At 72.0% G+C, this 57281-nt stretch carries 49 protein-coding genes (1 of these 49 only partly in view); 34 read left to right on the top strand and 15 right to left on the bottom strand.

The genetic code is table 11. From position 1 onward, the window contains the following. Nucleotides 1-216 precede the first annotated feature (216 nt). The gene (aac(6'), locus tag GNZ18_RS39250) at nt 217-693 is read right to left on the bottom strand and encodes an aminoglycoside 6'-N-acetyltransferase (RefSeq protein ID WP_156222420.1); all 477 of its coding nucleotides are present in this window, start codon (nt 691-693) and stop codon (nt 217-219) included. Nucleotides 694-882: 189 nt separating this feature from the next. Between aac(6') and GNZ18_RS39255 the strand changes: the two genes are divergently transcribed. From GNZ18_RS39255 to GNZ18_RS39285, 7 genes are all read left to right on the top strand, one after another. Then, nucleotides 883-1839: a hypothetical protein gene (locus tag GNZ18_RS39255; RefSeq protein WP_156222422.1), complete on the top strand. Its 957-nt coding sequence runs from the start codon at nt 883-885 to the stop codon at nt 1837-1839. Nucleotides 1840-2565: 726 nt separating this feature from the next. Further along, entirely contained in the window at nt 2566-2874 is a 309-nt protein-coding gene (locus GNZ18_RS39260; protein WP_156222424.1) for a hypothetical protein, read from the top strand. 1219 nt (nt 2875-4093) lie between these two features. Then, nucleotides 4094-4297 (top strand): hypothetical protein, encoded by a 204-nt coding sequence (locus GNZ18_RS39265; RefSeq protein WP_156222426.1) that lies wholly within the window; start codon nt 4094-4096, stop codon nt 4295-4297. 18 nt (nt 4298-4315) lie between these two features. After that, on the top strand, nt 4316-5305 hold the full coding sequence (locus GNZ18_RS39270; RefSeq protein ID WP_156222427.1) for a YihY/virulence factor BrkB family protein: 990 nt from the start codon (nt 4316-4318) through the stop codon (nt 5303-5305). Between the two features lie 596 nt (nt 5306-5901). Further along, a complete protein-coding gene (locus GNZ18_RS39275) occupies nt 5902-6678 on the top strand; it encodes a serine hydrolase domain-containing protein (RefSeq protein WP_156222429.1) in 777 nt (258 codons plus the stop codon). Further along, entirely contained in the window at nt 6641-6970 is a 330-nt protein-coding gene (locus GNZ18_RS39280) for a serine hydrolase domain-containing protein (RefSeq protein ID WP_156222431.1), read from the top strand. The genes GNZ18_RS39275 and GNZ18_RS39280 overlap by 38 nt, the downstream gene beginning before the upstream one ends. Before the next feature lie 565 nt (nt 6971-7535). Further along, nucleotides 7536-8792 carry an outer membrane protein assembly factor BamB family protein gene (locus GNZ18_RS39285; protein WP_156222433.1) on the top strand — a complete coding sequence of 419 codons (1257 nt, stop codon included), beginning with the start codon at nt 7536-7538 and terminating at the stop codon, nt 8790-8792. A 431-nt stretch (nt 8793-9223) separates the two neighbouring features. Here the strand turns inward: GNZ18_RS39285 and GNZ18_RS39290 are convergent, their stop codons facing one another. After that, nucleotides 9224-10591: a hypothetical protein gene (locus GNZ18_RS39290; RefSeq protein WP_156222435.1), complete on the bottom strand. Its 1368-nt coding sequence runs from the start codon at nt 10589-10591 to the stop codon at nt 9224-9226. 842 nt (nt 10592-11433) lie between these two features. Between GNZ18_RS39290 and GNZ18_RS39295 the strand changes: the two genes are divergently transcribed. Beyond that, the gene (locus tag GNZ18_RS39295; protein ID WP_156222437.1) at nt 11434-13608 is read left to right on the top strand and encodes a molybdopterin-dependent oxidoreductase; all 2175 of its coding nucleotides are present in this window, start codon (nt 11434-11436) and stop codon (nt 13606-13608) included. A 479-nt stretch (nt 13609-14087) separates the two neighbouring features. Here GNZ18_RS39295 and GNZ18_RS39300 read toward each other — a convergent pair whose 3' ends face one another. Continuing rightward, nucleotides 14088-14714: a TetR/AcrR family transcriptional regulator gene (locus tag GNZ18_RS39300; RefSeq protein WP_308166569.1), complete on the bottom strand. Its 627-nt coding sequence runs from the start codon at nt 14712-14714 to the stop codon at nt 14088-14090. A gap of 103 nt (nt 14715-14817) precedes the next feature. Between GNZ18_RS39300 and GNZ18_RS39305 the strand changes: the two genes are divergently transcribed. The 6 genes from GNZ18_RS39305 to GNZ18_RS39330 all read left to right on the top strand — a co-directional run bounded on the left by GNZ18_RS39305 (nt 14818) and on the right by GNZ18_RS39330 (nt 22081). Beyond that, a complete protein-coding gene (locus tag GNZ18_RS39305; protein ID WP_156222441.1) occupies nt 14818-15972 on the top strand; it encodes an FAD-dependent oxidoreductase in 1155 nt (384 codons plus the stop codon). 324 nt (nt 15973-16296) lie between these two features. Beyond that, a complete protein-coding gene (locus tag GNZ18_RS39310; protein WP_156222443.1) occupies nt 16297-17733 on the top strand; it encodes a DUF1990 family protein in 1437 nt (478 codons plus the stop codon). Next, nucleotides 17730-18416 carry a DUF1990 family protein gene (locus GNZ18_RS39315; RefSeq protein WP_156222445.1) on the top strand — a complete coding sequence of 229 codons (687 nt, stop codon included), beginning with the start codon at nt 17730-17732 and terminating at the stop codon, nt 18414-18416. The genes GNZ18_RS39310 and GNZ18_RS39315 overlap by 4 nt, the downstream gene beginning before the upstream one ends. Before the next feature lie 90 nt (nt 18417-18506). Beyond that, nucleotides 18507-19043 carry a hypothetical protein gene (locus GNZ18_RS39320; RefSeq protein ID WP_156222446.1) on the top strand — a complete coding sequence of 179 codons (537 nt, stop codon included), beginning with the start codon at nt 18507-18509 and terminating at the stop codon, nt 19041-19043. Nucleotides 19044-20276: 1233 nt separating this feature from the next. Next, nucleotides 20277-20735, top strand: coding sequence for an excalibur calcium-binding domain-containing protein (locus GNZ18_RS39325; RefSeq protein ID WP_156222447.1), 459 nt, complete (start codon nt 20277-20279; stop codon nt 20733-20735). Between the two features lie 620 nt (nt 20736-21355). Then, nucleotides 21356-22081 (top strand): hypothetical protein, encoded by a 726-nt coding sequence (locus tag GNZ18_RS39330; protein ID WP_156222449.1) that lies wholly within the window; start codon nt 21356-21358, stop codon nt 22079-22081. A gap of 389 nt (nt 22082-22470) precedes the next feature. On the opposite strand, the gene GNZ18_RS39335 is transcribed toward GNZ18_RS39330, so the two are convergent. Further along, entirely contained in the window at nt 22471-23256 is a 786-nt protein-coding gene (locus tag GNZ18_RS39335; RefSeq protein ID WP_156222451.1) for a hypothetical protein, read from the bottom strand. A 389-nt stretch (nt 23257-23645) separates the two neighbouring features. Here GNZ18_RS39335 and GNZ18_RS39340 point away from each other — a divergent pair, with 389 nt between their 5' ends. Further along, nucleotides 23646-24548, top strand: a complete 903-nt coding sequence (locus GNZ18_RS39340; protein ID WP_156222453.1) for a serine/threonine-protein kinase — start codon at nt 23646-23648, stop codon at nt 24546-24548. A gap of 58 nt (nt 24549-24606) precedes the next feature. Here the strand turns inward: GNZ18_RS39340 and GNZ18_RS39345 are convergent, their stop codons facing one another. Continuing rightward, the gene (locus tag GNZ18_RS39345; protein WP_156222455.1) at nt 24607-25266 is read right to left on the bottom strand and encodes a thiaminase II/PqqC family protein; all 660 of its coding nucleotides are present in this window, start codon (nt 25264-25266) and stop codon (nt 24607-24609) included. Nucleotides 25267-25396: 130 nt separating this feature from the next. Here GNZ18_RS39345 and GNZ18_RS39350 point away from each other — a divergent pair, with 130 nt between their 5' ends. Continuing rightward, complete coding sequence (locus GNZ18_RS39350; RefSeq protein ID WP_156222457.1) at nt 25397-26680, top strand: citrate synthase; 1284 nt, start codon at nt 25397-25399, stop codon at nt 26678-26680. Nucleotides 26681-26846: 166 nt separating this feature from the next. Further along, the gene (locus GNZ18_RS41615; protein ID WP_216651584.1) at nt 26847-27506 is read left to right on the top strand and encodes a nucleoside triphosphate pyrophosphohydrolase; all 660 of its coding nucleotides are present in this window, start codon (nt 26847-26849) and stop codon (nt 27504-27506) included. Nucleotides 27507-27558: 52 nt separating this feature from the next. On the opposite strand, the gene GNZ18_RS39365 is transcribed toward GNZ18_RS41615, so the two are convergent. Further along, nucleotides 27559-28152, bottom strand: coding sequence for a DUF4291 domain-containing protein (locus GNZ18_RS39365; protein ID WP_156222459.1), 594 nt, complete (start codon nt 28150-28152; stop codon nt 27559-27561). Between the two features lie 75 nt (nt 28153-28227). Then, nucleotides 28228-28959: a TetR/AcrR family transcriptional regulator gene (locus tag GNZ18_RS39370; RefSeq protein ID WP_156222461.1), complete on the bottom strand. Its 732-nt coding sequence runs from the start codon at nt 28957-28959 to the stop codon at nt 28228-28230. 91 nt (nt 28960-29050) lie between these two features. On the opposite strand from GNZ18_RS39370, the gene GNZ18_RS39375 reads away from it, so the two are divergent. Then, nucleotides 29051-29953, top strand: coding sequence for a TIGR03620 family F420-dependent LLM class oxidoreductase (locus GNZ18_RS39375; protein WP_156222463.1), 903 nt, complete (start codon nt 29051-29053; stop codon nt 29951-29953). 79 nt (nt 29954-30032) lie between these two features. Here GNZ18_RS39375 and GNZ18_RS39380 read toward each other — a convergent pair whose 3' ends face one another. Further along, nucleotides 30033-30695 (bottom strand): response regulator, encoded by a 663-nt coding sequence (locus tag GNZ18_RS39380; RefSeq protein WP_156222465.1) that lies wholly within the window; start codon nt 30693-30695, stop codon nt 30033-30035. Between the two features lie 2 nt (nt 30696-30697). Further along, a complete protein-coding gene (locus GNZ18_RS43475) occupies nt 30698-31867 on the bottom strand; it encodes a sensor histidine kinase (protein WP_216651585.1) in 1170 nt (389 codons plus the stop codon). A 167-nt stretch (nt 31868-32034) separates the two neighbouring features. On the opposite strand from GNZ18_RS43475, the gene GNZ18_RS39390 reads away from it, so the two are divergent. The 3 genes from GNZ18_RS39390 to GNZ18_RS39400 all read left to right on the top strand — a co-directional run bounded on the left by GNZ18_RS39390 (nt 32035) and on the right by GNZ18_RS39400 (nt 35379). Further along, nucleotides 32035-32976, top strand: a complete 942-nt coding sequence (locus tag GNZ18_RS39390) for an ABC transporter ATP-binding protein (protein WP_312875011.1) — start codon at nt 32035-32037, stop codon at nt 32974-32976. Then, nucleotides 32973-33752, top strand: coding sequence for an ABC transporter permease (locus GNZ18_RS39395; protein WP_156222468.1), 780 nt, complete (start codon nt 32973-32975; stop codon nt 33750-33752). The genes GNZ18_RS39390 and GNZ18_RS39395 overlap by 4 nt, the downstream gene beginning before the upstream one ends. A gap of 760 nt (nt 33753-34512) precedes the next feature. Further along, nucleotides 34513-35379 carry a Sco1979 family transcriptional regulator gene (locus GNZ18_RS39400; protein WP_156222526.1) on the top strand — a complete coding sequence of 289 codons (867 nt, stop codon included), beginning with the start codon at nt 34513-34515 and terminating at the stop codon, nt 35377-35379. Between the two features lie 54 nt (nt 35380-35433). Here the strand turns inward: GNZ18_RS39400 and paaI are convergent, their stop codons facing one another. Then, a complete protein-coding gene (gene paaI / locus GNZ18_RS39405) occupies nt 35434-35868 on the bottom strand; it encodes a hydroxyphenylacetyl-CoA thioesterase PaaI (protein ID WP_156222470.1) in 435 nt (144 codons plus the stop codon). Between the two features lie 269 nt (nt 35869-36137). On the opposite strand from paaI, the gene GNZ18_RS39410 reads away from it, so the two are divergent. The 8 genes from GNZ18_RS39410 (at nt 36138) to GNZ18_RS39445 (ending at nt 44181) form a co-directional block, all read left to right on the top strand. After that, complete coding sequence (locus GNZ18_RS39410; RefSeq protein WP_312875012.1) at nt 36138-37250, top strand: phosphotransferase enzyme family protein; 1113 nt, start codon at nt 36138-36140, stop codon at nt 37248-37250. Nucleotides 37251-37302: 52 nt separating this feature from the next. Next, entirely contained in the window at nt 37303-37893 is a 591-nt protein-coding gene (locus tag GNZ18_RS39415) for a TetR/AcrR family transcriptional regulator (RefSeq protein WP_156222472.1), read from the top strand. Between the two features lie 76 nt (nt 37894-37969). Next, nucleotides 37970-38836 (top strand): NAD(P)-dependent oxidoreductase, encoded by an 867-nt coding sequence (locus GNZ18_RS39420; protein ID WP_156222474.1) that lies wholly within the window; start codon nt 37970-37972, stop codon nt 38834-38836. A gap of 35 nt (nt 38837-38871) precedes the next feature. Next, complete coding sequence (locus GNZ18_RS39425) at nt 38872-39261, top strand: VOC family protein (RefSeq protein WP_156222476.1); 390 nt, start codon at nt 38872-38874, stop codon at nt 39259-39261. Nucleotides 39262-39340: 79 nt separating this feature from the next. Then, entirely contained in the window at nt 39341-40195 is an 855-nt protein-coding gene (locus GNZ18_RS39430; protein ID WP_156222478.1) for a hypothetical protein, read from the top strand. Further along, nucleotides 40192-41298: a hypothetical protein gene (locus GNZ18_RS39435; RefSeq protein WP_156222480.1), complete on the top strand. Its 1107-nt coding sequence runs from the start codon at nt 40192-40194 to the stop codon at nt 41296-41298. The genes GNZ18_RS39430 and GNZ18_RS39435 overlap by 4 nt, the downstream gene beginning before the upstream one ends. A 70-nt stretch (nt 41299-41368) precedes the next feature. Next, nucleotides 41369-42841: a hypothetical protein gene (locus GNZ18_RS39440; RefSeq protein WP_156222482.1), complete on the top strand. Its 1473-nt coding sequence runs from the start codon at nt 41369-41371 to the stop codon at nt 42839-42841. After that, on the top strand, nt 42838-44181 hold the full coding sequence (locus GNZ18_RS39445; protein ID WP_156222484.1) for an AAA family ATPase: 1344 nt from the start codon (nt 42838-42840) through the stop codon (nt 44179-44181). The genes GNZ18_RS39440 and GNZ18_RS39445 overlap by 4 nt, the downstream gene beginning before the upstream one ends. A gap of 5 nt (nt 44182-44186) precedes the next feature. Here the strand turns inward: GNZ18_RS39445 and GNZ18_RS39450 are convergent, their stop codons facing one another. Continuing rightward, nucleotides 44187-44981, bottom strand: coding sequence for an ABC transporter ATP-binding protein (locus GNZ18_RS39450; RefSeq protein ID WP_156222486.1), 795 nt, complete (start codon nt 44979-44981; stop codon nt 44187-44189). Between the two features lie 127 nt (nt 44982-45108). Here GNZ18_RS39450 and GNZ18_RS39455 point away from each other — a divergent pair, with 127 nt between their 5' ends. The 3 genes from GNZ18_RS39455 (at nt 45109) to GNZ18_RS39465 (ending at nt 46909) form a co-directional block, all read left to right on the top strand. After that, nucleotides 45109-45624, top strand: coding sequence for a hypothetical protein (locus GNZ18_RS39455; protein ID WP_156222488.1), 516 nt, complete (start codon nt 45109-45111; stop codon nt 45622-45624). Nucleotides 45625-45766: 142 nt separating this feature from the next. After that, a complete protein-coding gene (locus GNZ18_RS39460) occupies nt 45767-46453 on the top strand; it encodes a hypothetical protein (protein ID WP_214621075.1) in 687 nt (228 codons plus the stop codon). A 240-nt stretch (nt 46454-46693) separates the two neighbouring features. Beyond that, nucleotides 46694-46909, top strand: a complete 216-nt coding sequence (locus GNZ18_RS39465; RefSeq protein ID WP_156222490.1) for a hypothetical protein — start codon at nt 46694-46696, stop codon at nt 46907-46909. 59 nt (nt 46910-46968) lie between these two features. On the opposite strand, the gene GNZ18_RS39470 is transcribed toward GNZ18_RS39465, so the two are convergent. From GNZ18_RS39470 to hrpA, 3 genes are all read right to left on the bottom strand, one after another. Continuing rightward, a complete protein-coding gene (locus tag GNZ18_RS39470) occupies nt 46969-48720 on the bottom strand; it encodes a coiled-coil domain-containing protein (protein WP_246251277.1) in 1752 nt (583 codons plus the stop codon). Nucleotides 48721-48923: 203 nt separating this feature from the next. Beyond that, nucleotides 48924-49880, bottom strand: coding sequence for a prolyl aminopeptidase (gene pip, locus GNZ18_RS39475; RefSeq protein WP_173391025.1), 957 nt, complete (start codon nt 49878-49880; stop codon nt 48924-48926). A gap of 38 nt (nt 49881-49918) precedes the next feature. Continuing rightward, entirely contained in the window at nt 49919-53854 is a 3936-nt protein-coding gene (gene hrpA / locus GNZ18_RS39480) for an ATP-dependent RNA helicase HrpA (protein WP_156222492.1), read from the bottom strand. Nucleotides 53855-54075: 221 nt separating this feature from the next. Here hrpA and GNZ18_RS39485 point away from each other — a divergent pair, with 221 nt between their 5' ends. Beyond that, nucleotides 54076-55521 carry a serine/threonine-protein kinase gene (locus GNZ18_RS39485; RefSeq protein ID WP_156222494.1) on the top strand — a complete coding sequence of 482 codons (1446 nt, stop codon included), beginning with the start codon at nt 54076-54078 and terminating at the stop codon, nt 55519-55521. 9 nt (nt 55522-55530) lie between these two features. Here the strand turns inward: GNZ18_RS39485 and GNZ18_RS39490 are convergent, their stop codons facing one another. Further along, entirely contained in the window at nt 55531-56541 is a 1011-nt protein-coding gene (locus GNZ18_RS39490; RefSeq protein ID WP_156222496.1) for an aldo/keto reductase, read from the bottom strand. A 101-nt stretch (nt 56542-56642) separates the two neighbouring features. Between GNZ18_RS39490 and GNZ18_RS39495 the strand changes: the two genes are divergently transcribed. After that, nucleotides 56643-57281, top strand: the 5' portion of a protein-coding gene (locus GNZ18_RS39495) for a hypothetical protein (protein ID WP_156222498.1). It continues 12 nt past the right edge of the window; only the first 639 of its 651 coding nucleotides appear in the window; its start codon is at nt 56643-56645; its stop codon lies beyond the right edge, outside the window.

A 57281-nucleotide genomic window follows, 5' to 3' on the forward strand; every position in this document is an offset into this window, starting at 1 on the left:
TGATCTACCCAACGTACACATTCCCCCTGAATCCGCTCTCGATGCCGTGCGAAACGACGCGAATTCGGCCGAAGCTGGTCTTTTCCGTGGTCAACGGCGTGTCGAAGCTGGACTGGCGGCCTCCGGCCCCCCTAGGCGAGGGTTCCTCGGGGGCTCACGGCCGTACCTGAGCGTTACGACGGCGGCGTGTCCAGGCCCTACTGGCCCGATCCGGCCTCAGTCGAGGAGTTCACGCGCCAGAAGGTCCATCAGCAGCCCGTCACGCCACTCCCCCGACACCGGGTCGCGCTCGTACTCGCGCATCGCGCCGACCGGCTTGAACCCCACCTTGGTGTAGCAGCGGATCGCGACCGTGTTGGCGACCGCCGGGTCGATGGTGATCCGGTGATGTCCACGGTCCCGGATCAGCCACCGCGCCAACGTGCGCACGGAGTCGGTGCCGAGCCCCCTGCCGTGGTGGCGGGCGCTCAGGAAGATGTCGATGCTGGCGTGCCGGTAGTCCTCGTCGTCCTCCTCGTCGTACTGGATGGCACCCACCACCTGGCCGTCCAGCACGATCGCGAGCATGTCCTCGAAGTCGTCGGTCGGACCCCACCACGCCGCGACCTCCGGCTCCCGGAGGATCTCCTCCAGCACCCCGGAATCCTCGTCCTTCACCGCTCGCAGGACGACCCGCTCGCCTTCGATCTTCATGGGGCCAAGTCTGGCCGCTGCCCCTTGGCTCGCGCACAGAATTTTCCGCCGCCTCCCCCAAGCACCACCTGCTCGTCACCTCCCGACCCCGGCTCCAACCCGCCGAGTTATCCCCAGAATGGCGTTCTAGTGCCGCGCCGCCGGGCGGGGACGCATGCTTGCCGAAGACCTCGTCCCGAAAGGAGCCCGATGACCAGCATCATGTTCCCCGTCCCCTCCAGCACGACGTCCCGGTTCGCCGTGGCGGCAGACCACATTCCGCACGACCTCGCCGGCGCCGCCCGCAGCCGCACCGTGGCCTTCAGCCCCCACCTGGCCGGACGGCTCGGCACGCCGCAACTGACCCTCCAGCGCGAGACCCTCGCCGACCTCCGCTGGGACCCCGCACGGATCACGGCCGTCCATCCCGGTCAGCGACGAGCGCAGTGGGCGTTCCACCAGGCGGCAGAATTCGCCGTCGTCACATCGACCGCACCGGTCACCGACCAGCCCCGCGGCGCCCAGGTCGCCCGAGCCGCCGCCCACGCCCTCGCCGACGCCACCGGCGGAGTGGTCGCCGACCTGGTCACCGGCCACATCCTGAGCCCTCCCACCACCGAACGGACGAGCTTCGTACTGGCGGACCAGTGGCTCGGCGACGCCCTGCCCCCGTTCCGCGCCAACGGCCGCTGCACGGCCGCCGACCCCGAGCATGACCCCGAAGGGGTGAACGGCTGCTCCTGCGTCCGCCTGCGCACCCGCGGCCTGCGCCGCTTCGGCCTCCCCGAACTCCAGATCACCGATGTCGCCTGCCCTCACGACCTGGTCGCCCTCAACGTCCTCCGCACCACGGCCCGCCACCTGCTGACCGACCACTGGCAGTGGCTGGCGACCGGCCCCGCCGACCAGACCCGCACCATCACCGCCACCCGCCAGCTCACCGAAAGCGACTTCAACGACTTCTGGGGCTCCACCCGCGAGCCCTGCACACACCCCGGCGCCTTCGAAGCCCACCTCACCCCGATCACCCCTCGCCTCTGGTCCGTTGCCCCACCGCCCACCTTCGACGGAACCACCAACGACTGGCTGTGGGGCGACACCCTCCCAACGAGCCTGCACGACGTCCTGAGCTCCCCCGCCGATCCTCCCTTCCCCCAGGCCGCCTGACCCCACCGCCCGAGGGCCGTCCCGCCGATCAGGCTGGCAACAGAACAGCAGCCGTTGCGCTCGGAGCGGCCCGCTGCCGAGCATGAGGCCAGCGAGCAACCCACCCGGTCGCCACCCCAACCGCCCGACCGCCTTGACGGTTGTTCCCAGCACTTCCGCCATCGACGAGGATCGAAGCCCACTCCAGGCTGGCGAGCCTCCACCGGCTTTCCCGACCCGCGAAATTGTCAGGCATGGCCGAACCAAGATCGAAGAGCGCGAGCGATGAAGTCCGGGGGGAGCCAGTGCCAAGCTGATCGGCTGTCCGCCTTTCCTCCGGAGGCCAGATCGAGTGGTTCCCACCATCGGCAGGGATGCAGCCGCGATGGTCGACGCCGTCCGTCATCACCAATGCGGTCGGCGATCTCATCCTCAATCACCTCGGTCACCGGGAACATCTCGACGGACACGGACCAGTTCGGTGCCTTCGCGTCCGGTCACCGTCGTTATCACTACGTTCGAGCCCTTCAGGTGCTTCCGGACGGCTTCCCCATGCGTCTCTGCTCCAGCGCAGGGCGACGTCGTCGCGCGGTCGACAGAGCGCCTCCACCCCCAGCCAGCGCGACAAGCACCGCCGCCCCCGCCCGCCGAGGACGCCACCCTGGACGAGGCGGACCTGGCGATGCTGCGCCAGCCCCTCGCCAACGCCGCCACCGGGTCGTCCAGCGGGAGGGCCTGGAGCGGATCGTGGTCGCGGCGGTCTCCAAGATCGGGGTGCTGGCGCCGCCGTTGATCCTGCTGGTCCTGCTGTATGTGGTCGGGGCGATCTCGATCCGCTGCGCCCTGATGACCGTCGTCCCGGCCACCCTCGTTAGCTCCTGGAAGGACGGCCACCGAGGCGCGCCCTCCACCGAACGGACGTCCGGCAACCGACCCGGCACAGCATCGCGGACCCCGATCCCAGACACGCTCGACCAGACCGCGCACCATCCGGCAGCGTCCAGCTCGGAACCACCGGCGTTGCGTGAGTGGGAGGCCATCAACCAGCACCCGTAGTGCCCGGCCGCCCGCCTTCCACGTTGCGACCAGCGTGCCCTGCACACGCGATGACGGGTCCACCAAGCGTGGCCAGCGTTGCGGCTGCCGGAAGAGGTCACGAGGTGGCCAAATCCGGCGAGTACAAAGGCGCTCTGCAGGAGGTCAGGCGTCGGGAACAAAATCAAGTCCCCGAGTGGTACCGGCATTGTTGGTCGCTTCAGACGCTGATCAGCCGGTCGGACAGGTCGGATGCGGGTCTGTGTTACGGCGAGGGTGGACGCGAGGGCCTGCTCGGCGGCGGTCTGGGCTGCGGCAAGAGTCGGCTGCCAGTAGGCGGTGTGCTCGATCTCGTGGTCGGCTCGTTCGGCTGCCGTCCGGAGACGGCGCGGACGGAAGGCAGCGCGGACTCGTCCGTGGCGTTCCTGAAGTGTCCGACGGCGGCGCGTCCGGCGATCTTGACGCGGAACCAGGCTTATGGCCCGGTGGTCCGGCCGATCCTATGTAGGACGGTCTCCTCGGCGCTCCCGACGGGTGGCGTCCTCCACAGACTTCTGTAAGGAGCATCCTGTGTCGCGCTTGGTGCGCTCCGTGGCCCGCCTGCATTAGGGCGGTGCGCCGCACCTCAGCGGACACGGCCCGCTCGGCCTCCTGACGGGCGCGTCGTGCGGCGTCTCGTGTCGGAGATGGCACAGGCGGCCTTTGGTGATTCGTCGGGCTCAAGGCCGTGGATCCGGCTATGGAAGCGAGATGGTGCCTCTGGCGGGGAACTGGCGCCCTTGCGGCTCGGCTCCCCGCTGATCGAGCTGTTGATCAGGTTCAGGGTAGATGGCCGTGCGGGTCTCGCCCGCGACCCTCCTCGCAACTCCAACCGGAACCGCTTCTTGGGATGACCTGATCCCGATGGTCGTCATCCCTGAAGCCAACCGGGCTCCCGCGACTGCGTCCGGGCGGACCCGTGACGATCTACTGAAACCTGGCCCCTCCTGCCTTGATCACTCTGATGGTCCGCACGTTTAGGGCCAGTAAGGGGGGAATTGTGCGGATGGAAGGTCAGCCGTCGCAACCAGGGAGAGCTAGGGAACCGAGCGGGTAGGGACCGTCAGCGCCTATGGCCCTACCGCCTGGCCCCACCGGAAAGGGCGACGCACCGATGCCCCTGCGGAAGATGCAGCAGTACACGTGGCAGAGCAGCCGTGCTCAGGGCCAGCACCAGGGCGGACGAGCCCGGTGCGAGCTCGTGGAGACCATCGAGGCGCCGGTGGCCAAGGCCGTTGGAAAGGTGTTGTCCCCGCAGAAGGTCAAGCAGGTCTGCGGCGCGGCCGGTGAGGGCGTCGAGCGGGTGAAGCGGGCCCGTTACCGCCCCGCAGGCCAAGTCCAGAGCGGCGCAGTTCGGCCCGGCGATCGGGCGGCGCAGGCGGGTCAGCTTTTGACACACCGCTGAAGTTCAAGAAGGGACATCATGGGCAAAGTCGCGGCACCCTCCGACCTATCGGCCCGCTCGTGGGGGCAGGCGGCCAAACGGGCCGCCGGTGAGTACAAGCGCGACAACCTCTCGGACTGGGCCGCCGCCCTCACCTACTACTCGGTGTTGTCGATCTTCCCGGCGATGCTGGTGGTGGTCTCGGTGATCGGGCTGGCCGGCACCTCCGTCAGCAACGACCTGATCGACAACCTCGGCTCCATCGCGCCCGGCGCGGTGAAGAACCTGCTGACCAGCGCACTCACTCAACTGCAGGGCGGTCGCGGCGGCGCCGGGTTCATCGCGCTGATCGGCCTGCTCGCCGCGATCTGGTCGGCGTCGGGATACGTCGGGGCGTTCATGCGCGCCGCCAACGCCATCTACGACATCCCCGAAGGCCGCCCGTTCTGGAAGACGCTGCCGACCCGGTTGGCCACGACGGTGGTGACATTGGTGCTCCTGTCGGCGTCGGCGATCGCGGTGGTCGTGTCGGGACCGGTCGCCCGCAAGTTCGGCGACATGCTCGGCGTCGGCTCGACCGCCGTCACCATCTGGAACATCGCCAAATGGCCGGTCATGCTGTTCGTGGTCAGCTTCCTGTTCGCGCTGCTGTACTGGGCGGCACCCAACGCCAAGCGCTCCTTCCGCTGGGTCACCCCCGGTGGGGTGCTAGCGCTGGTGGTATGGCTGGCGGCGTCCGGGCTGTTCGCGCTCTATGTGGCGAACTTCGCCAACTACAACAAGACCTACGGCAGCCTCGCCGCTGTGATCATCTTTCTGGTCTGGTTGTGGATCACCAATCTGGCGATCCTGCTGGGCGCGGAGATGAACGCCGAACTGGAGCGCGGCCGGGCGATCGCCGCCGGACAGCCTGCCGACCGCGAACCGTATGTGCAGTTCCGCGACACCCGTGGGTTCAGCGAGGAAGAACGCCGCGAGGCCGGCTTGGCCGGCACCTCACGGCGGCGACACGGCGACACTGACTCCTAGGGCGTGTCCGGTAGATCATGTGTTGCTCAAGAGAAGTGCACTGATCAGGGTGATGGCTCCCGATAGTGGTGGCTTGTCGTCTCGGATGGCGATGCCGCGCCATTGCTTGAGCCGGTTGATGCGGCGTTCGACGAGGTTGCGGCGCTTGTAGGGGGTGGGGTCAAGCCCGGAGGGCGGCCGCCGTTACGACCTGGCCGTTTTCGTCCGGCAGGCTCCGTCGGCGCGTAGGCCCTCGCCGGACATGAGCCAGATGGGCGCTATCCGTGATCGAGGACGACGCCGCTCGGCGGTCTTCATTCGTACATAAACACCCACGCGTGCACGGGACGTATTCGTTCGGCTGGCCCGATCTGGTGCACGGCGCCCTCCGTGCGCTCCGCGACCCCGATGCCCCCGACGGAAGGACGAGCGTCCCCATAGGCGCCCTGAGGCCGCCGACGCCCAAGACCACGCTCTGGGAGCGGGGGTCAGGTCGTGGTACGGCGACCAGCGCAATCGGCCGTATGGGCAATTCGCGTCCTCCTAGCGGCCTAGGGGGGATCTGGGGGTCCTTCCCCGATGCCAGGCGGGGGTGATCATTGGGGAGGCTGGCCCGCATGACAGTGATGAGAGCCACGGCGCTGGCCGTCGTGATGGTCGCCGCCGTGCCCGCGACGGCTGTAGCGCAGACGCCCACGGCAGGGGACGCGCTGACCAAGGTGGTGACCGAGGCGAAGGCGCCCTCGGTCATCGCCCGGTGGGGCGTGGACGGCAGGTCCTATGAATTCCGGTACGGGGTCCGCAGGGCTGGTGGGCACGCCCCGCCTGTGCAGGGTGTGTTCCGCATCGGCAGCGTCACCAAGACCTTCACGGCCACGGTGATCCTTCAGATGGTGGGAGAGGGGCGGCTCTCGCTGACCGATGATGTGGAACGGTTGCTGCCGGGCGCCGTCCCCGGCGGGGCGTCGGGAATCACTGTGCGGCACCTGCTGCGGCACACCTCGGGGCTGCCGGAGTATCCCGACGAGTCCGCGTTCGACGATAGCGGGGCGCTGAAGGACCCGTTCCGTACCTGGACCCCGCGCGCGCTCCTCTCCGCGATCAAGGGCCGACCACGCGAGCCGCTCGGCACCTTCTACTACGCGCAGACCAACTACGTGCTGCTCGGCATGATCATCGAGAAGGTCACGGGGACGCGCTACGCGACGGCGGTCAGGCAACGCATCCTTCGCCCCCTGAACCTGACCCACACCTATGTGCCGGGCACGGAGACCTTTTTTGAAGGGAAAGCACAACCGGGGCTACGTACTGGACAACGGCCGGTACGTCGACGTCACCGCCCTGAATCCTTCGATCATGGACGCGGCCGGGCGGATCGTCTCCGACACCCGTGATCTGGCGACCTTCCAGCGCGGCCTGACGCGGATACTGGCCCCCGCGCAGCTGAACGAAATGCGCACCCCCACACCCGGCGGCAGCTACGGCGCCGGAGTGGAGAACATCCCGCTGAAGTGCGGCACCTTCTACGGCCACGCGGGCGGCGTCCCCGGATACTTCACGCTGACCGCCGCCTCCAAGGATGGACGCCGCTGGTTCGCCGCCTCGGCAACCCTCAACGGGCCGCAAGCCGTGCAGGGGCTCGTTACCACGCTAGGCACCGCGCTCAACGCCGCGTTGTGCCCGTGAGATCCTGACCGGATCGCAACGACATCCTCGTCGCCCGCTGAACGGCCGGACACCCCGGGCTGTTCAGCGGGTGTGCGGCTTCGCGAACACTCGCGTCTCCAGGCCCCCGTCCGAACACCAAGGACTGCACAGTCTCGGGCATCTACCCGCATATCGGCGCGAAACCGCTAAAGCCCTCGCCGAACACGCCGCCACCGTTGACCTACTGGCCGCAGGTCAGGGGCCGGGTTCAGTGCATTGCGCGTCCACAGATAGGGCTCTCTTATCCGTGGCATCGTTTGCTCACGCCCTCTGCGCCCTGCGGGCCGACACGCTGGACGCCCTTCTCCGATCAGCCGATTCGCGATCATGGTTGTCACGGGTCAACAGGACGAGGCCGAGAAGGCGATAACCGGACTGGAGGGCAACTCAAAGTGACTAAATTCTAGATTAGCACTTTCGTCCGTGCGGCGACAAGCAGAAGATCCACACCCATCATTTTGGGCCTTTTCGCTGCAATCTCGCCGCTGCCTCCTTTACTGTGCGCGTGCCCGCTCTATCGGGACGTGCGTGAAGAGGAGACTGTATGAAGGTACCGGCGATGTTACTGGTGTTGCCGGTCGCGGCATCGATGCTGGCCAACGCAGGCTGTTCCACGAAGTCGCCGTCGCATGGCAAGAGGACACCGTCGTCGGCTGCGGCTTCGCCCGTCCGGTATTACGATCCGCCACGCCGGTTCTCGGCCAAGGAGGTGCAGGTAGGCACAGGTCCGGTCGCGGTCGTCAAAGACACCGCCTATTCCTACGTCGAAACCGAGGAAGGCAGTGCGCTGGTGGCGACCGGCCTCGCGACCGGGGCGCGTCGCTGGTCGGTCGGGCTGCCCGGCGCCACCAACCTCACCAGCGGGCCGATGACCGAGGAGGATCCGCCGGCTCCGGTGGCGGTGACCGACGGGCAGGGCCAAGTCCTGATCGTCGCCGCCTACGACACCATCACCGAGGGCACCGGCACACAGCAGGACACCGAACAGACCCAGGTCCTCGCGGTCGACCCTGCGGGCCGAACCCGCTGGCACCGGGCGGCCCCCGGACCCTCCACCGCGCTTCCACCCAAGATCGTGGGAGCGGGCCGCGACGGCAACGGCGTAAGCGTGATCTTGAACGTGGGCTACACCATGGCCGTGGACGCCCGATCGGGGGCGGTGCTCTGGAAGCGGGACGGGGTCATTCCACGCGGAGTCGATGGAGACAAGGTCGTGGGCTTCCGATCAGGAGACGACGACTGGACATCGAACCTGGTCGCGTTGCGCGGTCGCGACGGGACGTCCCTCTGGTCGGGTCCGGAGATCCGCACGGCCCTGGCCGGTCGGGTCCCGGAGCTGGTCATGGCGGGGTCCGGCCGGGTGGTGGTGCACACCTCGCAAGACGGCCGGGACACGCTGTTCGACACCGCCGACGGAAAGAAGGTCACCACGCTGACCCCGCTCGGCGGACTCGGCAACAAGGATTTCGTGTGCGAGTTCGATCAACGAGACACCATCGTGTGCACCGAGCCCGCCATGATCAGCGGAGACTCCCCCGAGCAAACGCTGGCGTTCGACGCCCGTTCCGGCCGCCGTCTGTGGTCGCTTCCCGACAAGGCCGCCGGCCGCGTGGCCCTCGATGTGACCTGCGCGTTCCATGGTGCCGTCTACGGTCACGCCGAGAACGGCGATGTGGTGGTCGACGCACGTAGCGGCGCCGACGTCGTGACCGGGGACGCGGCTCTCGCCGTGACCGACGCCGTGCCCGGTTACGGCCTGGTGACCTCGGGAGGCACCCAGGCGCACCCGGCCATCGGGTAAGGCTCCGCGATCGCCCGGACGAGTTCGCGAATGGCAGCGGCCCAGTGGTGGGCGCCTGGGAAGGCGCCCACCACGAAGGCCAGCAGGCGCCACCGAACGGACCGTCGAATCCCCTTGCACGCGCGTTATGTGGATGTGGCCTTGCGCCGCGCAGCAACTGCGGCACACCCACACGACGAGCCCGGAAAGAACGCGAACGCCTATCGGTCTAGCGACCGACCGGCCTGCATAGAAGATTTGGTGCAGGAACCGAGGGGTCCGGGCTGAACTTCAAAGCAAGATGGGTGCGGTTCCTTTACGGGAAGGACGCGGCGGCCGGTCCCTGTTCCGAACCCGTGCGTCAGCCGGTGCCCGATTTTCCGCATCCCAGCCCAGCAAAAGCGCGCAGAGGTACTGCACCCGAATGCGCTCGTGTCGCTGGTAGCGGGTAGTCAGGCTGACTTGCCGCGGTGCACGCACATGGCCTGGGCTTTGGTCTTGCCGTCCTCGCCGGTGTAGCTGCCGTAGACCACGGCGGGGGCGGTGGCGCTGTCGTGGCCGGGCATTTCGGTGCCTGCGGGGAATTTCTGGCGGTGCTTCAGACCGCCTGGGGCGTAGGTGGTGGCCCACATCAGTTTGTCCTTTTTGCTGCTGTCGTCACTGCGGTACACAAGGAGCAGCTCGTGGCCGGTGTTGTTGTCGGTGGAGACGTAGCCGATCGCCGGGGTGTGGTCGGTGGAATGGGTGGCGTCGTTCTTGCCCGTGCAGGCCCACCCCCAGGTGGTCTTGCCGGGTGCCAGGTGGAATCCGGTGATGCAGTGGCCTCCGGCGCTGGCGTCGGCGAGGGTGATGAGGTTGGAGGCGTCCACGGCCATGGACACCCCGCTGCCGCAGGAGACCTGGGACGGGATCCTCTGGGGTTTGCTCCAGGTGAGGTTGTGGCCTTTGGACAGGTCCGCCTCGCTCCAGTACGGGGAGCACAGGTCGCTGTAGTCGTTGACCGAGACGCACACCAGCCGGTTGCCGGCCACGGCCACCGCCGGGATGCCCCGGCACAAGTCGGGGATCTCCTTGGGAGTACTCCAGTTGCCGCCGGTGCCGTGCCCGGAGCGGGCGGTCCAGCACTGCTTGCCGGCCTTGACGAACACCACGATCACCCCGAGCGTGGGGTGCCAGGTGACCGCGGGCGGATAGCTGGTGGTGCAGTCGGCGGGGAGTTGGCTGTCCAGAGTCCATTTGCCGGCGTGGTAGACGGTCAGGTAGAGCTTCTCATCGCCTTTGTCGCCGCGGTGCACGCAGTAGAAGGAGCCGTTGCGGTCGGTGGCCAACGCCGGGGCCAGCAGACTTTTGTGGCCGGGGATGACGCGGTCCTCGCTCCAACCGCTCTGGCCGGGTTCCCACACCGTCCACCGCAGCGCGGTGTCGCCGGGGTCGGGCGGCTTGGGCGGCGGGTCCCCTTCCCCGTCGTACCAGACGGTGGGCACCAGCGCGCCCGGCACCAGCCAAGGGGAGGTGAACCGGATCCCGGTTCCCTTGTCGATCGCCTGGACCCACACCTTCCTTATCAAGATGTACAGCTCGATCAGGTTGGCGGCCTTCTTGTTCTTCCCGGCGGCCTTCTTGGCGTCCTTGACGAACTCCTCGCTGTTGTCGAGGAGCTTTTTGACGGCGTGGCGGTTCAGCAGCAGGTGGAACCCCCACCACCGGGGGTCGAAGGTCACCTTCGATTCCCCGGACACCACCTGGGTGGCCTGCCCGGACTCCAGCGCCCGCTCCAACTCGGCGAGCTCGCGGTCGAAATCAGTGAGTTGCGTGGCCATGATGCGGCTTTCTCTCCTGTCGGTTCCGGTAAGGACCGGAAGCGCAGAACACGCGGCGGTGTCGCCCAGCGGTGTTTCTCGGTGTGACTCGGCGCCGCCACGGCCGTCCTCGCCAGGACGAGCGCCGGGGCGAATCCCGGAGGGGGCGGTGGAGCCGGGAGCGCCTGGCGTGTCCTGTGCTCCGGCACACCTACCCCTACCCGTCCTCACCAGGCGAAAGGTCACCAGAACGGTAAAACACCCACCAGATCAGGCCAATCGCGCGGACCTGAGGCCCCGTCCACGACGTGGGTCCGGGCCGGAACATCGGCCGACCATCAGTCGGGCCGATGAGTGCACGTCCCTGCCGTCGCGGCGGATCGACGAACCAGCCGGTCACCGGCTCCCGCTGCGATAGGTGAAGACCGCCGTCGCATGACCGACCGCGCACACGATCTGATACCCCCTTGCCCGGCGAGAGTTTTACGGCGAACGCGAGCCGACTGTGTCGGGGTCACCAACCGCCAATTACCTCGGGTGCCGTTTAGGACGTGTCGTACGCAGCAAGTCCTTCCCGGCCGCGCGGAGTATCCAGAGCGCCGGCATTTCGACTTCCATTAGACGACCTCGGCAAGGTTGTACCGCCCTCTTCCCTTCGGATTCTTCATTCGCTATTTGCGGCCCCTGACGCGGTCGTCCCGGACGGTCGGTCGCCCCGCGCAGGCTGCCGTCCGCATGTCCGGAGGAAGATCCGGCAGCGCATTCCGGAGGATGCCGGACGCGCGGCGCCTCTGGAGGCTGGACGCATGGCGCGCGCCTGCGAGCGCTCGGCGTGCCCTATCCCTCGACCTTCGGGAGTGCCGATGAGAACCGCCCTCCGAACGTGCCCGATCTGCGACGCCGTCTGCGGTCTGCGCCTGACCCTGGACGACGACGGACACGTGCTGTCGGTCAAGGGGGACGCCGACGATCCCTTCTCCGGCGGCTACGTGTGCCCCAAGGGCGCCAGCCTCGGGCGGTTGGACGAGGACCCCGACCGGCTCAGCGTGCCCATGATCCGCGAGGGGGAGCACTGGCGCGAGGCGAGCTGGGAGGAGGCGTTCCAGGCCGTCGAACGCGGCCTGACCGGCGTCATCGAGGCGCACGGCCGTGAGGCGGTCGCCGCCTACTTCGGCAACCCCACGTTCCACACCATGGGCGGGATCTTCTATCGCGGCCCGCTGGCCGAGGCGCTCGGCACCACCAACCTCTACAGCGCCAGCACGATCGACCAGATACCCAAGCACGTCGCGGTCGGCCTGATGTTCGGCAACTCGCTGGCGATCTCGGTGCCCGACCTGGACCGCACCGACTTCCTGCTCGTGATCGGCGCGAACCCGGCCGAGTCGCACGGGTCGCTGTGCGCGGCGCCCGACTTCCCGGGCCGCCTGCGCGCGCTGCGCAAGCGCGGAGGCAGGCTGGTGGTGGTCGACCCGCGGCGCACCCGCACCGCCGGACTCGCCGACGAGCACCTGTTCGTCCGGCCGGGCACCGACGCGAGCCTGCTGTTCGGCATCGTCCACACGCTCCTGGCCGAGAACCTGACCAAGGTCAGGGTTCCGGTGTCTGGCCTGGAGGAGCTGCGGGAGTTGGCGGCGCCGTTCGGGCCGGAGGCAGTGGCGCCGCTCTGCGGGGTGCCCGCCGAGACGATCGTCCGGCTGGCCCGGGACCTGGCCGCCGCCGAGACCGCCGCCGTCTACACCAGGGTCGGCACCTGCACCGCGGACTTCGGCACCGTGACCCAATGGCTGGTCGACGTCATCAACGTGCTGACCGGCAACATGGACCGGCCCGGCGGCGTGATGTTCACCCGGCCCGCCACCATGGAGGTCCCTTGGGGGCCCAAGCCCTTCACCTCGGGACGCTGGCACAGCCGGGTACGCGGCCTGCCGGAGGTGCTCGGCGAACTGCCGGTCGGCACGCTCGCCGACGAGATCGAGACGCCCGGGGAGGGGCAGGTCAAGGCGCTGGTGACGGTCGCGGGGAACCTGGTCCTGTCGGCGCCGAACGGGCCGCGGCTGGGCCGGGCGATGCGCGACCTGGAGTTCATGGTCTGCGTGGACCCCTACCTCAACGAGACGACCCGGCTGGCCGACGTCATCCTGCCGCCCCCGCGCATGCTCCAGATGCCGCACTACGACCTGCTCCTGCTGATGGTCACGGTGCGCAACTACACGCGGTTCTCCCCGCCGGTCCTGCCGCTGGAGCCCGGACAGCTCTCCGAGGCCGAGATCATGGCCAGGCTGATCCTCATCGCCTCGGGCAAGGGCGCGCACGCCGATCCCCGCGAGCTCGACGAAATGATCCTCGGGGAACTGCTGGGCGCGGGCGTCCAGATCCCCGGGTCGCCGTTCGAAGGCCAGGACGTCGCCACGGCGCGCGCCGCGCTGGAGGGCGACAGCGGGCCGGAGCTGATGCTGGACGCCCTGCTCAGGCTCGGCCCCTACGGCCTCACGCTGTCCGCCCTGCGGGCCAACCCGCACGGCATCGACCTCGGTGCCCTCGAACCACGGCTGCCGGAGATCGTCTGCACCGACGACGGCCGGGTCCGGCTCGCGCCCGCCGAACTCGCGGACGAGGTCGGACGGCTGCGGCGCAAGCTGTCGGAGGCACCGGCCGACACCCTGCTCATCGGGCGGCGGCAGCTGCGCTCCAACAACAGCTGGCTGCACAACGTCCCGTCCCTGGTGGGCGGCAGCAACCAGTGCACGCTGCACGTCAACCCGGCCGATGTCGCCCGGCTCGACCTGCGCGGCACCGTCCTGGTCCGTTCGGCGGTCGGCGAGGTCGTGGTGCCGGTCGAGCCCACCGAGGCGATCATGCCGGGGGTCGTGAGCCTGCCGCACGGCTGGGGCCACGCCGGGTCGGCGCAGCGGGTCGCCTCACAGCACGCCGGAGCCAACGCGAACGCGCTGACCGACAACGCCGTGCTCGACGCGATGTCCGGCAACGCGGTCTTCAACGGCATCCCGGTCACGCTCGTGCCGGTCGAGGAGTGATTCGCCCGCTCGGGGTGGCCGCCGGTCAATCCCGCTGTGCCCACGAATCGCGCGGCGCAGGCTGGAGGGGGCGTTGGCGGGTCGTCCGCGGTCTCTCGATCAGCGTCCCGCACTGGGCTCGCCGGGAAGCCGCACAGCGGTCGCTCCGGGCGATCGCGCTCGTCCGCGCGACAGCCCCCTGCCGTTCGTGACCTGCCTCCAAGCTCTGGGCAGGCGAAGCGCCGCCGATCGGTCAAGGTTTCCAGGGACCCGCTCTGCTCGCCCCGAGGGCAAGCGATCACCACAAGGGCTACCGAGATCGGGAGGCCGCGACGGAGAGGGCCGGCCAAGGGGCCACGACGGGCTGCGGTGCGGGCTGATGTGGGGCGAGGATCTCCAGCGCAGGCGTGATCTACCTCCTTGCGGGCACCAGGCATGACGGCCGGCCTGGACGCCTGACAAGGGTCCAGGGCAAGGAGCAGCGCGGACGCCTGGGAGTTTCAGGCGCCGGGGTCCGTCGGGCCTGCGAGGCCGTGGAGGAGCAGGTCGGTCAGGGTTTCGATGATCTCCTCGTCGGTGGCGTCAGGGCCGTCGGCGCCGGCGGTGAGGACGGAGTAGCCGAACATCGAGAGCATCGCGCCGATGGCGGCGGCCACCAGCGCGGGGTCGCCGGGGAGCGGGTGGCCCTCATCGCGGAGCCATTCGAGGTGGTCGCGGAAGACGTCGGTCTCGGCGACCAGAGTCGTCCAGGCGCGTCCGGACGAGGGGCCCTCGGCCATGAGCGCCTGGAGCCGGGCGGCGATCACCGGGAGGTGCTCCCGGTAGGCGCGCCAGGCGACCGCCAGGTGCCACCGCAGTTGGGCTCTGTCGGACAGGTCGTGGTCGCGGGGGTGTGCTGAGGCCGCGACCTCCGCGTCCGCCTGCTCCTCAAGGTCGGCCATGAGGGCCTGGAGCAGCTCCTCCTTGTCGGCGAAATGGTCGTAGAACGAGCCGGTGGCGCGGCCGGCCGCGGCCGTGATGTCGGTGATCTTGGTGTTCAGGTAGCCGCGCTCCATGAACAGCCGCCGCGCGGCCTCCTTGAGGGCGGCCCGGGTCTCGGCCGCCTTCGCCTTCCGTATGCCGCTCACGGGGCACCTTCCAGGTTCGGGTTGACAGCAGTCGCAGTATCCCAGAAGACTGAACCACCATTCGCCGAACACAAGTTCGGTGAACGTTGATTCAGGAGGAGCTTTGCGAGTCATCGTGATCGGTGGCGGGGTCGCCGGAGCGGCCGGCGCCCTCGCGCTGCGGCGTATCGGGGCCGAGGTGACGGTGTACGAGGCGTATGCCGACCCGGCGGGAGAGGTGGGTTCGTTCCTGAGCCTGGCGTCCAACGGACTGCGGGGCCTGGACGCGCTCGGCTGCCTGGAAGCGGTGCGGCGAGCGGGTTTCGCCGTGCCCCGCCAGCGGCTGTGGGCCGAAACGGGCAGGCTGCTGGGCGACACGCCGCGCGGACGGTTGGCCGACGACCCCCTCATGAGCGTCACGCTGATGCGCGGACGGCTGGTGGAGGCGCTGCGCGAGCGGGCCGTCCAGGCGGGTGCGCACCTCGTGACCGGGCAACGCCTGGTGGACGCGGTCACCGAAGGCACAGCGGTTCGGGCGGAGTTCGACAGCGGCCTCACCGCCGAGGCGGACCTGCTGGTGGGGGCGGACGGGATCTGGTCGGCGACCCGGCGGATCCTCGACCCCACGGCGCCGGAGCCCCGATACGCGGGGCTCTACTCGGCATCCGGGGTCTCCCACGGCGTCGGCGTGGAGCCCGGCGCGTTCAACATGGTCTTCGGCCGCAACGGTGCCTTCATCTACCTCGCCGCGCCGGACGGCGCGGTCTGGTGGGCGGCGCAGCCCGCCTCTCCACGACAGCCGGACCCCGCCTCGATCGACCTGGAGGTGATCAAACGGCTCTACCGCCGTGAGCAGATGCCCGCCGCCGTTCTCGCGGCGGCCACGCGATGGCACCGCCCCACCCTGATGCACGTACTCGACGAGGTCCCGGTCTGGCGCACCGACCGAGCCGTGCTCGCCGGCGACGCCGGCCACCCGGTCGGCGCCGGACAGGGCGCGTCCATGGCGATCGAGGACGCAATCGTCCTGGCCCGAGCGCTCCAGGAGGCCGACGTCCCCGCCGCCCTGGCCGTCTACGAGCGGAAGCGGCGGGCACGCATCGCCAAGATGGTGAAATCAGCCAGCACCAACCGCGACGCCAAGACCGCCGGAGCCATCGCCCGCCGAGCCCGCAACCTCGTCATGCCCGTGGCGACGAGACTCTTCTACGAACGCGGCACCTCCTGGCTGTACACCCACGACGTGACCGAGGGCTGGCAGCAGGGTGTGCCGACCTGAATGTGAACGTCCAGGTACATCAGGCTGTGCGCGCCCCCGACCCGGAGCTGCTCCGCGTCCGAAGACGGTGGCCGTGCTGGGCTGGCTGCGGAATCGACCGACGACCGTCGTGAACGAACGTGACGCCTGCCTGCCCGTTGCCGTCTCTGACGAAGATCTTGGCTTCGGGCCGGGTGAGTGTGGGTCCGCCGCCACCCTCCTTCTCCCGGGGACGTGACCGGTTTGGGCTAGTTGGCGAGGGTATGGCGGAGCGCGCGGACGGAAGGTGACGGGATCACACGGCGAGCATCGGGGGAAGTCGTGCGAGTACGTTGGCGGCGGCGCGTGCGTGCGTTGCGCTGGCCCGCGGGGATGGGCCTCGCGGTGTGGCGTTGGCTGCGGCGCTTTCGTCAGGTGAGGCGGCGGCGACTCCGCTCGGGGATACTGTCGGAGGCCGAGGGGATTCCGCATCGAGACGGAGCACGGACACAGTCTGCACGGCAGGGCGTCGGACTCACCTACCAGCGGCGTTACCTCGTCCGGATCTCCGGCAGTTCCATCACCGCCGCCCAGTTGGTCCAACGGCTGGAGAGCGACCTCAACGCCGCCTCGCCGGTGGAGATCGCCGTGTTCGACAAGACCTCGGGAGCCCCCCAGCGGTTGGAAGTCGGAGACGAGTACGTGGTCCATATGCCGGGGCCTTGGGACTGCCCGGTCAGGGTGGTGGAGCAGACGCCGGTGTCGTTCCGGTTCGCCACGCTGCGCGGCCATATGGAGGCCGGTGAGATCGAGTTCCGGGTCGAAGAGACCGGCGAGGGCGACCTGGTGTTCACCATCGAGTCCTGGGCGCGTAGCGGCGACCGGCTGGCGGACCTCCTCTACGAGAAGGTGGGCATCGCGAAGGAAATGCAGTCACATATGTGGACGCATTTCTGCATGCGGGTCGCCGAGATCGCGGGAGGCGAGGTGGTCGGTGACGTCGAGGTCCAGACAGAACGAACCGACATGTTCAAGTCCAGGACGGGAAGACAGTCGATCACCCGCGCGGTGGACGTCGCGTTCGCGCGGAGTTTCACCTTGGCCGCGCGCTGGCGCAACCGGCCCCTGCACCCCAGGGGCCTGGTCTTCGATGCCCGTTTCTGCCTGCACGGCACCTCCCAGCACCGGGGAGTGCCATTCCTGGACGACCGCACCGAGATCCACGGGAGGGCACGGCTTTCCCGCGCGGCGGGGCTGCCATCCTCGCTGCCGGATGTGTTGGGCCTGGCGCTGCGATGGCCCCAGCCACAGGACGACGCCGAAGCCCCTGCCACCGCCGAGTTGCTGCTGGCTACGACCGGGCTCACCCTGCTCGGTCGCCACCTGCTACGGCCGACGACCAGATGGAGTCCCGCGTTCTACGGCTCGCTACTGGCGTACCGGGTCGGTGACCGTCGCGTTCTGCTGGGTGCGGTCGCCCGTCGGACGCGCACCGTCCCAGCCGATCTCGCGACCCTCGCGCGGGCCGTGGAGGAGCAGCCGCTGCTCCTGGACCTGGTGGTGGCGACCGAATTCGGGCCGTGGGAGCCATTCGGCGAACTATGGCTCTCGGGGCCGGCGCGCAGCGACGACCTCGAACCGATGCGATTCAATCCCGCTCGCCATCCGATACAGGAACTGCATCCAGAGGGGCTGTTCCAGCGGGTGCGCGACTCCAGTTACGCCGCCGTCCAGCGTGTCGCCCACCGTGACTCCGATTCACACCCCAGTGCCGATCACCGGCCGGAAAGGCCATCCTCATGACACGAAAGGAGCGCGCCCGGCAGCGCATGAGCCGGCGTCACGCCGACCTGCACCGGTGCCGCCTCAACTTCGATCCTCGGGAACACGATATGAGGACCCCGGAACCGGGGTGGCACCTCGATGACTACCGGCAGCAGCTGCCCCCGGAGCCGCCAGGGCCCCCGATCCCCGAAGGAAGCTGGGAAATCGCCCGCCGACTCGTACAGAACTACCAATACGCCGATCCCGGCATCATCCGGGAGATCTGCCGTTCGGGCCCGCCTGAGCCGGGCCGGGACATGCTGCTCCAGGCCCGGTTCTACGGACTGCGTTTCTACCTCGGTCTACGCGTCGGCGATGTCATCGACGCGACGATCGAGCGGGACGGACGGCAGGTACGAGTGTGGGGCTGGAACTACCAGACCCTGGAGGGGCACCTCGAACGGGGCCAGATGGACCAGGAGGTGCGCAAGTGGCTCGACACCGGGGAAGTGGAATTCCACATCCACGTGTTCTCGCAAGCCGCGTCCACCCCCCATCCGATCGTCCGTTTCGGGTTCTTGTTCTTCGGTCGGTATATGCAACTGAAGTTCTACAAGCGGGCATGCCGCCGTATGAAGGAGCTGACCATGGCCGCGCTCGCCACCCGGCATCGGGCTCTGCGGGAGAACTCCGACCAGCGGGCGACGCGCGAGGGCGCCTGATCGTCCGGCAATCCGGTGCTGTCGCGGGTCGGCGCACGACGAGTTTGCCGTGGTGCCGTTTGCTCGGCTGCCTCCGGGTATCGCCCACTGATGGAAGAAACCCGCTCTCGGCAGCTTCTGGGCATCTATCTGAACGACCATCTGGCAGCGGCGGCGGGCGGTGTGGGCCTGGCCCGCAGGCTCGCGCGGGGACGTCGCGGCTCGGACGACGCCGACCGGCTCCGCCGGCTGGCCGACGACATCGCCGCGGACCGGGGCGCCCTACTGGCGATCCTCAAGGCGCTCGGGCTGCCGATCCGCGGCTACAAGAGCCTGGCGGTGTGGACCGCCGAGAAGGCTGGACGGCTCAAACTCAACGGCAGCCTGCTCCAGCGCTCCCCGCTGAGCGACGTTGTGGAGCTTGAAGCCCTGACCCTCGCGGTCCACGGCAAGCGGGCCGGATGGCGGACTCTGCTCGCCGTCGCCGAACAGGAACCGGCACTCGACACCGAGCATCTGCGAAAGCTGCAGGCGCGCGCGGACGAGCAGCTCGCCGTCCTGGAACCGCTCCGGACCGCGGCGGCTGACAACGTGTTCCGCCAGGCGCGGTCCGCGGACTCCACCACCCCTCGACCGCAGGCCGACTGAGGACGGAGTAACCTCCGCCGCCTGCGCGGAGTCGGCGGGTGCGGGCGCTCCTGGGAGCGGGCCGACCGTGAAGACAATGGCTCCGGGGGGCAGCGGGCCTTCGGCGGTGCCATCGTCCAGGCGGTGGTCGTCGAGCTCGGTCGAGGTTCCCTAGGTCGCCTCACCGAACCGCTCGCAGGCCAGCACGATGCCCGCTAAGCCTTGATGGCTGCCGCATGAAGTGGATCGACGGGCTCCCTGCCGGCCCCTCACTCCCTACGGCGCTCCGCCCGCGCTGGGGGCTCGTAGCTGGGCGGGGTGGCGGTATGTGGTGGCGCTCCTGCCCGCTGGCGCCCAGTTCCTCAACCTCCTGCATCCGGCAACCACCAGCGCTGGGGGACGTCGCGGTGGCCGCGATCGCTACCCTCACCAGCTGGCTGACCGCCGCGGGCTTCAGCGCCCTCGTGTGGGAGCCGCCCCACTTCGCCCATCCCCCGACACCAGCGAGGCGTAGTGGCCAGTGCCGCCACCGGTGCCACGGCCGCCGCGACCACGCCCGGTTTCCCGCGGCCTGCTCTACCGCTCCGGTGGCTTCCGCGGCGGCTCGGGTGGCCGGGCGCAGGTGCGCATCGCGCACGGATGGCAGTGCGGCTGCGTTGCGCCGGGCCACCGCGACTTGGCGGCAAGGGCGAATGCCGCTGCCGCGCACGGCGTGGACTCCGCATTCATCGACGACCAGAACGCCGAGTTGCAGGCCGCGACGCAGCGCGAGGCGGGCCTCCCCGAAGGCGTCAGCTTTCGGTCGTCTCCTGGTACGGCCACTCGCAACACGCCGAATTGGTACTTCGACAGGTAGGCGACAAGGCCATCCAAGGCAATCCGATGGACTGCTTCGCGAGCGGAGAAGGCTGATCTTCAACCGCCACCGAACAGGCCGCTAGGCGAGAACGCAACGCGAAGATCGCTCCATCCGCGGCGCGAAGGGGCGATTCTAGTCGCAAATAGGATGGCACTACCCAAAATCAGGCCCCTGTCCACCACAGGCCAAACCGCCGTCAATCTTCGGCGGCGCCAACCAGCCGACCCGAGCGCACAGAACCCTGCGGACCTGCGAGAACAACGGGCGGAGCGGCCCACTTTCCCTAGTCGTTCAGCCAGGGCCTCGGCGTTGAGCTCGCCCGAAGCTCACGAACCGTAACCCGTTCCACCAAATTGCGCGTCTCACCCCCAAACCGTTTATGTCAGGAGACACGCATGTACCACCCCGGTCCTCCTCCGCGGGGAGGCCAGAAGTCGAAAGTCGGGCGCAATCTCGCCGGTTGCGGATGCGGTCTCATCCTCTGCCTCGTCCTCCTTGGAGGCTGTCTGGCGGCGCTGGACTCCGGTGACTCCACTACCGCGTCGTCCACATCCTCGACCTCGCCAAGCCCCACAACGCCTTCGACGGAGCCGGACGAGACCGGCACGAGTGCGACGCCTCTTCCCACGCCGAGCGTCACCCGATCGCCCAGAAGGACGAAGCGCCCGGCGGTGTCTCGTAAACCGACGTCGCGTCCCCGCAAGCGAACTGTTCGCAAGCCTCCGGAGCAGGCCCCGGTGTACTACAGGAACTGCGCTGCCGTCCGGGCGGCCGGAAAAGCCCCCATACATCAGGGCGAACCGGGCTATGCACGTCATCTCGACCGGGACGGCGACGGCGTCGGCTGCGAGTGATCCCTCAGGATCGCGTTGGATCGACTGTCACCATTGTTCAACGCTGCGTAGCCGAATTGACTACGATCGGCATTCTGACGGCGACCAACGCGATCCCCGGGGCGAAGATGAACCGTTTCCTGGCAGATCCCAGTCCCGCCGACGTGATCGGCGGCGTCCTCCGCGGCACATGCGGAGTGCTGGGTTGTACGGCGGTGGCCGGCGCCATCCTCCTCGGCGCCGCACCGTCGGCGGACGCGGCTCCGGCCGATCCGGATTCACGGCGCTCGATACCGACCATCTGCCGCCCCCCGACAGACATCACCGACTGGTATGCGGCACGGATGTGCAAGGAGAGATGGCTGCCAATGTACGAAGAACCCCGAAAAAGGAACCACGGGCGGAGGCGTGACGGCAACTCGACCAGGCGGACGAATCGCGCGAATCGGGAGCGGACTCCGAAACGCGACCGGCGTCCTCCCTCGTCGAAGACCCCGGACAAGCCGAGCCCCCGCCCGGCGACGCCGGAGCGTCCCCCCACCGCCTCGCCCTCACCGGCGACCGGCGGCACCCCGGAACTTCCCAGCTTCCATGAACAGGCCAGGAGCGAGGAGTCGCGGTCGAGGTCACTGCAACCGATCTTGCTGCTGGGCCTCCTCGTCCCGATCGCCGCGGCGTTCTGCTACCCGTTCCGGCATCGCATCTCCGCCGTTGCCGCCGGGACGCTGACGGCCGCCGTTCCGATGGACGGCGGCGAATCAGCGGAGGACGTCGTCCACCTCACCTACCGGCCGCCCCTCGACCCGTTCGCCGTGCCCGCCCTGGGGCTCTCGGGACCGGGCGCGGTCGCGACCGCGCGCGTCCTCGCCCTCACCGCGCTCGACCAGCACGGCGACACCTCCCTCACCGTGATCCCCCGCTCCGCCGCGACGGCTCTGTTCGGACTGGCCGAGGACGAGCTCCTGGACGAGTCCGCGGCAGGGCTGTTCATCCCCGGCAACCTCGACGCGGCGCTGGCCTACCTGGAAACGGAACTCTCCATTCGCCGCACCACCGGTGTCACAGACGCGCGGCGCCTGCTCCTGGTGGCCGACTGCGAGGACGAGTGCGAGCGGATCAGCAGACTCCTCGCCCACTACCCGGGGGAGATCTCCACGATCCTCCTCGGCAACTGGGCGGGCGAGCGCATCGTCGTCGACGACGACGGCCTGTTCAGTCCGTCGCCCGGTCTCACGAACCACTTTCCGGACCGGCTGCCGGCCATGTCCCGGACCGAGGCACGCGACCGCCTTCTCGCCGCCCTTGAGAACCACGACCATGAGCGAAGGCGCCCGTCGGGACGTCGCAACGGACCCAAGCGCACCTGATCTCGATGCCCCCCATCGCCCTACGAGGTCCCCCTGGAACCCCCACGATCCGATCGCCATTCGAACCGAGCACCACCAGGCAAGTGACCCACGACGCGACCCGGTCAAGGCGCGTTGCCCGGAACGTCGTCGGCGCGTCCCGCTCGTCCGTGCGGCCAGGCTGGACAGCCCTGCTCGATGCCGTCTCCTCGTGAGCGAGCGCTGCGAACTTCAGTAGCCTGCGCCGGAACCGCACCCGCGCCCCCGGCTCGATTGCAGGAGCCGACCGATGCCGCGAGCCGCCGGTGATCGCCATTCTCGGTGCGGCGGCTGCGAGGGCGACGCTTCACCGGCTTCCCGGGCATCGCAGATCGTTCTCATGGCCGGGTGCTGGCAGCGGGCGGGGTGTCTCAAGTGGCGCCGTACTCGTGTCCGGTGCTCGCTGCTCTGGCGGCGGCAAGGGCGCGGAGTGCCCGGCGGATGGCGGTGAGATCCGGTGGTTGATCGGCGGCACGGTCGACGTATGCGGTGCAGCGGAGAAGCCAACCGCGAACCACATCCTCGACTTTGATCTCCGCCCTCCGCGCTCTGGCGATCGCCATTTGATGCTTCTCTTCGAGGATCTGTTGATTGAGATCTCCCTTCGAGGCGAGGGCGTGGATGTCGTCCAGGGCGTAGCGTCCGAGTTGGTCGACGGGCAGCCGCCGTTCGAAGGCGATCCGATCGAAGGACTTCTTGGGCCAGTCGAGGATCATCGCGGCGCCGCCGGCGTCGACGCTCTCGAACAGGGGCCCCTTTCTGGCCAGGACCACCGCGCGGACCGACTCCCGGGCGAGCCGGTCCAGGTCGCGCATGAGGTACACGGGGTGTCCGCGGAAGTTGCTGATGACGTCGAGTTCGCCCTGGGCGACCAGGACCTCGATGTCCCCCCGCTCCACGTCGAGGCTTACCCGGTGGGCCAGCCGGGCCGCCGCCCTGGTCGATCCGATGGGCGGCTCGCTTCCGAACATGGCGATGACCTTCTCCCCTCCGCCTCTCGCCTCCTCGGCGAGTCGGGCGGACCATCGCTCGCCTGCGACGTCCGGGGCGGGGACAAGGCCGTGTTCCCGTCCGAGCCGCAGTTGCCAGTGGCTGAGGCCCAGGTGGCGGGCGAACTGGTAGACCCCGAACTCGCGGCGAATGGTCTGTTCCGGCATCTTCTGCCTCCTTGTCTCGTGAATCGGCGACAAGGGGAAGCCTGGCCCAGGCCGGGGACCGAGAATAGTAGAATCCAATTCTGTGGATAACTCCCGGGAGCGAGCGGCGCCGGACAATCACGTGTCCCGAATAGGCGCTTTGACTTCTTACACACCGATGCGGATGCCCGCTTGGGTGTGCCCCTGAGCACGGTCTGGCCACGAGATCACCGTGTCCCGATGGGGCAGGGCATGGGCCGGGCGTGGGCGCGATGGGAGGGATCCGGTTCGAGCGGCGGCATGCTCGCGGGATCCGACAGGGAGGTGCCCGGCTTGGGTGGCTTCCCTCCGGGCGGCGGGGCGGTTCGTGGCACCATGAAGCGCGTCCACCATGATCGGAACTCGTGCCCATGCAGCCTGACCCCCCGCAGATGATCGGTCCCTACCGTGTGGTCGCACGGCTCGGCTCCGGCGGGATGGGAGAGGTCTTCCTCGCGACGTCGGCGAGCAGGCGGCTGGTCGCGGTGAAGGTGATCAGGTCGGAGTTGCTGGGCGATCCCAAGTGGCGGGCCCGGTTCCGGCGCGAGGTGACCTCGGCCCGGTCGGTCAGCGGGTTCTATACGGCGCCCGTGGTCGACGCGGATCCGGACGCGGACCGTCCATGGCTCGCGACCCAGTTCATCCGCGGGGTGAGCCTCTCCGCGGCGGTGCGCGAGAAGGGGGCGCTACCGGAGCAGGCGGCGTGCAGGCTGGGCGCCGGGCTCGCGGAGGCCCTGATCGCGATCCATCGGGCGGGGATCGTCCACCGGGACTTGAAGCCGTCGAACGTCCTGCTCGCCTCGGACGGGCCGCGGGTCATCGACTTCGGCATCGCGCGGCCTCTGGACGCGCTCCCCCTCTCGCGCTCCGAGGTGCTGGGGACGCCCGCATACATGTCGCCCGAGCAGGCCCTCGGCGAGCAGGTGACCGCGCAGAGCGACGTGTTCTCCCTTGGCGCGACGCTCGTGTTCGCCGCTGCGGGCGCCCCTCCCTTCGGCGGCGGCCACAAGGTGCGCGGACGCATCGTCCACGGAACGCCCGATCTCAGCCGGTTGCCCGACCCCATGCGCGGCCTCGTCACGCGATGCCTGGTGAAGGAGGCGCGGGAGCGGCCGTCGCCGGAGCAGGTCCTGGTCGCTCTGTCCACGCTGCTGGACGCGCACTACGGCGAGGAGTGGCTGCCCTCGGACGTCGAACAGCTCATCGGCGTCCAGGAACACACGCTGGTCGAGGGCACGGGCGAACTCCCGACGCTCCGCGAAGGGGCCTGGTAGGGGTCCGCCGAGGGCGGATCCCCCAGGACGGACTCCTCCGACGAGCAGGCACCGACGGTCAAAGGCCCTCGGCGAGGGCGTCCCAGAAGGCCGTCTCGTAGGCGTGCAGGAGACGCGCCGCGAGGGCGGTCTCCTCCGGGTCGTCGCCCGCGGCCAGTCCCGCGGCGACGACGGCCAGGGCCCGGTCCTCGAAGCCGGGTGGCGATTCCGCGAAGAAGCTGAAGAAGGCCACCGCCGCATCGTCCATGTCATAGGCGCCGCGCAGGGCGTCGGCGGCACGGGCGCAGTACGCGCCCCACTCCTCCAGGTTGGCGAGCATCGCCAGAGCGACCTCACCGGCCGTGCCGAAGGCGGCACGCTGAGCGAGAAAGGCGGGGTAGGTCTGGGCGAACGGGCGCGGCTCGTACGCTCTGAGATTCTTCTCACTTTCCCCCAGGGCCGAGGCGAGATCGTCCAGGAGACCGAGCGCCCGCGTCTCTCCCTGGGCGAGGCCGAGGAACAGCTCGCCGGACGGTGAATCCGGATAGCGCGCGGCCAACAGGGCGAAACTTCGCCGGTCGCTACGGACGATCCGATACTCCTCTCCAACCAGCCAGACCAGGCGTTCCTGGGGCACCCGACCGGTTTCGAGGAGATCGAGGAAGCGGTTCCGGGACGTCGCGGCCGCGATCTCCCGGCGGGCGCGCGCGAGAAGTTCGGCGGCGATGTGGTCGCTCATACGACCCACCGGAGCACCCGGCGGGGCCGTCCGTCAACGGGACAGGCCCGGATGAGGCCGTGTGATCACGTGGATACGATGAAGAACGGAGCGTCTGCGCAGGTGTGGACGGAGTTGGGAGCGAGCGAGTATGTCGGATTTCGAGCTCAACCACGTGAGCGGCCGCATGCCTCTGGAGGTGACGGAGGCGACCGAGGGTCCCTCCGGCCTGGGTGTGGGCAAGCTGCTCAAGGAGACGGGGCATGTCACGCTCGATCCGGGGTTCACCAACACCGCCTCCACGATGTCCTCGATCACCTATATCGACGGTGAGGCGGGGATCCTGCGGTACCGCGGCTACCCGATCGAGGAGCTGGCGGAGAAGTCGTCCTTCCTGGAGGTCGCGTACCTGCTGATCTACGGCGAGCTGCCGTCGGCCGACCGGCTGGAGGAGTTCACCCACAGCGTCCGCAACCACACGCTGCTGGACGAGAAGTTCCGCGCGTTCTTCTCCGCGTTCCCCCGGCGGGCGCATCCGATGGCGGTGCTGTCGTCCGCGGTCAGCGCGCTGTCGACCTTCTACCAGGACAGCCTCGACCCGTTCGACCCCGAGCAGGTCGACCTGTCCAGCATCCGGCTGATCGCCAAACTGCCCACGATCGCGGCGTACGCGTACAAGACCTCCATCGGGCAGCCGCTGCTCTACCCGGACAACTCCCTGGGCTACGTGGAGAACTTCCTCCGTATGACGTTCGGGCTGCCCACGCAGGCGTACGAGATCGACCCCGAGATCGTGCGCGTCCTGGACATGCTGTTCGTCCTGCACGCCGACCACGAGCAGAACTGTTCGACCTCGACCGTACGGTTGGTGGGCTCCAGCCAGGCGAACCTGTTCTCGTCGGTGTCCGCGGGCGTCGACGCGCTGTTCGGTCCGCTGCACGGCGGCGCCAACCAGGCCGTCCTGGAGATGCTGGAGCGGATCCACGAGAACGGCGACGACGTCGACTCGTTCGTCCGGCGCGTGAAGGACAAGGAGCCGGGCGTCAAGCTGATGGGCTTCGGGCACCGCGTCTACCGCAACTACGACCCGCGCGCGGCCGTGGTGAAACAGGCCACCGGCAAGGTCCTGGACGCGCTGGGCAAGTCCGACCCGCTGCTCGACCTGGCCATGCGCCTGGAGGAGGTCGCGCTGAGCGACGACTACTTCGTGGAGCGCAAGCTGTACCCGAACGTCGACTTCTACACCGGCGTCATCTACAAGGCGATGGGCTTCCCGACCAACGCGTTCACCGTGCTGTTCGCGCTCGGACGGCTCCCCGGCTGGATCGCCCAGTGGCGCGAGATGATGAACGACGCCTCGACGAAGATCGGGCGTCCGCGCCAGGTCTACGTGGGCCCGAGCGAGCGCCACTACGTGGACCTTCCCTCTCGCTGACGCGACACCGACCAGACCTTGCGTGAGGGTGAACGCCCGCGCGCCCGCCGCACAGGCGACGCACGTGAATGACTCAAAGGCCGGGAGCCACGCTCCCGGCCTTGAGTTTTTCGCCCACGAGTGCGGATCGCGCGCGACGGGTCGCCGTGATGGTTACCGTCGGCGCATGGAGGATGAGGGAGAGCCAGGGTCGCTGGCGAGGGTGCTGGCGGACGTCGCGGCGGAACGCGATGCCCAGGATCAGATGTGGGGCGTCCAGGAGTTCCCCGACGGAAGCGGACCGGAGTTCGCCGAGCGGGCGGAGCAGGCCAAGCGCGAATGCGCTGAAGCCTCGAAGCGCGGGCGCCTGACCTGGCGCCATGTGCTCACCGAAGAGTTCTACGAGGCGCTGGCCGAGTCGGCTCCCGAAAGACTCCGGGAGGAACTCGTCCAGACGGCAGCGGTGGCCGTGAAGTGGGTCCAGTCGCTGGACCGGCGCCATAGCGGGCTGGCGCACCACACTGGGTCGGGCGAGAGGTCGGCGGAGAAGCTCGTACGCGACCGGATTCCAGAGATCATCCGGTCCGCGGGGCGGGGCGCCGACACGCGCGTCGCGGGGCCGGAGGAGTACCGGGCGTTGCTGCGCGCCAAGCTGTACGAGGAGGCCGGGGAGTACGTCGCGAGCGGCGAGCCCGAGGAGCTCGCCGACCTGCTGGAGGTCCTCCACGCGTTGGCCGCGGTCGACGGGATCACGCCGGACGACCTGGAGGCGCGGCGCGCGGCCAAGTGGGAGCGGCGGGGCGGCTTCGCCGAGCGCATCGTCCTGAATATGCCGTCTGAACCCTAGGGCTGTTCGTCACGGCGGCGCTGGTCCGCGCCGGGCCCGGATGCCGCGCGGGTCAGTCGGCGCCGATGCGCTGGGCCACCTCGGTGGGCAGCGGATACGGACGCTCTGGTGGGAGCAGCTTCCTGGCCTTGGCCGCCTGGCCGTCCTGGACGAGGCGATGCAGCTTGTGGACGAGGGCCGTGCGGTCCTCGATCTCCATGATCCAGTCGTCGACGTAGCGGTCGACGACGTGGCGGCTGAGGCCGACCTGGATGCTTCGCGCCTCCAGCTTCTGGCCGCGCAGGGACCGTTCCGGGTCCCACTGGACGTGGACGACCGCGTCCGCGAAACGTCGGCGCCACTCGTCCGAACCCTGGAAGACACGGCGGTCGGGCGCGGTGGGAACGGCCAGGCCGAGCGCCTCCTCCCAGCCCGCCCGGCTGATCCGGACGGCGAGCACGGACTGCTGGCCCGGTTTGCGCGCCCAGCCGCTGCGCGCCATCAGCCACAGGAAGGAGGGCTTGATCCACGTCATGCGGCCGCGGGAGAACGGGGGGACGAAGGTGCCGTGCCGCACCGCCGGTCCGGCGATCTCCGGGGAGAACGCCTGGTAGACCGTGATCGAGTCGCGGTCGAAATCCGCGCGGATCTCCCGTGTGGACGTCATCAAGGGACGGCTCCGATGTGAGGGCGAGGCCCCAGCGTCCCGTAAACCGGGCCGGCCGATCAACCGGATTTCACCTCAGGAGAGCGAGCGGCGGCGGTGGGCCTTCTGGCGGCACGCGGCACCGCAGTAGCGGGCGGGGCGGCCGGTCCGGGCGGCCACGAGCGGGGTGCCGCAGACCTCACACGTTTCGTTACGTGACGCCGGGCGAGTTTCGTTACGCGTGAGCGAGGACTCCGCGCACGCCGGACGGAGCGCGTCGCACGCGAGCGCCGTCATGCGTCCGGGCGGGCCGGTCGAGCGCCGCCGGCGTTCCATGACCAGGCACCCGGTGAGGAGGGCTCTGACGTCGGACACGTCCACGTCGTCCCGCACGCCGCCCGCGGCCTGGGCCCTTCCGAGCAGCACTCCCAGAGCGTCGGTGAACGCCTGGTCGAGGCCGCCGTCGTCGAAGGCGCTCATGCCCTCGTCCAGCGCGATCGCCTCGCAGAGCGCGTGGTTCAGCATGGCGCGCTCCACCACCCGCATAACGAAACCGTAGAACGTCTCCACCGGTTCCCCGGCGTCGGCGAGGGACCTCGCCTCCTCCACGACCTGTTCGAGGCGGTCGGCGATGGCGGCCTTGAACAGCGCCTCCTTGGTCGGGAAGTTGCGGTAGACGGTCCCGGCGCCGACCCCCGCGCGGCGTGCTATGTCGTCGAGGGGGGCGAGCCTGCCGTCGGCGGCGAAGGCCTCCAGCGCGGCCCGCATGATCCGCTCCCGGTTGCGCAGCGCGTCCGAGCGCCGGGGGGCCGGCGGGTCGGCGGTCATCCGCGTCCTCCTTTGACAAACGGGGCGATCGTTCCGGTACTGTCCTAACCGGGCTACCGGTTCCGATTGTACGGCCGACCAAGGAGGCAGGATGACGACCACCGCCGTTGACGAGGCGCGCAAGAGGCTCGGGCGGATCGGGGCCACGCTGATGACCCCGCTCGCGCCCGCCGACGAGTGGCGGGCGGCGGCCGCGCGCGTCGAGAAGGCGGGCTACGGATCGATCTGGGTGAACGAGGCCGTGGGAGGGCGTGAGGTGTTCACGCAGCTCGGCGTGATGCTCGCGGCGACCGACCGGATCGTCCTCGGTTCGGGCATCGCGAACCTGTGGGCGCGGCATCCGGCCGCGATGCAGGGGGCCGCGTCGGTGCTGGCCGACGCCTACCCGGGGCGGCTGGCGCTCGGGATCGGCGTCAGCATGGGGGCGATCGTCGAGCAGAGCGGGCAGGAGTGGACCAGCCCGCTGGCGAAGATGCGCGGCTACCTGGACGCCATGGACGCCGCCGTCGAGGCCGCTCCGGCGCCGTCCGTCCCCTTCCCAAGGTTGATCGCCGCCCTCGGGCCGAAGATGCAGGCGGTCGCCCGCGACCGCGCGGACGGCGCGATCCCCGCGCTGCTGCCCGCCGAGCACACGCGGCGCGTGCGGGAGACGCTCGGCCCCGACAAGCTGCTGATCAGTCTCCAGACCGTGGTCCCCGAGGCGGACCCCGCCAAGGCGCGCGCGATCGCGCGCCAGGCCCCGGGGCTTCTCATGCCCGGATCGCCCTATGCCCGGATGCTCAGGGAGATGGGCTACGGCGACGCCGACCTGGCGGACGGCGGGTCCGACGAGGTCATCGACCTGTGCTTCAACTGGGGCGACGACGCCGCGATCGCCCGGCGGCTCCAGGGACACCTCGACGCGGGGGCCGACCACGTCGTCGCCTCGGTGTTCGCCCCGGACCTCCCCTCGACGGCCGACCGGCTCGAACGACTCGCCCCCAGCCTGCTCTAGGCGGGGCGTCGGAATCCCCTGCCCGCGCCTCCAGGTCCCCGCTCGGCGGCTGAGGACGTCGCGCGCGTGCGGGGGGCGGTCAGCGGGGGGTGACCAGACCCGTCTCGTAGGCGGCGATGACCAGTTGGGCGCGGTCGCGGGCCTGGAGTTTGGCCAGCAGGTGGCCGATGTGGGTCTTCACCGTCGCCGGGCTCAGGTGCAGGTGCGCGGCGAGCTCGGTGTTCGAGAGGCCGCGGGCGATGAGCGTCAGGACCTCGCGTTCGCGGTCGGTGACGCCGTCCAGCCCGGCGGGAGGGGGCTGGACGGGGCCCGGGCGGCGGACGAACTCGGCGATCAGGCGGCGGGTCACGGTCGGGGCCAGCAGGGATTCGCCCGAGGCGACGATCCGGATCGCCGACAGGAGGTCGGCGGGAGGGGTGTCCTTCAGCAGGAACCCGCTCGCCCCGGCGCGCAGCGCCGAGTAGACGTAGGTGTCCAGGTCGAACGTGGTGAGGATCAGGACGCGCACGTCCGGCAGCTCGCCGCAGATGCGACGGGTCGCCTCGATGCCGTCCATCTCGGGCATGCGGACGTCCATCAGGACGACGTCGGGGCTCTGGGAGGCGGCGAGCTCGACCGCCTCGGCCCCGGTGCCCGCCTCGCCCACCGTGAGCAGGCCGGGCGCGGTGTCGACCAGCACGCGGAAGCTGCCGCGCAGCAGCGCCTGGTCGTCGGCGACGAGGACGCGGACGGGATCGGTCATGGTCACGCCGGATCGTAGGGGAAGTCGGCCGAGACCGCGAAGCCGCCGTCGAGACGCGGGCCCGCGGCGAAGTCGCCGCCGTACATCATGACCCGCTCGCGCATGCCGACCAGGCCGTGCCCCTCCCCCGGCGCCGCGCCGCCGGGCAGGACGCGGACGCCGGGGCCGTCGTCGGCGACGTCGATGCGCATCCGGTGCCCGTCCGCCTCCACGCGGACGCGACACCGGGCGGGGGCGGCGTGCTTGACGACGTTGGTGATCGCCTCCTGGACGATGCGGTAGGCGGACAGGGCCACGCCCTCGGGGAGGTCACCGGCGCGGACGTCCAACTCGACGCGGACACCGGCCATGGCGGCGCGCTCGGCCAGGGCCGGTAGTCCGTCGAGGCCGGGCGAGGGGGCGAGGTCCGGTGCGGAGACCGGGTCGGTGTCGGGGACGGATCCGGCGCGCAGGACGCCGAGGAGGTGGCGCATCTCGGCGAGGGAGCCGCGGCTGGTGGTCTCGATGACGCGGAGGGCGTCCAGCGCCTCCTCCGGCCGCGCCTCGGCGACGTGGACGGCGACGCCCGCCTTGACGGCGATCAGGCTCATGCTGTGCGCGACGACGTCGTGGAGTTCGCGGGCGATGCGCAGCCGCTCGTCGCCGACGGCGCGGTCGGCGAGTTGGCGGGCGGCGCGGTCGGCGTGGGCGCGGCGCTCGCGGACGGCGCGTCCGAGCGCCCAGGACGCGCCGAGGACGGCGAGGCCGAGCACGAACGCGGCGGCGCGCCGGGATTGCCGGTCCTCGGGACCGGCGACGGCGCCGCCGAGGATGACCAGGGCGCTGAGGCCGCCGATCAGCGAGGTCGGGATCCAGCGCCGGCGGGGCTCGGTGAGCGCGACCGTGTACAGCGCGTACGCGGCTGCGGCGTAGGAGTCCCAGACCAGGTCGAGGCAGAGGGACAGGGTGGAGGTGGCGAAGACGACCGCGAACACCGGCACCGGCCACGGCCGCCGCGCCGCGAGCGGGAGCCCGGTGGCGACGGCGGCCGCGCACGCGGGCAGGGCCGGCGCGTCCCCGCCCGACATCATCGTCGTCAGGAGCGCGTAGAGGACCGCCACGGCGGCGTCCAGGGCGATCAGCCGCCGCCGGCTCAGGCGCCGGACGAGCAGGGGGCGCTCGGATTCGTACACGTCACGACGGTAGCCGGGCCGCCGGCGTGATCGCGTCCGGCCGGTGGATGTCAGCCCTGGGTCCGATGCCGCGCGCCGCGCTCGGAACACGGGCGGAGCGGCGCCGGGCGTGCGGACCGGAGCCGGCTCCGATGTGCGGAGGGGCGCGTTCCGGCGAGGGTGGTCGGGTGATCGAGGTGCGTGAGTTGACGAAGCGGTACGGCCGGACGGTGGCTGTGGACCGCCTGTCGTTCGTGGTCCGGCCGGGGGCCGTCACCGGCTTCCTCGGCCCGAACGGGGCGGGCAAGTCGACGACCATGCGGGTGCTGCTGGGCCTGGACGCGGCGTCGTCGGGCGAGGCGCTGGTGAACGGCCGCCGCTACGCGTCCCTGCGGCGCCCCATGCTGGAGGTCGGCGCGCTGCTGGACGCGGGCGCCGTGCATGCCGGGCGGAAGGCGTTCGACCACCTCGGGTGGCTGGCGCGCGGCAACGGGATCGGGACGCGGCGGGTCGCCGAGGTGCTGGAGCGGGTGGGCCTGGCCGGGGTCGCGCGGAAGCGGGTCGGCGGGTTCTCACTGGGCATGCGGCAGCGGCTCGGGATCGCGGCGGCGCTGCTCGGCGACCCCGGGGTGCTGGTCTTCGACGAGCCGGTGAACGGCCTGGACCCGGACGGCGTCCGCTGGATCCGCGAGCTGATGCGTGCGCTGGCCGCCGAGGGGCGGACGGTGCTGATCTCCAGCCACCTGATGAGCGAGATGGAGCTGACCGCGGACCGGCTGGTCGTCATCGGGCGCGGCCGGTTGATCGCGGACACGTCGGTGCAGGAGCTGGCGGACCGCTTCGGACGCGGCGTGCGTGTGCGTTCGCCCCGTCCGGACGAGCTGACGCGCGTTCTCGTGACGGCCGGGGGCACCGTCGAAAGCGCGAACGGGACGGCGGGCGGAGGACGCGTGGCCGGGTCCCCGGAGAGCGGAGGGCTGGTCGTCAGCGGGTTGGAGGCGAAGGCCATCGGCGAGCACGCCGCCGCGCATGGGATCCCGCTGTACGAGGTGACGCCGCGCAACGCGTCCCTGGAGGAGGCCTACATGGAGTTGACCGCGCGCGGCGCCGAGTTCGGGGCGGCGTCGTGATCGACGCGGTGGCGGCGGAGTGGTGGAAGCTGCGCTCGGTCCGCTCGACCCGGTGGACGCTGTCGGTCGCGGGCGCGTTCGTGCTGGTGCTGATGCTGGTCGCGGCGCAGGAGGCACGGATCTGGGACGGGCTGACCGCCCGGGAGCGCGAGGACCTTCCCCTGCGTCCGCTCCAGGTGATGGGGCCGTGGGTCGCCTCGCTGTGCCTGGCGGTCCTCGGCGCCCTGTCCGCGACGTCGGAGTACCGGAGCGGGACGATCGCGACGAGCCTCATCGCCGTCCCGCACCGGGGGCGGTTGGTCGCCGCCAAGGCGGTGGTGGTCGCGGCGGTCGGGCTGACCGCGGGCGAGGCGGTCGCGTTCGCCTCCTGCCTCGGGCCCCGGCTGGTGATCGGCGGGCGGTCCTTCGTCGACCAGGAGGGCTCGGTCCTCCACGACCTTCCGGCCTTCGCCGTCGAGGGCGCGGCGGTGGCGGTGTTCGCGCTGCTCGGGCTCGCGCTCGGGCTCCTGACGCGGTCGGCGGCGGGCGCGATCACGGCGGTCGTGCTGCTGTGGCACGTCCTGCCGCTGCTCGTCTTCCACCTGCCCGAGCCGTGGAACGCGCGCGCCGGCTCGGTGATGCTCAGCGGCCTGGCCTCCGAGATCTCCGGGGCGGGCGCGGGCGAGTCCATCTACGGCGGCGTGCTGCCCGCGCCGGCCGCGGCGGCGGTCATGCTGGCGTACGCGCTCGTGCCGCTCGCCGCGGCCGCGTTCGCCTTCACCCGCCGCGACGCCTGAGAGGGCCGAAACACCGAAAGCGCTGCCCGGTCAATACGGCGGCGGAAATACCCGGCAGCTGTAACGATCACCCGGCCCGTCACCTGCGTCAACGCCGGAGACGGCGATTCGGGGAACGGCGGCGCCCGGCTCGCGGGCGCCGCCGTTCGGGCGTCACGACGCGGCGGGCGCCCGCCGGTAGCCCATACCAGGACGAGCGGGACGACAACCCCCACCTCTCCGGGCGCGTCGCGGAGAACATTCTCCAAGTCGTGGCCCTCCGTCATTCCCGTGTCATGGGAAGGGCCACGAAAAACGAGTGACATTGGTCATCATCAAACCGGAAGAACGCCGGGCAATTCGCACACCGGGGTTTGCGCGCCGCCGCCCGCGCCATCTCGAAAAGGCCGCCTGCGGACACGTTTCGGGCCACGTTCCGCACCCGTCCCGCCACCGACCGCACTGGTCACAGCCGATCAACGCGGTCCGACCGACCGGTCGGCGAGGTCCGCGGCCGCGAGCGCGGCGCCCGCACAACGCCGGCGGAGGTACGCTCGGGATGCGGCGAGCGGACGGCTCCCGCGACGCGGCGGCCCTTCTGCGCGGTAGGGCCGGGCGGCCGCGGACACGTAATTCGTCCTTCCCAAAAACAGGGGTTCATCCTCTAACATAGGGCGATGCCGTTCCGCCCCTGAGCAGACACGTCGACTGGCTGGTGACCCCTTTGCCCCAGGATTCAGCTGCACACTCGCCTTCGGCCGAGAGCGACCCGGCCGGACGGCTGATCGACTATCCCCGGCGCGGGGGGCCGACGGTGCTGCGCATCCTGCTGGGCGCGCAGCTGCGGAGGCTCCGGGAGGCGCGCGGCATCTCCACCGAGCAGGCCGGGTATGAGATCCGCGGCTCGCACTCCAAGATCAGCCGGATGGAGCTGGGCCGGGTCGGGTTCAAGGAGCGCGACGTCGCCGACCTGCTCACCCTCTACGGCGTGACCGACCCCGGCGACCGCGCCACCCTGCTGGAGCTGGCCAAGGAGGCCAACACCCCGGGCTGGTGGCACCGCTACGGCGACGTCCTGCCGAGCTGGTTCGAGGTCTACCTCGGGCTGGAGGAGGCGGCCTCGCTGCTGCGCACCTACGAGCTGCAGTTCGTCCCCGGGCTGCTGCAGACCGAGGACTACGCGCGCGCGGTCGTGCGCCTCGGCTTCTCCGACGCGTCCGAGGAGGAGGTCGAGCGGCGCGTGCAGGTCCGCACGACCCGCCAGGAGCGGTTCACCTCGCCCGGCGCCCCGACGCTGTGGGCCGTGCTGGACGAGGCGGTCGTGCGGCGCCCGCTCGGCGGGCGCGCGGTCATGCGGCGCCAGCTCCGCCACCTCATCGAGATGTCGGAGCTGCCGAACGTCACGCTCCAGCTCGTCCCGTTCGGCGCGGGCGGGCACGCGGCCGCCGGCGGCCCGTTCACCATCCTGCGGTTCGCCGAGCCGGGCCTGTCGGACGTCGTGTACCTGGAGCAGCTCACCAGCGCGCTCTACCTCGACAAGCCCACCGACGTCGACACCTACATGCGCGCGATGAACAACCTGTGCATCACCGCCGCGCGGCCCGACGACACCACGCGCCACCTGCACACGATCCTGGGCCAGCTCTGACCGCACGCCCCGACGGCTGCGCGCGGGGAGCATCGGGGGCGCGTCCGGCGGGGGTCAGGTGTCGTTCAGGACGCGTTCGTCGCGGCTGCGCCCGCCGCCGCGGAACTCCGCGATGACCTCGCCGTGCGGGACGCGGCGCACCGTCACGTCGTACACGCCGCTGCGGCCGTAGCGGACGCGCTCCTCGGCGGTCGCCTCCAGCAGGTCGCCCGCGCGCCCCGGGGCGACGAACACCACGTCCGCGGACGCGGCGACCGTCACCGCGTCGCGGGTGTTGCAGGCGTAGGCGAACGCGGAGTCGGCGAGCAGGAAGATGTAACCGCCGTGGGCGATCCCGAAGCCGTTCACCATCGTGTCGGCGACCCTCATGCGCAGCCGGGCCGTCCCGGGCGCGACCTCGACGATCCGCATCCCCAGGTCCTGCGCCACCCGGTCCCGCGCGTACATCGTCTCGGCGCATCGCCGCGCCACCTCCGCCGCGTCGCTCATCCGCACAGGGTATTGATCGTACGAAGTCGGCGGACGTCCGGCAGGGCGGAACACGGCGCCCACCAGCACGCAAGCCCGGCAAAGACCACTGGCGCGCACCGGGAGCGCCCACGGGACGGGCGTTTCCCTTTCGCGGTGGGCGCCCGGACGTGTAGCGTCAGCGTGGGAACATCCGTTCGACCGATGTCCCCACACCCGTCCGACCGCTCGTCCGAGAGCCCGTCCGATGTCCTGACCGATGTCCCGACCGACGACGCCGAGGTGCCGAGGTGCCGACATCACGCAGCGCTGACACCCAGGCTGACACCCAGGCTGACACCCAGGCCGACACGCAGGCCGGCACGCAGGCCGACGCCCGGGACGACCCCGGGCCGCCGCCCCGGCTGCTGCGGCGCTGGGAGATCGGCGACCCGGACGCCGTGTCCCCCGGGCCGGGGCGCCGCTGCACGCGGGTCGACACCGCCCAGGGCTCGTACTTCCTGAAGGAGTACGAGCACCCCGACCGCAGGCGCGTGCTGTTCCAGCACGCGGTCACCGGGGCGCTGGACGCGGCGGGCCTGCCGGTCCTCGCGCCCGTCCCCGCGCGCGGCGGCCGGACGCTCGTCACCGCGTCCGGGCGGAGCTTCGTGCTGTACCCGTGGGTCGCCGGACGCGTGCGCGGCGGGCTGGAGCTCACGTTCGGGCAGTGCGAGGCGCTCGGCGGGCTCCTCGGCCGGCTGCACGCCGAACTCGACCGGTCGACCCCGCCGGTCCAGCAGAGCATGCTGGTGCCGACCCCGCGCGCCGCCGACGCCGCCGCGGCGGTCGAGGCGATGCTGGAGGCGATCCCCGGGGACGGCACCGACTTCGACGCGCTGACCGGGCGGCGGCTGCGGGAGCGGCACGCGCTGCTCACCGAGTTCGCCGGGCACCAGCCGCCGGAGATGGAGGTCAGCACGGTCGGCCACCTGCACGGCGCGTTCCAGGCGGAGAACCTGCGCTACGGCGGGTCGGGGAACGTCAGCGCCGTCCTCGGCTGGGACGGGCTGACCACCGGGCCGGTCGCGGGCGAGGTCGTCCGGGCGGCGGCGCGGCTGTTCGCGTGCGAGGACGAGCGGGGCCTCGACCTCGACCGCGTCCAGGCGTTCGTGCGGGGGCACCGCGCGACGTTCCCGCTGGACGAGGGGCAGATCCAGGCGGCGGTCCACCGGGAGTGGTGGGAGCGGCTCTGCGACGTCGCGGCGCTGCGGCACCGCTACCTCGGCGCGGACGGCGCCGGCGAGCGCGGGCAGGCGGCGCTGGTCGCCTGGTGGTCGGCGCAGCTCGACCGCACGCTGGAGGTCTTCGCCGCGCCCTACACCGAGGCGTTCGAGGGCGCGGGCGAGCACCCCGCCTTCGGCTAGCACCGCGGAACCAATTTGACCGACCGTTCCAGAACTGGCTAACGTCGGCGGCATGGCACGTGCCAGGGAGTTCGACACCGAGGCGGCCGTCGCCGCCGCCACCGAGGTCTTCCGCGGCCGCGGGTACGAGGCGACCTCGATCCAGGACCTCGTGGAGGCCACCGGGATCGGCCGGGGCTCGCTGTACGCGGCGTTCGGCAGCAAGGACGGCCTGTACGAGGCGGCGCTGCGGCACTACGCGAGCAGTTCGGGGGCGCTGATGGCGCGGCGGCTCGACCGGGACGAGCCCGTCCGCGAGGTGCTGCGCCACCTGCTGCTCGCGCTGGTCGACGACACGGTCGGGGACCCGGCCAGGCGCGGGTGCCTGATGACGAACACGGCGGTGGAGCGGCTGCCGGGCGACGCGGTCGCCGGGCGGATCGTCGGCGGCTCCTTCGACCGGGTCGCCGGACTCGTCGAGGCGGCGCTCCGCAGGGGCCGCGAGCGGGGCGAACTCCCGAAGGACGCCGACGTGACCGCGCTCGCCGACTTCGTCACCACGACGATCCAGGGCCTGCGCGTCCTCGGCAAGGCGGGCGCCGACCGGCGGCGCCTGGCCGCGGTGGTCGACGCCGCCCTGCGAGCCCTGCCGCTTCCTGGGTAGGGACGCCTCGGACCATGCACGCCATGGCGCGTGCCCTGAAAATGTAACGATCGGTCAAGAAAAGGGAGTGGGGACCATGAGTGACGTCGCGCTGCTCGGCACCGGGATCATGGGTGCCGCGATGGGCCGCAACCTGCTCAAGGCGGGGCACCGGCTCACCGTGTGGAACAGGACCCGTGCGCGGGCCGAGCCGCTCGCCGCGGACGGCGCCGCCATCGCCGCGACGCCCGCCGAGGCCGTCGCGGACGCCGAGGTCGTGATCACGATGCTGAGCGACGGCGAGGCCGTCCTCGCCGCGATGGCCGCCGCGGCGCCCTCGCTGCGCCCGGGGCAGGTCTGGGCGCAGATGAGCACGGTCGGCGTCGGCCCGCTGGACCGGCTCGCCGGGTTCGCCGCCGAGCACGGGATCACGTTCGTGGACGCGCCCGTCCAGGGCACCCGGCAGCCCGCCGAGCAGGGGACGCTGGTCGTCCTCGCCGCCGGGCCGCAGGACGCCCGCGCCGCGCTGGCGCCGGTGTTCGACGCGGTGGGCTCGAAGACGCTGTGGCTGGACGAGGACGGCGCGGGCGGCGCGGCGTCCCGGCTCAAGCTCGCCGCGGTGAGCTACGGCATCTCGATGACCTCGATCGTCGCCGAGTCGCTCGCGCTCGCCCGGGGCCTCGGCCTCGACCCCGCGCTGTTCGGCGAGGTCGTGACCGGCGGTCCGATGGACAGCCCCTACCTCCAGGCCAAGCTGAAGTCGATCCTCTCCGACGACTTCACGACGAGCTTCGCCGTCCGCAACGCCGAGAAGGACACGCGGCTGATCCACGAGGCCGCCGCGTCCGGGAACGTGCGGGTGGACCTGAACGACGCGGCGGGCGAGCGGTTCCGCCGCGCGCTGGCGCAGGGGCACGGCGACGAGGACATGTCCGCGACCTACCACGCGAGTTTCGGCGGCTGACTCCTCCCGTCCTCCTCCTCGGCGAGGATGGGGGCATGGAGGTACTCAGCAGCCGGGTCCTGCTCCGCCCGCCCGATCCGCGCCGGACCCAGGCGTTCTACCGCGACGTCCTGGGTCTCGCGGTGTACCGCGAGTTCGGCCCGGCGGACGCGCCCGGCGTCGTGTTCTTCCTCGGCCCGGGGTTCCTTGAGGTGTCGGGGCACGGCGCGGGCGGCGCGGGCGCGGCCGCGATGCTCTGGCTCCAGGTCAGGGACGTGCGGGCCGAGCACGGGCGGCTCGTAGCGGCGGGGGCGCGGATCGTCCGGGAGCCGCGCGAGGAGCCGTGGGGCCTGGTCGAGATGTGGATCGAGGACCCGGACGGCGTGCGGATCGTCGTCGTCGAGGTCCCGGAGGCGCATCCGCTGCGCCGCGATACGCGCTCCTGAGGGGCGGCGGACTCCGGACGCCTCGCCGTTCGACTGGAAAACACTGGAATTGTCTGGAAGCTGCTGTACTGTCGCCCGCATGCCCCGGTCCCCCGGTGTCCCGACCCCCGACGCGCTGGAGGCGCGCATCGCCGAGCTGCGCGCCGCCGTCCGGCGCGCGGTGGCGGCCGGCGACCGGCGGGCCGCCCGCGACCTGCGCGCCGACCTGCGGCTGGCCGAGCGGCAGTGGGACGAGGCCGTCCTCGGTGACGCGGGCACCGGGAACACCACCTCACCCGGCGGGCAGGACGCCCGCGAGAGTGAGGCCCGGGGGCTGCTGCCCGTCCGCGAGCAGGTCCACCAGGCGCTGACGCTGCTCGGCGCGCCCGCCGCGCCGAAGCTGATCGGGTCGGTGTACGCGGCGTTCTTCCCCGGCGAGATCGCCGGGAGCCGCCTGACCAGCCTGCGCCGCGACGAGGAGCGCTCGTTCCGCACCGCGCCCTACGCGCGGCCCTACTATCTGTGCGCGGCGCTGACCGCCGACCTGCTCGCGCCCGCCCGCGGCCTGCTGACCGTGAGCACCTGGCCGCTGGAGCAGCGGATCGTCGGGCCGCTGAGCCCGCGCACCGACTTCCTCACCAGCGCGGTCCGCCTCGCCGAGCACGCCGGTCGGGGGACGCCCTCCCCCGACGTGCGGCGGCTGCTGTGGCGGTTCGCGTCCAACATTCCCGGTGCGGTCACCGGTACGGTCGGTACAGTCGAGCCGGCCGATCTCGCGGAGGCCGCGCGGGCGGAGCTGCAGGTGCACCGCGAACCCGACCGGCGGCTGCGCGCGTCGGCCGCCGGGCGCGCCCGCACCCGGCTCGACGACGCGGAGCGGCTGTTCGGCAGCCGCCTGCGGGCCCTGCACGAATCCGGCGGACGACGCGCCGCACCTGGAGAACGAGGCCGATGACCGAGACCGCGCCGGACCTGGACCGGCTGCGCGGCGACGCTCCCCCGCGCAACCACGACGCCCGCACGATCGCCGCACTGACCGCCAATCCCGGCTGCGCCCGCCGCGGTCTGATGGACGCGGCGGGCGTCGACAAGGACGCGGTGGCGCGGCACCTCGGGTTCCCCGCGCCGTTCGGCCAGTCGCAGTTCGCGATCACGCGCGGGAACGCGTTCGAGGCGCAGGTGAAGGCCGACGGGTGCGCCGAGCTGCTGACGCTGCTGCGCGAGCGCCTCGGCCTCGACGTCGCGGAGGTCGCCTACGACGACCTGGAGGTGGTCGCGGGCAACGAGGGGCGCGAGCTGCGGCACACCCGCACCCGGCGGCTGCTGGCCCGCGCGCTGGAGACCGGCGAGGGCACGCTGTTCGACCACCCGCTGCTCCGGCTGGAGATCGCCGGGCGGCTCGCCTACCTGGAGCCGGACGTGATCGCGTTCCAGGTGCGTGGGCGGCTGCACGTCATCGAGATCAAGTCGTTCGCGGTCGTGGACGGGCAGGCCGAGCCCGAGCAGGTCGCCGCGGCGGCGCGGCAGTCGGCGGTGTACGTGCTGGCGCTGCGGCGGCTGGCCGCCGAGCTGGGCCACGACCCCGGGCGCGTGTCGCACGAGGTGTTCCTCGTCTGCCCAGAGAACTTCTCCAACCGTCCGACGGCGACGCCGCTGGACGTGCGGCCGCAGCTCGCCGTCCTGGAGCGGCAGCTCGCGCGGCTCACCAGGGTCGACGCGATCCTGGAGGCGCTGCCCGGCGACCTGGTGTTCGAGCCGGGCGACGCGCTCGCGGAGTCGGTGCGCGCGGTCGAGGCCCGGTACGCGCCCGAGTGCATGGCGGGCTGCGAGATGGCGCTGTTCTGCCGCGACGAGGCGCGCGCGTGCGGGGCGACGGGCGCGCTCGGCCGCTCGATCCGCGACGACCTCGGCGGCGTCGACACGATCGCCACCGCGCTGGCGCTCGCCGACGGCTCGCTCCACCCCTCCGACGACCTGGCCGAGACCGCCGCGCAGCTGCGCGCCGCCGCCCGGCTCCGCGACGAGGCGCTGCTCGCGGCGCGGGGCGGCGCCGCGTGACCTCGGCTCCCCGCCGCACGCCCTCGGCTCCCCGCCGCATGCCCTCGGCTCTGCTCCGGGCCGGTGGCCGATGAGCGTGCTGTCCTCCCTCGCGCGGCTGCGGGCGGCCTCGACCGGGGCGGCCGAGCCGCTGGCCACCGTCCGGCACTGCCACCTCGTGGACGCGCCGCTGGTGCTCGTCCCGCTGAAGCTGTCCGGCGAGGCGGCGGCGCCGCTCGCGGTCATGCTCGGCGCCGCGCCCGACGACGCGACGCTGCTGGTCGTGCCGCAGCCGCGCAACCGGGACCTGCGGTTCGCGTTCGCCGCCGACCTGGCCAAGCTCGTCCTGAACCACATCGAGACGAGCCACGGCTCCGTCGAGGAGCTGCCGCCGGGCAAGGAGGGCGAGGAGCGGATCCGCTACGGGAACGCGCCGCAGCTCCTCGTCCCGAACCGGGGCGGCGTCGCGTTCCTGCGGCTGCTCGGACGCTCGACGCGGTTCCGCGGCACCGAGGGCCCCTACGCGGTCGACCCGGCGGTGCCGGTCCTCGGCCGCTGGCTGACCTGGTTCGCCGAGCGCCACGACCACCCGGGCTCCTCGCTGCTGCACGCGATGACGGAGCTGCTGCGGCTGCACTGGGCGACCGGGCAGTCCTCGCTGGAGGACGGCAACCTCGCCGCGCTGCTCGGCTGGATCGACCCGCCGGACGGGCTGGACGGCCCCTCCGCCGCCGCCCGCGCCGAGGACCCGGTGGCCTGCCCGCCCGCCGGGCCCACCACCGACCCCTCGTTCGACAACGAGGTCCTCGCCCCCGCGATCGCGGCCTACCACGAGTCCCACGGCGACCCGCGCGCGCTGGAGCGGCTGCGGGCCGCCGTCCACGGGCAGGTCGCGCCGACATGGGAGCTGATGTGGCGGGCCGTCGGCGTCCTGCGCGCGCTGCCGGAGGGCGCGAGCGTGCCGGGGCGCTGGGAGCGCGACCGGGACGCCTTCACCTATTACCACCAGACGTTCGGCGAGGCGTATCCTCAGGCGCGCCGCGACCCGCCCGTCCGGGCGGCGCGGCGGCTGCACGACCTCGAACGGGCGCAGGACGCCTACGACGCGCAGCGGGCGTTCGACGACCCGCTGGTCATGGCCGAGCACCGGCTGTCCGGGCAGGCGTTCGGCGGCCTGGTCACCGAGTGCGAGCCCGACCGGCTGGACGAGACGGGCAAGCGCCCGAAGCTGCGCCCGCTGCTGCGGATCGGCACCGAGGACCCGGTCCGGCTCGACCCCGGCACCGTCGTCTGCAACGCCGCGCGACCGGCGCTCAAGGGGAGGATCGTGGAGTTCGACGGCGGCGGCGTGCTGCTGGAGCTGACCGGCGGCATGGGCCGCAGGCTCACCGCCGAGCCGGGCACCGTCCCCGGGGTCGGTGAGCGGGTGTGCTTCACCTCGCTCTCGGAGGGGTCGTGGGGCGCGGCGCGGTTCCCCGACCGCGAGGACACCCCGTGGACGCACGGCGGGCCGCCCGCCGAGTACGTGCCGACCGACGAGGACGCCGAAGAGGACTGGTCATGACCGAACGCCACCTGGTCGCGCTGCCGCCGGAGCGCCCGCGGGACCCGTCGGAGGCGGCGACGCGGGTCGTCGAGGACGTCCTGGCCGACCTGGACGGCGCGCACCGCGGCGTGGTCGTCGACTCCCCGCCCGGCGCGGGCAAGTCCACGCTGGTGGTCCGCGCCGCCGCGCACCTGGCGGCGGCGGGCGAGCGGCTGATGATCGTGGCGCAGACCAACGAGCAGGTCGACGACCTCATCGACCGCATCGCGGGCCGCCACCCCGAGGTGACGCTCGGCCGCCTGTCGGCCTCCGGGTACGTGCCGTCGGAGCGGGTCCTGGCGCATCCGGCGGTGCGGGTCGCGCAGAAGGCGGACGACCTCGCCGAGCACACCGTCGTGATCGCGACCGGCGCGAAGTGGGCGACGCTGGCCGAGGGGTCGTGGCCGTGGGCGATCGTGGACGAGGCGTACCAGATGCGCTCCGACCTGCTGCTGCGCATCGCCGGACGGTTCGAGCGGGCTTTGTTCGTCGGCGACCCGGGGCAGCTCGACCCGTTCTCGACCGTCGAGGTGGAGCGCTGGGCGGGCCTGTCGTGGGACCCGATGCGCAGTGCCGTGTCGGTGCTGCTCGCGCACAACCCGGAGCTGCCCGTCCACCGGCTGCCGGTGTCGTGGCGGCTGCCCGCGTCGGCCGCGCCCGTCGTGTCGGACGCGTTCTACCCCTTCACCGGGTTCCGCGCGGGAACGCGGGAGGGCGAGCGGCGCCTGGAGTTCCAGGCGCGCGGCATGGGCACCACCTACGACCTGGCGCTGGAGGAGGCGGCGGCGACCGGCTGGGCCCTGTACGAGCTGCCCGCCCGGCACACGCTGCGCACCGACGCCGAGGCGGTGCGGGCGACGGCGGCGCTGGCCGTCCGCCTGCTGCAACGCGGGCCGGTCGCGCACTCCGAGCAGGGATCGGCCCCCGTCGGAGCCGACCGGGTCGCGATCGGCGCGGCGCACCGCGACCAGGTCACCGCGATCCGCGCGGCGCTCGGCCCGCACGGCGCGGGCATCACCGTCGACACCGCCAACCGCCTCCAGGGCCGCGAGTACGACGTGACGGTCGTGCTGCACCCGCTGTCGGGGCGCCGCGACGCCACCGCGTTCCACCTGGAGTCGGGGCGGCTGTGCGTGCTGGCGTCACGGCACCGGCACGCGTGCGTGGTCGTGGCGCGGGCGGGCATCCCCGAGCTGCTGGACGCCCACCCGTCCACCGAGCCGGTGCGCCTCGGCGTCCCGGTGAAGTTCCCGGACGGCTGGGAGGCCAACCAGTCGGTGCTCGCGCACCTGGCGCGGCACCGCGTCCAGGCGGACTGAGGTCCTCAGGCGGGGCCCGCCGTGGCGGCCCAGCGGCCGTTGCTCCGGGTGATCGTGATCGGGTGGTCGAAGCACGCGCTGACCTGCCCGGTGGTGAGGACCTCGCCCGCCGGTCCGGAGGCGAGCACGCGCCCCTCCCGCAGCAGCAGCGCGTGGCTGGTGCTGGTGGGCAGCTCCTCCAGGTGGTGCGTGACCAGCACGGTCGTCAGGTCGGGACGGTCGGCGCGGAGCTGGTCGATGGCGGCCAGCAGCCGTTCGCGGGCCGCGACGTCCAGGCCGGTGGCGGGCTCGTCGAGCAGCAGCAGCGGCGGGTCCGGCATGAGCGCGCGGGCGATGAGCGTACGGCCCCGCTCCCCCTGCGACAGGTTCGGCCAGCGGGCGTCGGCGCGGTGCGTCAGCCCCAGCAGCCCGATCAGTTCATCGGCGCGCCGCAGGTCGTCCTCGGACGGTGTCCAGCGCGGCACCAGCTCGATGGTCCCGGTCACGCCGGTCAGCACGACCTCCCGGACGGTCCGCGCCGACTCCAGCGGATGCCGCGGGTTGACCTGCCCGATCAGCCTGCGCAGCTCCTGGACGTCGACCCGGCCGAGCCTGCGCCCGAGGATCTCCGCCGCGCCGCGCGTCGGGTGGGTGTAGGCGCCGAGGATGCCGAGCAGCGTGCTCTTCCCGGCGCCGTTCGGGCCGATCAGCGCCCAGTGCTCGCCGCGCAGCACGGTCAGCGTGACCTGGTCGAGGAGCACGCGCCGCTGCCGGACGAGGTCGATCTTGTCGGCGTTGAGCACGACGTCGGACGGGGACAACGCGGACCTCCCTGCTCGCGGACGCACCGAAGATCCGCAATGTACCCGAAGGTTCGCCGCGGCAGGCACGAGGGGCGGTCCGGGCGGATAATGTGAGAGCCGGTGCCTCAGCGATCAGGGGAGGGACATGGAGGACATCGGCTTCATGTGCGCCCGCTGCGGCGGCGAGGTGCACGACGTCACGCACAACCGCGAGGGCTCGCTGGACGGCGTGGGCTACCGCCACAACCGGCGGGTGGAGCCCTGGGACCACGAGCTGGAGCTCGCCGTGGGCGAGCCGGCCCCGCAGGACCAGTCGTGCGACTTCTGCGCCGTCCCGGGCCCGAGCTGGCTGTACTACCCCACGCTCGACCCCGAGGACACCGACATGTTCGAGGTCGAGCTCGACACCACGCACCTGTCCGACGACGACACCGCCGTGGCCGTCCTCAACATGCTCTATCCCTGGTACGCCTGCGACACGTGCTCGGTGCTGGTCGCCGACCGCAACATCGACCTGCTGATCGCGCGCGCCTTGGACCGTACCCCCGTCCCCGCCGGCGCCGCCGTGGACGAGGACACCGTCCGCGCCCGCCTCAAGGGGTCGCTGTCGGTGTTCTTCACGACGCGTCCGGGCCGTCCGCAGCCGTCCCGGGCGGTGTAGGCGCGGGGATCGCGGCGGGGCGCGCCGGGCACGCTCGCGCGGGGGCGCGGGCCTGGAACCGGGGTCGGCGCGGGAACGTCAGAGCCCATCATTAAGATCGGTCCCGTTTTGGGTGGCGGTTCGAGCACGGGGGAAACGCAAGGTGATCATTGAGAAGCGGTTCCATGGGCCGGACGGGTCCGGCCATGGCGGGTACGTGGCGGGGATGCTCGCGGCGCGGGCGGCCTCCGACACGGTGACGGTGACGCTGCGGCGCCCTCCCCCGCTGGACACCGACCTGACGGTGACGGTCGAGGACGAGCGCGGCCACGGGGTGCGGCTCTGGGACGGCGAGACACTGGTGGCGGAGGCGCTCGCGGGGGCGATCGTCGTGCCGCCGGTGCCGCCCGTCCCGTTCGAGAAGGCGCTGGAGGGCGCGGAGAAGTACCGGGCGGCGGAGAACCACCCGTTCCCGCGCTGCTTCGTGTGCGGCCCCGAGCGCGCCCCGGGGGACGGGCTGCGCCTGGAGCCGGGCCCGGTCGCCGAGGCGACCGTCGCCACGCCGTGGGTGCCCGCCGAGGCGCCGACGGCCGAGTTGGTGTGGGCCGCGATGGACTGCCCCGGCGGCTGGGCGTTCGACGTGGCGGGCCGTCCGGCCGTGCTCGGCACGATGACCGGGCGGGTCACGGGCCTCCCCGAGGCGGGCGAGCGGTGCGTGGTCATGGGCCTCGCGCGCAGCCGGGAGGACCGCAAGATGCACGCGGCGACGGCCCTGTACGGCGCCGACGGCCGGCTCCTCGGCCGCTCGGAGCAGATCTGGATCGAGATCGACCCGCAGCGGTTCGGCTAGTCCGGCGGGATCTCCGCGCCCGGCACCGCGCCGCGCTGCGCACTGCACTGCACTGCACTGCACTGCACGGGACAGCACGGCACCGCGCCGGGGGCGGTATCGGCGTGTCCGGACGCGGGATTCGGCGGCGGGGGCCGCCGGACCGGTTCCGCATGGGTTCCCGGAATGTGTCGTCTGACGCTGCCCGGCAGGCCCGGTCCGCGTTCAATCTGAACCTCCGCGAATACGGAGGCGGGTCAGATGAGCGGAACCGGATTCCTGCTACTGGGGGTGGCCGCGCTCGCGGTCTACACCGGGATCCACTGGGAGCGCGCGCGGCGGGCGGTGTTCGACGTGCGGCTCGGCCGCAAGCGGGTCAGCTCGCTGCGGCACACGGCGCTGCGGGAGCGGGCGCACACCGCCCTGCTCGCCGGGGGGACGGTGGTGGTGTTCTTCATGATCGTCCGATACGGCTGAGCCGGGCCCGGGAGCGGGGCCCGGCGGGCGGGGGTCGTCAGGGGGGCAGCCGGTGACCGTCAGGGGCCGGTGAACAGGGGGTCCTCCCGGTCGGCGCCGTTGAGCGGCTGACCGGGGTTCTGCGGCCCGTGGTTCGACTGGCCGGGGTTCTGCGGGCCGTGGTTCTGCGGCCCTTGGTTCGGGTGACCGTGGTTCGACTGGCCGGGGTTCTGCGGGCCGTGGCCTTGCGGGCCGTGGTGCGGGGGCCCGGCGGGGCCGGGGTGGTGCGGTGCGGCGCCGGGCGGGGGCGGGCCGTGCTGCGGGACCGGCGCGCCGTTGGGCGGCTGGCCGATCGGCGGCGGGCCCGGGGGCATGCCGGGCGCCTGGGCGTGGCTCGCGTTGTGCGAGATGCCCGCGGGCGGCGCCGGCGTGCCACCGCCCGGCATCCGGCCGCCGGGCGGGATGTTGGACGAGAGCGTGTTGTGCGTGAACTGGTCGATCTGGCGGCGGGCGCGGTCGGCCTCGGCGCGGGCCGCGTCGCGCTCCTCGGCGAGCGCGGTCAGCGCGGCCTGCTGCTCGGCGACCGACTGCGAGAGCTGGCGGAGCTGCACCGACTGGTCATTGATCTTGGAGTTGAGCTCGTCGCGCTCGGACGTGGCGGCCTGCGCCCGCGCCTGGGCGGCGTCGCGGTCCTTGACGGCCTCCTCGACCCGGGCGGCGGCGCGCACGACCTCCGCCTCGGCCTCGGACTGGGCGCGCAGCGCGGTCGCGCGCTCGGTCTCGGCCTTGCTGGCGGCCTGCATGGCGCGCTGCCGCTGCGCCTCGGTGTCGCGCATGGCGTTGCGCAGGTCCTCGGCGCCCTGCTTGGCGACGGCGGCCTCCACCCGCTGCGCCTCGACGGCGCCCTCGGCCTCGGCCAGCTTGGAGTGCAGCGTGACCAGCTCGGCGCGCGCGGTCTCCAGCGCGGCCAGCAGCTCGGTCTCGCGGGCGGCGATGCGGTCGCGCTCGCTCTCGGCGGCGAGCTTGGCGCTCGTGGACTGCTGGGCGATCTGGTGCGCCTCCTCCCACGCCTCCTGCGCGGCGTCGCGCTTGGCGGTGGCGAGCTTGGCCTCCTCGCGGGCGGTCGCGGCCTCCCGCTCGCTCTCCTCGGCGCGGCCGCGGGCGGAGGTCGCCTCCTGCCACGCCTCCTCGGCCTTGCGCTGGGACGCGTCGCGCTCGCTCTGCGCGATGGCGAGCTCGCGGGCGGCCTCGGCGCGCACCTCGGCGACGCGCCGCTCGACCCCGGCGACGCTCAGCTCGGAGGTGAGCGAGTCGGCGAGCAGGTCGGCCGCCTTCTCCAGCCGCTCGACCATCTCCCATGTGGAGGCGACCTGGCCGGTCAGGCCCGGCGCGTCCCGGCCGCGCTCGCGGCGGTCGCGGGCCTCGCGGGCGCAGGCGCCGTCGTTGTCGCGGCAGTAGCGGACGCTGCGGACGGCGCCCATCGGCTGCGGGACGGGCCGTCCGCAGTTCGCGCACGGCCAGACCGTGACGGGCTCGCCCAGCCGGGCGACCGCCGTCTCGGCGGTCCGCTCCGGCTCCCGGCCCCGCCCGCCTGAGCCCTCCGTCCCCGCGCCGCCCGTGCCCCGCGCCCCGCTCCGCCTGTCGTCGTCCTGTCCACCGGCACTCTCGGAACCCGGGCCGCGTGCACCCGTGCCCTCCGTGCCGGCGCCCCCTGTGCCCGCGCCCTGCGCACCAGCGTCTTCCTGCGGCTTCTCGCCTTCGGAGACCGCGGCTTCGGGAGTCGCGGCCGTCTCCTCGGGGCCGCTATTGTCGCGCTCTTCGCTGTTAGGCATGGAATGAACCATACGCACTAGTCGGCGTGGCCGCAGTGACTTGCGGGGTTCGTGTGGGCACGCAGAGGTCGCTCCCGAGGGGGCCCGGAGGCGGTCCGCGACGTCCGAGGAACCGGGAAAACGGCACGCTCGCAGGGCTTCCCGCCTCCCCCGCCGAAGGTCCATGGAGCGGGGTCCGGCCAGCCGAAAAATCGGCTCACCGGTCAGGGACGGAAGCGGTCGGTCGCCTCGACGAGCCGGTGCAGCGTCCCGGGTTCGGAGCCGCCGTGGCCCGCGTCCTCGACGATCGTGAACTCCGCCTCGGGCCACGCCAGGTGCAGGTCCCATGCCTGGTCGGGCGGCGTCTTGATGTCGTAGCGGCCGTTCACGATCACGGCGGGGATGTGCCGGACGCGGTCGACGCCCGCGAGCAGCCCCTCTTCGGGCAGGAACCCGCCGTTGGCGATGTAGTGGTGGAGGATGCGGGCGAACGCGTAGAGGAGCGCGGGGCCGACGTCGGGGGGCGGCACCGGGAGCAAGGTGTTCGCCGCCATCTCCCAGTCCATCCAGGCGCGGGACGCGGGCCCGTGCACCGCCGGGTCGGGGTCGTGGATGCGGCGCCCGTAGGCGGCGAGCAGGTCGTCGCGCTCGGCGGCCGGGATCGCGTCGCGGAACGCCGCCCACTCGGCGGGGAACAGGTGCGCGGCGCCTCCCGGGGTGAGCGACCACGCCTCGTCCTCGGGGCGGATGAGCCAGATCCCGCGCAGCACTAGCTCGGTGACGCGCTCGGGATGGGCCTGCGCGTAGGAGAGGGACAGCGTGCTGCCCCAGCTCCCGCCGAACACCAGCCAGCGGTCGACGGACAGGTGCTCGCGCAGCCGCTCGATGTCGGCGACCAGGTGCGCGGTCGTGTTGTGCTCCAGCGACACCGCCGGGTCGCTCGCGCTCGGCAGGCTGCGCCCGCAGTTGCGCTGGTCGAACAGCACGATCCGGTAGGCGGCCGGGTCGAAGAAGCGCCGGTTGGCGGGCAGCACGCCGCCGCCGGGCCCGCCGTGCAGGAACACCGCCGGCTTGCCGTCGGGGTTCCCGCACACCTCCCAGTAGATCTCGTTGCCGTCGCCGACGTCGAGCAGCCCGGAGTCGTGCGGTTCCACTTCCGGGTAGAAGCCCCTCAGGTCCATGCATTAGTCATACCCGACAAACGATCATGCCGGGAACGCTAGAGCTGGGCGAGGGCCTTGCGGATCCGCTTGTCCGACACGGGGTAGCGCGTCCCGAGCTGCTGGGCGAACAGGCTGACCCGCAGCTCCTCCAGCATCCAGCGCACCTGCCGGGCGGCCTCGCCGTCGCGGCGGGCCGGGTGCAGCCGGCGGAGCGCCTGCTCGTACTCCTGCTCCAGCGTCTCGACCTGGTGCGCGAGCGCGCGGTCGCGCCCCGGGTTCTCGGGCAGCTTGTCGAGCCGAACCTGGAGGGCGCGCAGGTAGCGGGGCAGGTCGGGCAGCCGCGGCCAGCCGGTCTCGGTGACGAACCCGGGCTTGACCAGCTGCGCGATATGGGCGCGGACGGCGGTCAGCGCGGGCACGAGCGTCAGGCTCGTCGTGCCGCGCAGCCGCCGGTCGATCTCGTGGGCCTCGGCGAGGATCCGCTCGACCAGCGCGACGATCGCGGCGGTCGCGTCGTGCAGGTCGGCGCGGACGCGGTCGTAGAGGACGCGGAACCCCTCCTCGTCCCACGCGGGGCCGCCCGCCTCGGCGATGAGCCGGTCGGCGGCGGCGGTGACGCAGTCGTCGAACAGCGCGGCGACCGAGCCGTGCGGGTTGTGGCTGAGCGCCAGCTTCCCCTGGTTGGTCAGGCGGCCCTGGATGAGCTTCACCGGCGAGGGCGCGTTCAGCAGGATCAGCCTGCGGGTGCCGCGCCACATCGCGCGGCGCTGCTCGGCCTCCGTCTCATACATCCGGACGGCGACGCTGTCGCCCTCGTCGGTGAGCGCCGGGTACGCCTTGACGTCGTAGCCCGCCTGGTTCCGCTCGTAGGTGCGCGGCAGCTCGCCGATCGTCCACTCGCGCAGCCCGGACCGCTCGATCGTGGACGCCGCCTTGGACAGCGTCCCCCGGACCTTGCCCGCGAGGCGGCGCTTCAGCTCGTCCAGGTCGGTGCCCTCGCCGAGCGCCCGGCCCCGGTCGTCGACCACGCGGAACGTGATGCGCAGGTGCGCGGGCAGCCGGGAGGTGTCCCACGCCTCGCGCGCGACCGGGACGGAGGTCATCGCGGTCAGCTCGCGCTCCAGCGCGTCCAGCAGCGGCTCGGTGCGGGGGGCGACGCGGCCGAGGACCTTGCGGGCGTAGTCGGGCGCCGGGACGAAGTTGACGCGCAGCTGCTTGGGCAGCGACCGGATCAGCTCGGTGACCAGTTCGGCGCGCAGGCCGGGGACCTGCCAGTCGAAGCCGTCCGGCCGCACCTGGTTGAGGACCTGCACCGGGACGTGGACGGTCACGCCGTCGGCGTCGGTGCCCGGCTCGAACTGGTAGGTCAGCCGCAGGCCCAGCGGCCCCTGCCGCCACGCGTCGGGGTAGTCGGCCTCGCTGACGCCGTCGGCGGTGGCGTTGATGAGCATCGACTTCTCGAACCCGAGCAGGTCGGGGTCCTCGCGCCGGGCCTGCTTCCACCAGGCGTCGAAGTGCCGCCCGGACACGACGTCCTCCGGGACGCGCTCGTCGTAGAAGTCGAACAGGGTCTCGTCGTCGACGAGGATGTCGCGGCGCCGGGCGCGGTGCTCCAGCTCCTCCACCTCGTCCAGCAGGGCGCGGTTCTCGTGGAAGAACCGGTGGTGGGTCTCCCAGTCGCCCTCGACGAGCGCGTGCCGGATGAACAGCTCGCGGGACAGCGCCGGGTCGATGGAGCCGTAGTTGACGCGGCGGTCGGCGACGATCGGCACGCCGTAGAGCGTGACCTTCTCGTGCGCCATCACGGCCGCGCGCTTCTTCGACCAGTGCGGCTCGCTGTAGGAGCGCTTGACGAGGTGCCCGGCGAGCGGCTCGATCCACTCCGGCTCTATCTTCGCGTTGACCCGCGCCCACAGCCGGGACGTCTCGACCAGCTCCGCCGACATCACCCAGCGGGGCGGCTTGCGGAACAGCGACGACCCGGGGAACACGGCGAACCGCGCGCCGCGCGCGCCGATGTACTCCTGGCCCCGGCGCTGCTTGGCGTCCTTCTTGTCGGCGTCCGCCAGGCCGACGTGGGAGAGCAGGCCCGACAGCAGCGAGACGTGGACGCGGTCGGGGGGCGCGTCGGCGGTGTTGACCGTGACGCCGAGGGTCTTGGCGACCTGTTTGAGCTGACCGTGCAGGTCCTGCCACTCCCGCACGCGCAGGAAGTGCAGGAACTCGTTCTTGCACATCCGCCGGAACGCGCTGCCCGACAGCTCCTGCTGCTGTTCGCGCAGGTAGTTCCACAGGTTCAGGTAGGCGAGGAAGTCGGAGGTCGGGTCGGCGAACCGGCGGTGCCGCTCGTCGGCGGCCTGCTGGTCGTCGGCGGGGCGCTCGCGCGGGTCCTGGATGGACAGTGCGGCGGCGATGACGAGCACCTCGCGCACGCAGCCGTTGCGGTCGGCCTCCAGCACCATCCGCGCGAGCCTCGGGTCGACGGGGAGCTGCGCGAGGCGGCGGCCGAGCGGGGTGAGGCGCCTGCGCGGGTCCTTCTCCGCCGGGTCGATCGCGCCCAGCTCGTGCAGCAGGTCGACGCCCGCCTTCACGTTGCGGCGGTCCGGCGGCTCGACGAACGGGAACGCGGCGATGTCGCCGAGGCCGAGCGCCGTCATCTGCAGGATGACCGACGCCAGGTTCGTGCGGAGGATCTCCGGGTCGGTGAACTCGGGGCGGGACTCGAAGTCCTCCTCGGAGTACAGCCGGATGCACACGCCCTCGGACACGCGCCCGCAGCGCCCCTTGCGCTGGTTCGCCGACGCCTGCGACACGGGCTCGATCGGGAGCCGCTGCACCTTCAGCCGGTGGCTGTAGCGGGAGATCCGCGCGGTGCCGGGATCGACGACGTACTTGATGCCGGGGACGGTCAGCGACGTCTCGGCGACGTTGGTCGCGAGGACGATCCGGCGCCCGCGGTGCGGCTGGAACACGCGGTGCTGCTCGGCCGCCGACAGCCGCGCGTACAGCGGGACGACCTCGGCCGTCCCCCGCTGCCGCTGGAAGTGCTTGGTGAGCGCGTCGGCGGTGTCGCGGATCTCGCGCTCGCCGCTGAGGAACACCAGCACGTCGCCGGGCGCCTCGCGGCCCAGCTCGTCCACCGCGTCGAGGATCGCCTGGACCTGGTCGCGGTCGGGGTCGGCGGACGGGTCGTCGGGGTCGGTGACGGGCCGGTAGCGGACCTCCACCGGGTAGGTCCGCCCGGACACCTCCACGATCGGCGCGTCGTCGAAATGCGCCGAGAACCGCTCGGGGTCGATCGTCGCCGAGGTGATGATCACCTTCAGGTCGGGGCGCCTCGGCAGGATCTCCTTGACGTAGCCGAGCAGGAAGTCGATGTTGAGGCTGCGCTCATGCGCCTCGTCGATGATCAGCGTGTCGTAGCGGCGCAGCAGCCGGTCGGTCTGGATCTCGGCGAGCAGGATGCCGTCGGTCATCAGCTTGACGAGCGTGTCGTCGCCGGAGCGGTCGGTGAAGCGGACCTTGTAGCCGACGGCGTCGCCCAGCCCGGTGCCGAGCTCCTCGGCGATCCGGTCGGCGACGGTGCGGGCGGCGAGGCGGCGCGGCTGGGTGTGCCCGATCGAGCCGAGCACGCCCCGGCCCAGCTCCAGGCAGATCTTGGGGATCTGCGTCGTCTTGCCCGACCCGGTCTCGCCCGCGACGATCACGACCTGGTGGTCGCGGACGGCGGCGAGGATGTCCTCCTTCTTGCGCGCGACGGGCAGCTCGGCCGGGTAGGTGATCGCGGGCACGGCCGCGCGCCGCCGCTCGACCCGCCGCTCGGCGGCCTCGATGTCGGCGGCGATCTCCTCGGCGACCCTGGTCCGGCGCGCGGCGTCGCGCGTCTTCTGCGCGCCGTCGATACGGCGGCGCAGGCGGTGCTGGTCGAGCAGCGTCAGCCCCGGCAGGCGCGCGCGCAGCCCGGCGAGCGGCGAGTTCACAGACGTCCTCATAATCCTCGACAAGGATAGGGTTCGGGCGCCCCCGGCCCGCTCCCCCCTCAAACCTTCGCACCGTAGCCGCAACGGCCCACGCGGGGCGATCGAATTTCCGGCGGTCCGGTGTACAACACCGCGCCCCCGGCCGCGATTCCCGCCGCCCGTACGCGGCGTACCGGATCCTTCACCTGGAGACACTGACCGTTCGGCCGGAGGATCCCTCATGATTGTGTGACATGGAGACCCCGAGGGCCGCCGGCCGCCACACGATCGTCCGCCTGCTCGGCTCGGGCGGGTTCGCGACCGTCTGGCTCGGCCACGACCCGGAGCTCGACGCGCCGGTGGCCGTCAAGATCCTCGGCGAGCACTGGACGCACCGCGCCGACGTCCGGGAGCGGTTCGTCCGGGAGGCGCGGCTCCTGCGGCGCGCCGACTCGCCCCGGCTCGTGCAGGTCTTCGACATCGGCGAGCTGCCCGACGGGCGCCCCTACTTCGTGATGACCTACGCCGACCGGGGCACGCTGGAGGACCGGCTCGCCGGGGGGCCGCTGCCGCTGAACGAGGCGCTGCGGATCGCGCGGGAGATCATCCTGGGCGTCGGGGAGCTGCACGGGCTCGGCGTCGTGCACCGCGACCTGAAGCCGTCCAACGTGCTGCTGCGGGCCGCGCCCGGCGACGCCGGTGCGAGCGGGGGCGAGGGCGAGCGGGTGCTCATCGCCGACCTCGGCATCGCGCGCACCGACGACCGGCTGTCGAGCCTGACGCTGCCCGCCGGGTCGCCCGGCTACATGGCGCCCGAGCAGGCGCAGATCGACGGCGCCCCCGACCGCCGCGCCGACGTGTACGGGCTCGGCGCGCTCACCTACCACCTGCTGACCGGCGAGCCGCCGCGCACGCCCCCCGTGCCGCCGAGCGGGCTGAACCCGGCCGTCCCGCCCCGGGTGGACGCGGCCGTGCTGCGCGCCCTGGAGCCCGACCGGGAGCGCCGCTGGCCGAGCGCGGAGGAGTTCGGCGCCGCGCTCGCCGACGCGACCAGCTCCGTCGACACCGACCCCCTGCCCGGCGCGCCGCCGGCCGCGGTGGCGCGCCGGACCCGGCTGCCGCGCCGCCGGACCGCCGTCGCCGGCGCCGCCCTCGCGGCCGCGGTCGCCATGGGCGGCGCGGCGTGGGCCGTCGCGGGCATGGGCGGCGACGGGTCCGCGGCGGACGACGCGCACTCGCGCTACCTGCGCGCCGGGTCGGACGTGCCGCGCCCGTACAGGGACCTGATCGTCCGGGCGGGCACGTGGTGCGACATGCCGGGCCTGAGCCCGGCGCTGATCGCGGCGATGCTGAAGGCGGAGAGCGGCTTCGACCCGCACCTGTCCGACCCCGCGAAGGACGAGTACGGCATCGCGCGGTGGACGCCGAAGATCCTGGTGTTCTGGCAGCCGGGCGGCCTGAACAACCCCGAGCCCAGGCCCGCCCAGATCACCCCGGAGCTGTCGATCCCGGCGATGGGCCGCTACCTGTGCTTCTGGGGCAAGGACCTGAAGGGCGTCCCGGGCGACCCGGCCCTGAACCTCGCGGTCAGCTACCGCAGCTCGTCCAAGACCGTCGTCAAGGAGGGCGGCGTCCCGGCCCGGTTCATGCCGTACGCGGAGAAGGTCCGCCGCTACCTGGCCGACTACCGGCCGCGCTGAGCGGCGGCGTCAGTACCTCCCTCCGACGGCCGGGGGGACGGCGTCCAGCTCGGCGAGGTCCCCCTCGGTCAGCTCCAGGTCGGCGGCGCCCGCGTTGTCGCGCAGGTAGCGGACCTTCTTGGTGCCGGGGATGGGGATGACGTGGTCGCCCTGGGCGAGCGTCCAGGCGATGGCGACCTGCGCCGGGGTGGCGCCGTGCCGCTCCGCGACCGCCTTGACGACGTCCACGATGCGCTGGTTGGCCTTCAGCGCCTCCTCCTGGAAGCGCGGGTTGATGACCCGGAAGTCGTCGTCCTCGAAGTCGGTCGTGGTGACGGTCCCGGTGAGGAAGCCCCGGCCGAGCGGCGAGAACGGCACGAACGCCGCGCCGTTGGCCGCGCACCAGCCGACCACGTCCCCGGCGTCCCCGGTGCCGCCGACCACGCTGAGCATGCCGACCGGGCCGCTGGACTCGGCGGGCGGCGCGCCCAGGGCGTCCCGCGTCCACAGCGACAGCTCCGACTGGACGGCGGCGACCGGATGGACCGCGTGCGCCTCGGCGGCCTGCGCGACGCTCACCTCCGACAGCCCGAGGGCGCGCACCTTGCCCTCGGCGACCAGCTCGGCCATCGCGCCCCAGGTCTCGGTCAGCGGCACGTCCGGGTCGACGCGGTGCAGGTAGTACAGGTCGATCACGTCGGTGTCCAGGCGGCGCAGGCTCTCCTCGGCCGAGGTCTTCACGTGCTCGGGCGTGCCGCGCCGGACCATCTTGAACGTCGCCTCGTCCTCCACGACCAGGCCGGTCTTGGTCGCGAGGACGGCCTCGTCCCGGCGCCCGGCGAGCGCCCGGCCCACCAGCCCCTCGTTGTGGCCGTCGCCGTACGGCTGGGCGGTGTCCAGGAACGTCACGCCGAGGTCGAGCGCCTCGCGGATCAACGCGATCGACGCCGTGTCGTCGGACTCTCCGTAGGCCCAGCTCATCCCCATGCAGCCGAGCCCGATCGCGCCCACCGGCCTACCCGCGAAGTCACGATTTTTCATGCTCGCTACTCCTTCTTCTAGGTTGCGCGATCCGCTCACGTTACCGGCGTTGATCGTGGGGCGCCTTGGGAGGCGCGCGGGCGCGGCATAGGCTGAGCCGCGTGACCGGCCCAGGTGCGGCGACGCCGCGGTACGCGCGGGGCACGCGGTACGCGCGGGGCGCCTTCCTCGCCGCCGCGTGCACGGCCCTCGCGCTCGCCGGGCACGTCGCCGGCGGCCGCGGGGCCTGCTGCGTGCCGCCGCTCCCGGCCGTCCTCGGCACCGGGGCGGTGGTCGGCGCGCTGTGCGTCGGCCTCGCCGGGCGGATGATGTCGTTCCGGCGCATCCTGGCCGTCGTGGGCTGGGCGCAGGTCGCCTTCCACTTCGCCTTCACGTTCGCCTCGTCCGGTGCCGGCCCCGCGCACCACATGGAGGCGGGCGGCCCGCCCATCGCGCCTCCGCCCGCCCCCGGCCCCGGTGCCGGGATGGCGCACGGCCTCGGGCTCGGGCCCTCGATGCTGGCGGGGCACGCCCTCGCCGCGCTCGCCGCCGCGCTGCTGCTCTCCGGCGCCGAGCGCGCCCTGGACTGGCTGTACGGGGCGGTCTTCGCGGCGGTCGCGCGGCCGCTCCCGATCGCGCCCGCGCGGACGAGCCGTCCGCCGCGTCCGGTCGTGGTCGTGGTCGCGGGCGACCCGGCGCCGCGGCTCGGCGTCCTGCTGGCCCGCGCCGTCCGGCGCCGCGGCCCTCCGGTGGCCCCGCCG

Origin of the sequence: Actinomadura litoris (genome assembly GCF_009733595.1) — a bacterium.
GTDB lineage: Bacteria > Actinomycetota > Actinomycetes > Streptosporangiales > Streptosporangiaceae > Spirillospora > Spirillospora litoris.

Coding starts and splice junctions, on each gene's coding strand:
- pip (WP_173391025.1), bottom strand. CDS start 49,880: ATGGACCTGAGGGGCTTCTACCCGGAAGTGGAACCGCACGACTCCGGG.
- GNZ18_RS39365 (WP_156222459.1), bottom strand. CDS start 28,152: ATGACGTCCACACGGGAGATCCGCGCGGATTTCGACCGCGACTCGATC.
- GNZ18_RS39255 (WP_156222422.1), top strand. CDS start 883: ATGACCAGCATCATGTTCCCCGTCCCCTCCAGCACGACGTCCCGGTTC.
- GNZ18_RS39335 (WP_156222451.1), bottom strand. CDS start 23,256: ATGCCGGAACAGACCATTCGCCGCGAGTTCGGGGTCTACCAGTTCGCC.
- GNZ18_RS39380 (WP_156222465.1), bottom strand. CDS start 30,695: ATGACCGATCCCGTCCGCGTCCTCGTCGCCGACGACCAGGCGCTGCTG.
- GNZ18_RS39470 (WP_246251277.1), bottom strand. CDS start 48,720: ATGCCTAACAGCGAAGAGCGCGACAATAGCGGCCCCGAGGAGACGGCC.
- GNZ18_RS39295 (WP_156222437.1), top strand. CDS start 11,434: ATGAGAACCGCCCTCCGAACGTGCCCGATCTGCGACGCCGTCTGCGGT.
- GNZ18_RS39435 (WP_156222480.1), top strand. CDS start 40,192: ATGACCGAGACCGCGCCGGACCTGGACCGGCTGCGCGGCGACGCTCCC.
- GNZ18_RS39425 (WP_156222476.1), top strand. CDS start 38,872: ATGGAGGTACTCAGCAGCCGGGTCCTGCTCCGCCCGCCCGATCCGCGC.
- GNZ18_RS39345 (WP_156222455.1), bottom strand. CDS start 25,266: ATGAGCGACCACATCGCCGCCGAACTTCTCGCGCGCGCCCGCCGGGAG.
- GNZ18_RS39290 (WP_156222435.1), bottom strand. CDS start 10,591: ATGGCCACGCAACTCACTGATTTCGACCGCGAGCTCGCCGAGTTGGAG.
- GNZ18_RS39320 (WP_156222446.1), top strand. CDS start 18,507: ATGGAAGAAACCCGCTCTCGGCAGCTTCTGGGCATCTATCTGAACGAC.
- GNZ18_RS39285 (WP_156222433.1), top strand. CDS start 7,536: ATGAAGGTACCGGCGATGTTACTGGTGTTGCCGGTCGCGGCATCGATG.
- GNZ18_RS39490 (WP_156222496.1), bottom strand. CDS start 56,541: ATGAAAAATCGTGACTTCGCGGGTAGGCCGGTGGGCGCGATCGGGCTC.
- GNZ18_RS39440 (WP_156222482.1), top strand. CDS start 41,369: ATGAGCGTGCTGTCCTCCCTCGCGCGGCTGCGGGCGGCCTCGACCGGG.
- GNZ18_RS39280 (WP_156222431.1), top strand. CDS start 6,641: ATGGACGCGGCCGGGCGGATCGTCTCCGACACCCGTGATCTGGCGACC.
- GNZ18_RS39350 (WP_156222457.1), top strand. CDS start 25,397: ATGTCGGATTTCGAGCTCAACCACGTGAGCGGCCGCATGCCTCTGGAG.
- hrpA (WP_156222492.1), bottom strand. CDS start 53,854: ATGAGGACGTCTGTGAACTCGCCGCTCGCCGGGCTGCGCGCGCGCCTG.
- GNZ18_RS39420 (WP_156222474.1), top strand. CDS start 37,970: ATGAGTGACGTCGCGCTGCTCGGCACCGGGATCATGGGTGCCGCGATG.
- GNZ18_RS39445 (WP_156222484.1), top strand. CDS start 42,838: ATGACCGAACGCCACCTGGTCGCGCTGCCGCCGGAGCGCCCGCGGGAC.
- GNZ18_RS39325 (WP_156222447.1), top strand. CDS start 20,277: ATGTACCACCCCGGTCCTCCTCCGCGGGGAGGCCAGAAGTCGAAAGTC.
- GNZ18_RS39455 (WP_156222488.1), top strand. CDS start 45,109: ATGGAGGACATCGGCTTCATGTGCGCCCGCTGCGGCGGCGAGGTGCAC.
- GNZ18_RS39340 (WP_156222453.1), top strand. CDS start 23,646: ATGCAGCCTGACCCCCCGCAGATGATCGGTCCCTACCGTGTGGTCGCA.
- GNZ18_RS39270 (WP_156222427.1), top strand. CDS start 4,316: ATGGGCAAAGTCGCGGCACCCTCCGACCTATCGGCCCGCTCGTGGGGG.
- GNZ18_RS39315 (WP_156222445.1), top strand. CDS start 17,730: ATGACACGAAAGGAGCGCGCCCGGCAGCGCATGAGCCGGCGTCACGCC.
- GNZ18_RS39485 (WP_156222494.1), top strand. CDS start 54,076: ATGGAGACCCCGAGGGCCGCCGGCCGCCACACGATCGTCCGCCTGCTC.
- GNZ18_RS39370 (WP_156222461.1), bottom strand. CDS start 28,959: ATGACCGCCGACCCGCCGGCCCCCCGGCGCTCGGACGCGCTGCGCAAC.
- GNZ18_RS39430 (WP_156222478.1), top strand. CDS start 39,341: ATGCCCCGGTCCCCCGGTGTCCCGACCCCCGACGCGCTGGAGGCGCGC.
- GNZ18_RS39275 (WP_156222429.1), top strand. CDS start 5,902: ATGACAGTGATGAGAGCCACGGCGCTGGCCGTCGTGATGGTCGCCGCC.
- GNZ18_RS39465 (WP_156222490.1), top strand. CDS start 46,694: ATGAGCGGAACCGGATTCCTGCTACTGGGGGTGGCCGCGCTCGCGGTC.
- GNZ18_RS39415 (WP_156222472.1), top strand. CDS start 37,303: ATGGCACGTGCCAGGGAGTTCGACACCGAGGCGGCCGTCGCCGCCGCC.
- paaI (WP_156222470.1), bottom strand. CDS start 35,868: ATGAGCGACGCGGCGGAGGTGGCGCGGCGATGCGCCGAGACGATGTAC.
- GNZ18_RS39375 (WP_156222463.1), top strand. CDS start 29,051: ATGACGACCACCGCCGTTGACGAGGCGCGCAAGAGGCTCGGGCGGATC.
- GNZ18_RS41615 (WP_216651584.1), top strand. CDS start 26,847: ATGGAGGATGAGGGAGAGCCAGGGTCGCTGGCGAGGGTGCTGGCGGAC.